Source organism: Paraburkholderia sediminicola, from assembly GCF_046030555.1.
GTDB lineage: Bacteria > Pseudomonadota > Gammaproteobacteria > Burkholderiales > Burkholderiaceae > Paraburkholderia > Paraburkholderia sediminicola_E.
In genome coordinates this window covers 171523-226750 of record NZ_JAQQCH010000011.1, presented here as the reverse complement: position 1 = coordinate 226750, position 55228 = coordinate 171523, and the positions used below count along the sequence as shown (strand labels likewise).

Annotated in this window: 59 protein-coding genes and 1 tRNA gene (2 of these 60 running past the window's edge); 37 read left to right on the top strand and 23 right to left on the bottom strand. The window is 60.4% G+C overall.

Annotated features, from left to right (window positions below; all coding sequences use genetic code 11):
- Both dcm and PQQ52_RS18020 read right to left on the bottom strand, forming a co-directional pair.
- Positions 1 to 581 carry the 5' portion of a DNA (cytosine-5-)-methyltransferase gene (gene dcm, locus PQQ52_RS18025; protein ID WP_408213907.1) on the bottom strand. 703 nt of this gene lie to the left of the window's left edge, so 581 of the gene's 1284 nt are visible here — the first part of the coding sequence; the start codon lies at positions 579 to 581; the stop codon falls past the left edge of the window.
- A gap of 271 nt (positions 582 to 852) precedes the next feature.
- A complete protein-coding gene (locus tag PQQ52_RS18020; protein WP_408213904.1) occupies positions 853 to 1179 on the bottom strand; it encodes a hypothetical protein in 327 nt (108 codons plus the stop codon).
- 184 nt (positions 1180 to 1363) lie between these two features.
- On the opposite strand from PQQ52_RS18020, the gene PQQ52_RS18015 reads away from it, so the two are divergent.
- The 3 genes from PQQ52_RS18015 (at position 1364) to PQQ52_RS18005 (ending at position 3045) form a co-directional block, all read left to right on the top strand.
- A complete protein-coding gene (locus tag PQQ52_RS18015; protein WP_325046169.1) occupies positions 1364 to 1555 on the top strand; it encodes a CsbD family protein in 192 nt (63 codons plus the stop codon).
- A 301-nt stretch (positions 1556 to 1856) separates the two neighbouring features.
- Positions 1857 to 2078, top strand: coding sequence for a hypothetical protein (locus PQQ52_RS18010; protein ID WP_408213902.1), 222 nt, complete (start codon positions 1857 to 1859; stop codon positions 2076 to 2078).
- Positions 2079 to 2337: 259 nt separating this feature from the next.
- Positions 2338 to 3045, top strand: a complete 708-nt coding sequence (locus PQQ52_RS18005) for a glutathione binding-like protein (RefSeq protein ID WP_408213900.1) — start codon at positions 2338 to 2340, stop codon at positions 3043 to 3045.
- A gap of 47 nt (positions 3046 to 3092) precedes the next feature.
- On the opposite strand, the gene PQQ52_RS18000 is transcribed toward PQQ52_RS18005, so the two are convergent.
- A complete protein-coding gene (locus PQQ52_RS18000) occupies positions 3093 to 3548 on the bottom strand; it encodes a DUF1269 domain-containing protein (RefSeq protein WP_408213897.1) in 456 nt (151 codons plus the stop codon).
- A 113-nt stretch (positions 3549 to 3661) separates the two neighbouring features.
- The gene (locus tag PQQ52_RS17995) at positions 3662 to 4180 is read right to left on the bottom strand and encodes a YhbY family RNA-binding protein (RefSeq protein ID WP_408213894.1); all 519 of its coding nucleotides are present in this window, start codon (positions 4178 to 4180) and stop codon (positions 3662 to 3664) included.
- Positions 4181 to 4415: 235 nt separating this feature from the next.
- Between PQQ52_RS17995 and era the strand changes: the two genes are divergently transcribed.
- Positions 4416 to 5327 carry a GTPase Era gene (gene era / locus PQQ52_RS17990; RefSeq protein WP_408213944.1) on the top strand — a complete coding sequence of 304 codons (912 nt, stop codon included), beginning with the start codon at positions 4416 to 4418 and terminating at the stop codon, positions 5325 to 5327.
- Between the two features lie 290 nt (positions 5328 to 5617).
- On the opposite strand, the gene PQQ52_RS17985 is transcribed toward era, so the two are convergent.
- Positions 5618 to 6259: a MarC family protein gene (locus tag PQQ52_RS17985; RefSeq protein ID WP_408213892.1), complete on the bottom strand. Its 642-nt coding sequence runs from the start codon at positions 6257 to 6259 to the stop codon at positions 5618 to 5620.
- Positions 6260 to 6573: 314 nt separating this feature from the next.
- On the opposite strand from PQQ52_RS17985, the gene PQQ52_RS17980 reads away from it, so the two are divergent.
- Positions 6574 to 6978 (top strand): Hsp20/alpha crystallin family protein, encoded by a 405-nt coding sequence (locus PQQ52_RS17980; RefSeq protein ID WP_408213889.1) that lies wholly within the window; start codon positions 6574 to 6576, stop codon positions 6976 to 6978.
- Between the two features lie 33 nt (positions 6979 to 7011).
- Positions 7012 to 9423: an endopeptidase La gene (gene lon / locus PQQ52_RS17975; protein ID WP_408213887.1), complete on the top strand. Its 2412-nt coding sequence runs from the start codon at positions 7012 to 7014 to the stop codon at positions 9421 to 9423.
- A 20-nt stretch (positions 9424 to 9443) separates the two neighbouring features.
- On the opposite strand, the gene PQQ52_RS17970 is transcribed toward lon, so the two are convergent.
- From PQQ52_RS17970 to PQQ52_RS17960, 3 genes are all read right to left on the bottom strand, one after another.
- A complete protein-coding gene (locus PQQ52_RS17970; protein WP_408213884.1) occupies positions 9444 to 9998 on the bottom strand; it encodes a histidine phosphatase family protein in 555 nt (184 codons plus the stop codon).
- Positions 9999 to 10079: 81 nt separating this feature from the next.
- Entirely contained in the window at positions 10080 to 11477 is a 1398-nt protein-coding gene (gene atpD / locus PQQ52_RS17965; RefSeq protein WP_408213882.1) for a F0F1 ATP synthase subunit beta, read from the bottom strand.
- A 197-nt stretch (positions 11478 to 11674) separates the two neighbouring features.
- The gene (locus tag PQQ52_RS17960; protein WP_408213879.1) at positions 11675 to 12130 is read right to left on the bottom strand and encodes a DUF1269 domain-containing protein; all 456 of its coding nucleotides are present in this window, start codon (positions 12128 to 12130) and stop codon (positions 11675 to 11677) included.
- A 478-nt stretch (positions 12131 to 12608) separates the two neighbouring features.
- Here PQQ52_RS17960 and PQQ52_RS17955 point away from each other — a divergent pair, with 478 nt between their 5' ends.
- From PQQ52_RS17955 to PQQ52_RS17925, 7 genes are all read left to right on the top strand, one after another.
- Positions 12609 to 12800, top strand: coding sequence for a hypothetical protein (locus PQQ52_RS17955; protein WP_408213876.1), 192 nt, complete (start codon positions 12609 to 12611; stop codon positions 12798 to 12800).
- Positions 12801 to 12981: 181 nt separating this feature from the next.
- Positions 12982 to 13458, top strand: coding sequence for a hypothetical protein (locus tag PQQ52_RS17950; RefSeq protein WP_408213874.1), 477 nt, complete (start codon positions 12982 to 12984; stop codon positions 13456 to 13458).
- A gap of 48 nt (positions 13459 to 13506) precedes the next feature.
- The gene (locus PQQ52_RS17945) at positions 13507 to 14478 is read left to right on the top strand and encodes a Dyp-type peroxidase (protein ID WP_408213871.1); all 972 of its coding nucleotides are present in this window, start codon (positions 13507 to 13509) and stop codon (positions 14476 to 14478) included.
- A 146-nt stretch (positions 14479 to 14624) separates the two neighbouring features.
- Complete coding sequence (locus PQQ52_RS17940; RefSeq protein WP_408213868.1) at positions 14625 to 14888, top strand: DUF1488 family protein; 264 nt, start codon at positions 14625 to 14627, stop codon at positions 14886 to 14888.
- 908 nt (positions 14889 to 15796) lie between these two features.
- The gene (locus PQQ52_RS17935; protein WP_408213866.1) at positions 15797 to 16009 is read left to right on the top strand and encodes a hypothetical protein; all 213 of its coding nucleotides are present in this window, start codon (positions 15797 to 15799) and stop codon (positions 16007 to 16009) included.
- Complete coding sequence (locus PQQ52_RS17930) at positions 16006 to 16632, top strand: Fic family protein (RefSeq protein WP_408213864.1); 627 nt, start codon at positions 16006 to 16008, stop codon at positions 16630 to 16632. Before PQQ52_RS17935 ends, PQQ52_RS17930 begins: the two co-directional genes overlap by 4 nt.
- Before the next feature lie 263 nt (positions 16633 to 16895).
- A complete protein-coding gene (locus PQQ52_RS17925) occupies positions 16896 to 17423 on the top strand; it encodes a hypothetical protein (protein ID WP_408213861.1) in 528 nt (175 codons plus the stop codon).
- Between the two features lie 33 nt (positions 17424 to 17456).
- Here the strand turns inward: PQQ52_RS17925 and PQQ52_RS17920 are convergent, their stop codons facing one another.
- Genes PQQ52_RS17920 through PQQ52_RS17905 form a run of 4 tightly spaced genes read right to left on the bottom strand, consistent with a single transcriptional unit; the run spans position 17457 to position 18468 of the window.
- On the bottom strand, positions 17457 to 17726 hold the full coding sequence (locus PQQ52_RS17920) for a pyocin activator PrtN family protein (protein ID WP_408213859.1): 270 nt from the start codon (positions 17724 to 17726) through the stop codon (positions 17457 to 17459).
- Between the two features lie 3 nt (positions 17727 to 17729).
- A complete protein-coding gene (locus PQQ52_RS17915; protein ID WP_408213941.1) occupies positions 17730 to 17948 on the bottom strand; it encodes a helix-turn-helix transcriptional regulator in 219 nt (72 codons plus the stop codon).
- Complete coding sequence (locus PQQ52_RS17910; protein WP_408213856.1) at positions 17945 to 18250, bottom strand: DUF4224 domain-containing protein; 306 nt, start codon at positions 18248 to 18250, stop codon at positions 17945 to 17947. Before PQQ52_RS17910 ends, PQQ52_RS17915 begins: the two co-directional genes overlap by 4 nt.
- The gene (locus tag PQQ52_RS17905; RefSeq protein ID WP_408213853.1) at positions 18247 to 18468 is read right to left on the bottom strand and encodes an excisionase; all 222 of its coding nucleotides are present in this window, start codon (positions 18466 to 18468) and stop codon (positions 18247 to 18249) included. Before PQQ52_RS17905 ends, PQQ52_RS17910 begins: the two co-directional genes overlap by 4 nt.
- 68 nt (positions 18469 to 18536) lie before the next feature.
- Between PQQ52_RS17905 and PQQ52_RS17900 the strand changes: the two genes are divergently transcribed.
- From PQQ52_RS17900 to PQQ52_RS17845, 12 genes are all read left to right on the top strand, one after another.
- Complete coding sequence (locus PQQ52_RS17900) at positions 18537 to 18887, top strand: helix-turn-helix transcriptional regulator (RefSeq protein WP_408213848.1); 351 nt, start codon at positions 18537 to 18539, stop codon at positions 18885 to 18887.
- Positions 18887 to 19084: an excisionase gene (locus PQQ52_RS17895; protein WP_408213842.1), complete on the top strand. Its 198-nt coding sequence runs from the start codon at positions 18887 to 18889 to the stop codon at positions 19082 to 19084. Before PQQ52_RS17900 ends, PQQ52_RS17895 begins: the two co-directional genes overlap by 1 nt.
- Before the next feature lie 326 nt (positions 19085 to 19410).
- Positions 19411 to 19812, top strand: a complete 402-nt coding sequence (locus PQQ52_RS17890; RefSeq protein ID WP_408213839.1) for a hypothetical protein — start codon at positions 19411 to 19413, stop codon at positions 19810 to 19812.
- On the top strand, positions 19805 to 20110 hold the full coding sequence (locus tag PQQ52_RS17885) for a hypothetical protein (protein WP_408213836.1): 306 nt from the start codon (positions 19805 to 19807) through the stop codon (positions 20108 to 20110). The genes PQQ52_RS17890 and PQQ52_RS17885 overlap by 8 nt, the downstream gene beginning before the upstream one ends.
- A complete protein-coding gene (locus PQQ52_RS17880; RefSeq protein ID WP_408213834.1) occupies positions 20103 to 20579 on the top strand; it encodes a hypothetical protein in 477 nt (158 codons plus the stop codon). The genes PQQ52_RS17885 and PQQ52_RS17880 overlap by 8 nt, the downstream gene beginning before the upstream one ends.
- On the top strand, positions 20572 to 20793 hold the full coding sequence (locus PQQ52_RS17875) for a hypothetical protein (RefSeq protein WP_408213832.1): 222 nt from the start codon (positions 20572 to 20574) through the stop codon (positions 20791 to 20793). The genes PQQ52_RS17880 and PQQ52_RS17875 overlap by 8 nt, the downstream gene beginning before the upstream one ends.
- A gap of 45 nt (positions 20794 to 20838) precedes the next feature.
- Entirely contained in the window at positions 20839 to 21264 is a 426-nt protein-coding gene (locus PQQ52_RS17870; protein ID WP_408213829.1) for a hypothetical protein, read from the top strand.
- On the top strand, positions 21254 to 22291 hold the full coding sequence (locus tag PQQ52_RS17865) for a hypothetical protein (RefSeq protein ID WP_408213827.1): 1038 nt from the start codon (positions 21254 to 21256) through the stop codon (positions 22289 to 22291). The genes PQQ52_RS17870 and PQQ52_RS17865 overlap by 11 nt, the downstream gene beginning before the upstream one ends.
- Before the next feature lie 121 nt (positions 22292 to 22412).
- Positions 22413 to 22694 carry a helix-turn-helix transcriptional regulator gene (locus PQQ52_RS17860; protein WP_408213825.1) on the top strand — a complete coding sequence of 94 codons (282 nt, stop codon included), beginning with the start codon at positions 22413 to 22415 and terminating at the stop codon, positions 22692 to 22694.
- Between the two features lie 110 nt (positions 22695 to 22804).
- Positions 22805 to 23683: a ParB N-terminal domain-containing protein gene (locus tag PQQ52_RS17855; protein ID WP_408213822.1), complete on the top strand. Its 879-nt coding sequence runs from the start codon at positions 22805 to 22807 to the stop codon at positions 23681 to 23683.
- Complete coding sequence (locus tag PQQ52_RS17850) at positions 23680 to 25200, top strand: DEAD/DEAH box helicase (RefSeq protein ID WP_408213819.1); 1521 nt, start codon at positions 23680 to 23682, stop codon at positions 25198 to 25200. Before PQQ52_RS17855 ends, PQQ52_RS17850 begins: the two co-directional genes overlap by 4 nt.
- Positions 25197 to 26051 carry a toprim domain-containing protein gene (locus tag PQQ52_RS17845; protein WP_408213817.1) on the top strand — a complete coding sequence of 285 codons (855 nt, stop codon included), beginning with the start codon at positions 25197 to 25199 and terminating at the stop codon, positions 26049 to 26051. Before PQQ52_RS17850 ends, PQQ52_RS17845 begins: the two co-directional genes overlap by 4 nt.
- A gap of 632 nt (positions 26052 to 26683) precedes the next feature.
- Here PQQ52_RS17845 and PQQ52_RS17840 read toward each other — a convergent pair.
- From PQQ52_RS17840 to PQQ52_RS17830, 3 genes are all read right to left on the bottom strand, one after another.
- On the bottom strand, positions 26684 to 27880 hold the full coding sequence (locus PQQ52_RS17840) for a tyrosine-type recombinase/integrase (RefSeq protein ID WP_408213814.1): 1197 nt from the start codon (positions 27878 to 27880) through the stop codon (positions 26684 to 26686).
- A 179-nt stretch (positions 27881 to 28059) separates the two neighbouring features.
- A tRNA-Arg gene (locus tag PQQ52_RS17835) sits at positions 28060 to 28134 on the bottom strand.
- A 241-nt stretch (positions 28135 to 28375) separates the two neighbouring features.
- Positions 28376 to 28567: a rubredoxin gene (locus PQQ52_RS17830; RefSeq protein ID WP_408213811.1), complete on the bottom strand. Its 192-nt coding sequence runs from the start codon at positions 28565 to 28567 to the stop codon at positions 28376 to 28378.
- Between the two features lie 326 nt (positions 28568 to 28893).
- Between PQQ52_RS17830 and PQQ52_RS17825 the strand changes: the two genes are divergently transcribed.
- The 5 genes from PQQ52_RS17825 (at position 28894) to PQQ52_RS17805 (ending at position 36942) form a co-directional block, all read left to right on the top strand.
- On the top strand, positions 28894 to 29295 hold the full coding sequence (locus PQQ52_RS17825) for a DUF4399 domain-containing protein (RefSeq protein WP_408213809.1): 402 nt from the start codon (positions 28894 to 28896) through the stop codon (positions 29293 to 29295).
- Between the two features lie 173 nt (positions 29296 to 29468).
- Positions 29469 to 31394, top strand: a complete 1926-nt coding sequence (locus PQQ52_RS17820; RefSeq protein WP_408213806.1) for an ATP-binding cassette domain-containing protein — start codon at positions 29469 to 29471, stop codon at positions 31392 to 31394.
- Positions 31395 to 31809: 415 nt separating this feature from the next.
- Positions 31810 to 33795 (top strand): DNA topoisomerase IV subunit B, encoded by a 1986-nt coding sequence (gene parE, locus PQQ52_RS17815; RefSeq protein WP_408213804.1) that lies wholly within the window; start codon positions 31810 to 31812, stop codon positions 33793 to 33795.
- Positions 33796 to 33857: 62 nt separating this feature from the next.
- Positions 33858 to 36182 carry a DNA topoisomerase IV subunit A gene (gene parC / locus PQQ52_RS17810; RefSeq protein ID WP_408213802.1) on the top strand — a complete coding sequence of 775 codons (2325 nt, stop codon included), beginning with the start codon at positions 33858 to 33860 and terminating at the stop codon, positions 36180 to 36182.
- A 301-nt stretch (positions 36183 to 36483) separates the two neighbouring features.
- Positions 36484 to 36942, top strand: coding sequence for a CopD family protein (locus PQQ52_RS17805; protein ID WP_408213800.1), 459 nt, complete (start codon positions 36484 to 36486; stop codon positions 36940 to 36942).
- A gap of 116 nt (positions 36943 to 37058) precedes the next feature.
- Here PQQ52_RS17805 and PQQ52_RS17800 read toward each other — a convergent pair whose 3' ends face one another.
- The 6 genes from PQQ52_RS17800 to PQQ52_RS17775 all read right to left on the bottom strand — a co-directional run bounded on the left by PQQ52_RS17800 (position 37059) and on the right by PQQ52_RS17775 (position 44876).
- On the bottom strand, positions 37059 to 38267 hold the full coding sequence (locus PQQ52_RS17800; protein WP_408213798.1) for a chromate transporter: 1209 nt from the start codon (positions 38265 to 38267) through the stop codon (positions 37059 to 37061).
- 218 nt (positions 38268 to 38485) lie between these two features.
- Positions 38486 to 40840, bottom strand: coding sequence for a bifunctional diguanylate cyclase/phosphodiesterase (locus PQQ52_RS17795; RefSeq protein ID WP_408213795.1), 2355 nt, complete (start codon positions 40838 to 40840; stop codon positions 38486 to 38488).
- A gap of 469 nt (positions 40841 to 41309) precedes the next feature.
- The gene (locus PQQ52_RS17790; protein ID WP_408213792.1) at positions 41310 to 42218 is read right to left on the bottom strand and encodes a PhzF family phenazine biosynthesis protein; all 909 of its coding nucleotides are present in this window, start codon (positions 42216 to 42218) and stop codon (positions 41310 to 41312) included.
- A gap of 182 nt (positions 42219 to 42400) precedes the next feature.
- A complete protein-coding gene (locus PQQ52_RS17785; protein ID WP_408213790.1) occupies positions 42401 to 42865 on the bottom strand; it encodes a RidA family protein in 465 nt (154 codons plus the stop codon).
- Between the two features lie 49 nt (positions 42866 to 42914).
- Positions 42915 to 44111, bottom strand: coding sequence for an aminotransferase-like domain-containing protein (locus tag PQQ52_RS17780; RefSeq protein WP_408213787.1), 1197 nt, complete (start codon positions 44109 to 44111; stop codon positions 42915 to 42917).
- Between the two features lie 75 nt (positions 44112 to 44186).
- Positions 44187 to 44876, bottom strand: a complete 690-nt coding sequence (locus PQQ52_RS17775; RefSeq protein ID WP_408213784.1) for a VOC family protein — start codon at positions 44874 to 44876, stop codon at positions 44187 to 44189.
- Between the two features lie 276 nt (positions 44877 to 45152).
- On the opposite strand from PQQ52_RS17775, the gene PQQ52_RS17770 reads away from it, so the two are divergent.
- Both PQQ52_RS17770 and htpG read left to right on the top strand, forming a co-directional pair.
- Positions 45153 to 46607, top strand: a complete 1455-nt coding sequence (locus tag PQQ52_RS17770) for an aminotransferase-like domain-containing protein (RefSeq protein WP_408213781.1) — start codon at positions 45153 to 45155, stop codon at positions 46605 to 46607.
- Between the two features lie 176 nt (positions 46608 to 46783).
- On the top strand, positions 46784 to 48682 hold the full coding sequence (gene htpG / locus PQQ52_RS17765; protein WP_408213778.1) for a molecular chaperone HtpG: 1899 nt from the start codon (positions 46784 to 46786) through the stop codon (positions 48680 to 48682).
- Between the two features lie 157 nt (positions 48683 to 48839).
- Here htpG and PQQ52_RS17760 read toward each other — a convergent pair whose 3' ends face one another.
- Entirely contained in the window at positions 48840 to 49109 is a 270-nt protein-coding gene (locus tag PQQ52_RS17760; protein ID WP_408213775.1) for a hypothetical protein, read from the bottom strand.
- Positions 49110 to 49379: 270 nt separating this feature from the next.
- On the opposite strand from PQQ52_RS17760, the gene PQQ52_RS17755 reads away from it, so the two are divergent.
- Together PQQ52_RS17755 and PQQ52_RS17750 are read left to right on the top strand one after the other, a co-directional pair.
- Positions 49380 to 51182, top strand: coding sequence for a hypothetical protein (locus PQQ52_RS17755; RefSeq protein WP_408213773.1), 1803 nt, complete (start codon positions 49380 to 49382; stop codon positions 51180 to 51182).
- A 52-nt stretch (positions 51183 to 51234) separates the two neighbouring features.
- Entirely contained in the window at positions 51235 to 53058 is a 1824-nt protein-coding gene (locus tag PQQ52_RS17750; RefSeq protein ID WP_408213770.1) for a tetratricopeptide repeat protein, read from the top strand.
- Between the two features lie 62 nt (positions 53059 to 53120).
- On the opposite strand, the gene PQQ52_RS17745 is transcribed toward PQQ52_RS17750, so the two are convergent.
- On the bottom strand, positions 53121 to 53627 hold the full coding sequence (locus PQQ52_RS17745; protein ID WP_408213767.1) for an OmpA family protein: 507 nt from the start codon (positions 53625 to 53627) through the stop codon (positions 53121 to 53123).
- A gap of 246 nt (positions 53628 to 53873) precedes the next feature.
- Between PQQ52_RS17745 and PQQ52_RS17740 the strand changes: the two genes are divergently transcribed.
- The 3 genes in view from PQQ52_RS17740 to PQQ52_RS17730 are tightly spaced (each overlapping or abutting the next) and all read left to right on the top strand, a layout consistent with a single transcriptional unit that may run on beyond the window.
- Positions 53874 to 54632: a chorismate--pyruvate lyase family protein gene (locus PQQ52_RS17740; protein WP_408213764.1), complete on the top strand. Its 759-nt coding sequence runs from the start codon at positions 53874 to 53876 to the stop codon at positions 54630 to 54632.
- Positions 54632 to 55105 carry a DNA-deoxyinosine glycosylase gene (locus PQQ52_RS17735; RefSeq protein WP_408213763.1) on the top strand — a complete coding sequence of 158 codons (474 nt, stop codon included), beginning with the start codon at positions 54632 to 54634 and terminating at the stop codon, positions 55103 to 55105. The genes PQQ52_RS17740 and PQQ52_RS17735 overlap by 1 nt, the downstream gene beginning before the upstream one ends.
- Positions 55102 to 55228 carry the 5' end (the start) of a class I SAM-dependent methyltransferase gene (locus tag PQQ52_RS17730; RefSeq protein WP_408213760.1) on the top strand. It continues 794 nt past the right edge of the window, so only the first 127 of its 921 coding nucleotides appear in the window; its start codon is at positions 55102 to 55104; the stop codon falls past the right edge of the window. Before PQQ52_RS17735 ends, PQQ52_RS17730 begins: the two co-directional genes overlap by 4 nt.

The window sequence follows — 55228 nt, the reverse complement described above, 5'->3', positions numbered from 1 at the left end:
ACGTTCTCCAGCAGGAACGCGGCGGGGCGCTTTGCCGCGATGATCCGCGCGACGTCGAAAAACAGCGTGCCCTGTGTCGTGCACTCGAAACCGTGCGGGCGGCCCAGCGCGTTTTTCTTGCTGACGCCGGCAATCGAGAACGGCTGGCACGGAAAGCCGCCGAGCAGCACGTCGTGGCTCGGCACCTCTTCGGCGGGAAACGAGACGATGTCGCCGATCAGCGCGTGTTCGCCGCCGGCAGGGTAGTTCTCGCGATAGGTCTTGGTGGAGAAATCGTTCCACTCGCTCGTGAAGACGCAGTCGCCGCCGTGCGCCTCGAAACCCATGCGAATGCCGCCGATGCCGGCAAACAGATCGACGAAGCGGAACTGGGCGTCGCCCGTGTTCGCGCCAGTCTTTGCCCGGCCGCTGCTACACAGCAGATCGCGCAAAGCCGGTTCGAGCATGGACGGGCACGGTGTTTCGCCTTTTTCCCAGCGACGTACCGTCTTGATGTCCTTGCCGACGTGCGCGGCGATTTCGCGTTGAGTGAAGCGGGCGCGCGCCTGTTTAAGCAGGTCGAGCGGTGCGGCGAGGGTCACGGATGTCCTTGCTGGGAATTTTTGCGGACATTATGACCTAAGGTCGTCCCTTTTTCCTATTTTCACCGTCCGCGAGCAGAAAATTTCCGGTCACTTAAAGACCGCTCCGTCTAAATGCGGCTGTCACCGTTGGACGTGTAGGCTTGTGACGTGACGCGAATTCCCCGCGTTGCGACGTGTTCAGGCCGCGACTGGGTTCGCGGCCTTTTTTTAAGCGGGAAAGGGTCGGACTGGCCGGCGCGAACGGCCGGCCATCAAGGCTTGCCGCAGCTCAGATAGGATGGCCGCCCGCCGTGGGGGCGAACGGCTGGAATGGGGCAACGGCCGCCACGGCCAACGGATTCCATAGGGGCTGCGGTTGGGCCTCGAACTGGTCGAGTTGCAGCAGGAGGCTATCCACCGCGCACAGTTGCGCGTGGGACAAATTACCGGTGTCGAGCAGTTGGCACAGACGCTTGCGCCAGTAGGCGGCGGGCAGAATCGGTCCGCCGAGGTCGCCGTGTAAAGACGGCCGCATCACGCGCCTGATATGCGCGATGTCCTGATCGGCCAGCGCCGCCTGGGATGACCCCGGCATTGTAATGAGTGTGCGGTCCATAGCCCCTCCTTGGCAGCTTTACGGCAGGCCGCGGCGGGACTTTAGAGCTTTTTTGAAATATTTTTCGCAATCTTGTATGTGGGACAAAAGGGGGCGGGGGTTGGCGGCCGGCGCAGGCACACCCGTTGCTGAATAGGGATACTGGCGTAATGTCGCGCTGGCATTCCAGATATCGGAGCCGAATATGAACAAGGACCAGGTAAAGGGCGTGGGCGAGCAGATCAAGGGCAAGGTCAACGAAGTCGCCGGTAAAGTCACCAACAACCCGGGCAAGGAGCTTAAAGGCGACCTTCAGCAAGGCGCCGGCAAGGTGCAAAAGGCCTATGGCGACGCTAAGGAAGACGCCAAGGACAATGCAAAGCGCAACGCACCGTAATCTGGTTCGCGGTGCTGCTTGCGAGGAAAAGGCGCTTCGGCGCCTTTTTCGTTTTTACCGGGCTTCGGTTGCAGTGTTTTCGTTCTCGCCGGGTGTCGGTCGCCGGTTAGTCGCCGGTTATCAGGTGCAAGCCTTTGGGTATCGGGATTCAGATATTGGGCTTGATGTGCCGGGACTCGACTGGCGGCTTCCAACTGATATGCCGATTCCGCCTGGGAGTAACCCGGGGTCGGCATCGGAGACGTTCCGCGCGCCATGTGCCGCCTTTAGACTTGGCGCATCCAACAGCGAAGAGGCGCCCATGACACCCGAAAAAGTGCTTTCGATGTTCGAACGGCAGTACCTGGAGGGCAAAGCGCCCGTCGATCTCGAAACCACCTGCGCAAGTTTCGCCAGCTGGCTGGCGGCGGCGTGGGAATTGCTCGACGGTGAGCAGAAAACGCTGCTGCTGACGGTCGGCGCGGCTTTGTGGCGCGAAGGTTATAACCTGCGCGCCGGTACGGCGACGAAGGATTTGTGGTGAGCCTTGGTGTTTGATGCGTTTGTCCGCTCGAGCGCTTCGACGTTTTGGTGGTTATGCGGGCGGGACGAGCGTCATGTGAACACGATCGCGGTGGGGTGCTTGGGGCGGCTCGCATTGAGGCGAGCTCGCACGCGTTGTGCTGAGTCGGTTTATATTTGGCGGTCGCGTGGTCGGATCCTCTTTTCGGTTTGCTGGCCGATCGATGATTTCCGATTCCCATTTCTAGCCGCAGCTTTCGCACAAGGGTTACACCATCACCATGACCGATCTGTCCGCCTTCCCGATCACGAAGAAATGGCCTGCCGAGCATCCGGACCGGATTCAGCTGTATTCGCTCCCGACGCCCAATGGCGTGAAAGTGTCGATCATGCTCGAAGAGACCGGGTTGCCCTATGAGCCGCACCTCGTGCGCTTCGATACGAACGATCAGATGTCGCCGGAGTTTCTGTCGCTGAATCCGAACAACAAGATTCCGGCGATCATCGATCCGAATGGCCCTGACGGTAAACCGCTGCGGTTGTTCGAATCCGGTGCGATTCTGATTTACCTGGCGGACAAGGCCGGTAAATTTATTCCGCAAGATGCCGCCGGCCGTTATGAAGCGATCCAGTGGGTGATGTTCCAGATGGGCGGCATTGGTCCGATGTTCGGCCAGGTGGGTTTCTTCCACAAGTTCGCCGGCAAGGAATACGAAGACAAACGCCCGCGCGATCGTTATGTCGCCGAGGCGAAGCGGCTGCTCGGGGTGCTGGAGCAGCAACTCGAAGGGCGCGACTGGATCCTGGGCGATACGTACTCGATCGCGGATATCGCGAGCTTTCCGTGGGTGCGTAATCTGATCGGCTTCTACGAAGCAGGCGATCTGGTCGGGATCGACGACTTTCCGAATGTGAAGCGGGTGCTGGCTGCGTTCGTCGCGCGTCCGGCGGTGGCGAGAGGATTGGAGATTCCGAAGCGGCCTGTGTGATTGACGGATGCAATGGTCAGAGGCCAGCGATCGAGGCCTCCCCATTTTTATGCACAAAGTGATTTGCGGTAGACAGTTCCATGATGCGCTGCAACGACCTGGTCGACCGCACCGGGCGTTGCTTCGCAAGCCTCGAGAATGATTGCAACACCCCCCGGCGCAAAGTCACCGCTTACGGAGTCGACGAATTCACGATCGAGTATATCGATGAGTGCAACGCCAGCTAGCCCTGTACTTGCCCCTATCGTGAAGCCGAGTATCGCGCCGGATGGCCCACCGAGCATACCGATCAGGCCGCCCGTGATGGCACCGATTACAACGCCCCAAAATGGCTGCGTCTTTGTGCCAAGCAGGGTTACTTTTCCAGTCAGGTCCTTTTCAACCATCACGCCGCTCTCGATCTTGAAGCTCGCATCTTTTCCCTCGAGATTCCGGAAATCCAGGCCAGCTTTTTCCGCATCAGCCACGTTGCTAAAAACCGCGACGATCAATTGTTGAGCCATCGTAAAGTACCTCTCACGAAAAAATCCTGCGTCACAGACAACCTTTCAGATGAAGCTCGCTGGGGTCGCTGATTGTCCAGCCGCCCGTGCTTCGCGGCTCATGCCCTTCCGAATTATTTGTGGCCCTGATTCTGGCGCTTAGCGCTCGTCTGGCGTTTCTTCGCACGTTTGACATTGCCGCCCGCGGTCACGCGCTCGTTGCCGCGGACCACGACCTTCCGCCGCTTCGAGCGACGTACCGCCGGCGCATTGGGCGAGCGCTTGACGACCTTGACGATGCGCGGCGCAGTACCTTTCTTCGCTATACCGATGTCTCCGGCGACGCCTGGCATGCTGCGGAAGGCATGTGATTCGGCCGCTGCGGGTTTCCAGATCACGAGCAGCTTGCCGATATGCTGGATCGGCGCGGCACCGAGACAGTCGCAGATCTCGCCATAGATTGCGTCGCGCGCGTCGCGTTCGTCCCCTGACACGCGGATCTTGATCAGATTGTGTGCGGCGAGGTGTACGTTGATCTCAGCGAGCACTGCGTCAGTCAGCCCTTCGGCGCCAATTAGCACGACAGGCTTCAACTCCTGAGCTTGGGAGCGCAGCGCGGAGCGCTCGGCGGGAGACAGAGAAAGAGCGGGCATCGGGACGATGAAACGAATGTGGCCGCACAGCGGAAAACTCACTGCTTTACATTCTCGGCGTGACTGGCCGCTCACATCAATAGCGTATAAGGCGATAGTAACTATCGGTCAAATTGATAAGCACATCGACATTTCGACCTCTATCGGACGCGCTCAGCCTGCCTATAATCAACTGGTCCAACATCAACTTCTGGACCCTTGGTCCGGGCTCGTTGTCACCACCGGGATGCGCAACATGAACGATCCTGCCGTCACTGCTTCTCGCCATGGTTTCCGTTGCGGCATGATCGCCATTGTCGGCCGCCCGAACGTCGGCAAGTCGACGCTGATGAACGCGCTCGTCGGCCAGAAGATCAGCATCACGTCGCGCAAGGCGCAGACGACCCGCCACCGCATCACCGGCATTAATACGACCAAAGACGCGCAATTCATCTTCGTCGACACGCCCGGTTTTCAGACCCGCCACGCTGCCGCACTGAACCGTTCGCTGAACCGCGCGGTCACGTCGACGCTGACTTCGGTCGACGTGATCCTGTTCGTGATCGAGGCCGGCCGCTTCGGGCCGGACGATCAGAAGGTGCTCGACCTGATCCCGCCCGGCATGCCGACGCTCCTGGTTGCCAACAAACTCGACCGCGTCAGCGACAAGGCGACGCTGTTCCCGTTCATGCAACAAATGAGCCAATTGCGCGAGTTCGTCGAGATGGTGCCACTGTCGGCCACGAATCCGGAAGACGTCGCGCGCCTGCTGGACACGATCAAGCCATACCTGCCCGAAGGCGATCCGATCTATGGCGAAGATGACCTGACCGACCGCAGTTCACGGTTCCTCGCCGCCGAGATCTTGCGTGAGAAGGTGTTTCGCTGGACCGGCGACGAACTGCCGTACACCAGTACGGTCGTGATTGAGAAGTTCGAGGAGGAAGGGCGTCTCAAGCGCATCTTCGCGACGATCCTGGTAGAGCGCGACTCGCAAAAGGCGATGGTGATCGGCAAGAACGGGGCGAAGCTCAAGCAGATCAACACCGACGCGCGGATCGATATGGAAAAGTTGTTCGACGGCCCCGTGTATCTCGAGACATTCGTCAAGGTTAAGAGCGGCTGGGCCGACAACGAAGCAGGGCTTCGCGCCTATGGGTATGAATGACGCTACCCGCACGCGCTTCGTATTAGCACGCCAGACATGCCCGCAACAAGGCTTGCGGACGGCGTAGCTGCCGTCCCCGAGATCCACGATCTGATCTTCAACGCTTCCATTTTGAGGACAAGTTATGTCTACGCTGATCGCGATTACCTATCAAGATTTGACGGTTGCAGAAGACGCGTTGAAGGAGCTGCAGACACTTACCAATCTTTCTCTTGACGATGATTGAAGCTGGTCGAGGCTCTGTCCAAGGCCAAAAATACGGCGAATGGATAACGCTGGCCGTGAGGATCTCATCTCGCGAGACTCGGAAACAGCGCCTGAAGACTTACCACAATCATTTGCATGGCGATTGCGGCAAGAATCATTCCCATCAAACGCCTGGTGATCGCCGTGGCGGTGGAGGAAAGGCGGCGTCCGATAGAGGGGGCTAAAAGAAGCGACACGGCAAGTACCACAAGAAAGCAACTCAACCCAAGGCCCAGTTCGATGATCTTTCCCTCGTCGCGTGCCGTCTGACCGAAGATGATGAGTGTTGCAATGGTTCCCGGACCGACAAGAAGCGGGATGGTCAGCGGATAGATCGCAACATTCTCCGGTCCTGGAGTGTCCGCCTGCTCGGCAGGGGTGCCTGAATGCACTTTGCTTGCCGAACCATGAAGCATTGAAAGTGCGATAAGCAGCACCAGGAGGCCACCGGCAAGCCGGAAGTCCTGCACCGTCAGTCCAAATGCTCCCAGGATCGCGCCCCCGGCCAGTACGGAGACAAGGCAGCCTATCGAGACACCCGCGATTGCCGTGAAAGAAATTCGTCGCTGTACCGCAGCGCTCGCCCCGTCAGTCAGTGACAGAAAGACGGGGATATTGGCGATCGGATTCATGATGGCGAACATGGCCGCAAAGACTTTCGTCGCGAAGGCAGAATCGAATGTCAAGGTCGCTTCTCCTGATTGATGAGCGTATTGATGGATATTGTCACGTGAAGATCTGCCTCCGTTTTCGCCAGTTCATATGTAGTCCTGGCTAGTGCATATGCGTTTGCAGACTTACGTTGAGGTTCGGCAGCCTTGGCGAGGTCAATGTTATCCGTGGTCATTCTCCTGCGGATCGAAGGTCGCCCGTAAGGGAACACATGAGGAGATTGAGAGGAGCGGTACATACGTCTTCACCGACTTGACACGCGTGCGACGTTGGCCTTTGATGAATGGACAGCCAGTGTTGGGCTGGCAGAACAGGCAGGGAGCCAGACGTGACATCCACCCGCCACACCATGATGTGGGAAACCGCCATCGATGCGCTCGAGCGTGCCGAACGGTTGCATCGTCAGTTCTTCCGGTTGGCGGGGCAGCACACGCGGGCGCCGGTATGGGAGCCGCCCATCGAGGTGTTCGAGCATGACGGCCTGCTGGCGATCGTGGTGGCGCTTCCCGGCGTGCCTCCCGATCGCGTCAACCTGAACCTTGAAGGCGCGACGCTGATCGTGACTGCCGAGAGAACATTGCCCCGGGCCTTAGCCGGGGGCGCGATCCACTGCCTGGAAATTCCCTACGGCCGCTTCGAGCGACACATCCGGCTTCCGGCTGGGCGCTATCGCCTGGCACGGCGCGATTCCGAAGACGGTTGCCTGTTGCTGGACTTCGAGAGACTGGAATGAGCCCGGCGAGCGTCGGCGAATCGAGGAGCGAAGATGAGCACGGACAGCGATAGCGAGGCTCCAGAGGCCGCCCCGGCGAGCCGGGAAGCGTCCCCTTTGCCGGCACTCCCCAAGGACAGTCTGATCCTGTTTCCTGTCCGCAGTGCCGTGCTGTTTCCGGGCATGGTGTTGCCGTTGACAGCGGAGCATGGGCAGACCAAGGAGGATGTGCAGGCTGCCGTCAAGCGTCAGCAGCCGTTGGGCATCGTGCTGCAACGCGATCCGCAGGTGCAGGATCCGCCCTTCGATGGCCTCAACACGATTGGCACCGTGGCAAACGTGCTGCGCTACGTCACCAGTCCTGACGACGGCGCGCATCACTTGATATGCCAGGGTGTGGAGCGCTTTCGCCTGATCGCGCCGGTGGCTGGCCCCGGGTTCCGCGCCGCCCAGGTGGAACTGCTGCCCGACACCGCGCACAGTGACGCCGCCATCGACGCGCGCGTGCTGGTCCTGAAGCAACGCGCGGGCGAAATGATCGGGCTGCTGCCCAACGCGGGGGGCGAACTCATCAGGGCATTGGACGCGATCGAGTCGCCCGGGATGCTGGCCGATAGTGTGGCCGGTCTGCTCGACATCCCACCGGCGAGCAAGCAGGACATCCTGGAAACGCTTGACCTCTGCAAACGGCTGGACAAGGTGCTGGACGCCGTCGCCGGACGAATCGAAGTCCTTCGCCTGTCGCGCGAAATCGGCGAACAGACGCGCGGCCGGCTCGACCAGCGCCAACGCGAAATGATGCTGCGCGAGCAACTCAGGACCATTCAGAACGAACTCGGCGAGAACCTCGAAAACCGGGAAGAAGCCCGCAAGCTGGCCGAGGCGATTGAAGCCGCCCATATGCCGTCGGATGTCGAGGCCCATGCCCGCAAGGAACTCGCCCGGCTGGAGCGGATGCCGGAAGCCTCCTCCGAATACGCCATCAGCGTGAGCTACCTCGAATGGCTGACGGAACTGCCTTGGACACTCTCGCCGGAAGCGCCCATCGACATCGCCAGAGCGAGGGAGATTCTCGATGAGGCGCACTTTGGCCTGGAAAAGGTCAAGCGCCGCATCCTCGAGTACCTTGGTGTCAGAAAGCTCAATCCGCACGGCAAGGCGCCCATTCTTTGCTTTCTCGGGCCGCCTGGGGTGGGCAAGACATCGCTGGGCCAGAGCATCGCACAGGCACTGGCGCGGCCGTTCGTACGCGTGAGCCTGGGCGGGGTACATGATGAATCGGAAATTCGAGGCCATCGGCGCACGTATATCGGCGCCATGCCTGGCAATATCATCCAGGCGATCCGCAAGGCGGGCGCGCGCAACTGCGTCATGTTGCTGGACGAACTCGACAAGCTCGGGCATGGCGTGCATGGCGACCCGGCCGCGGCGATGCTTGAAGTCCTGGATCCCGAGCAGAATGTCTCCTTCAGGGACAACTATCTTGGCGTGCCGTTCGACCTGTCCGCCGTCGTGTTCGTTGCCACGGCCAACCAGCTCGACGGCATCCCCGGGCCTTTGAGGGACCGCCTCGAGATTCTGGACCTGCCGGGATACACCGAGGCCGAGAAGTTTCAGATCGCCCGGCGTTTCCTGGTGCCACGCCAGCTGGAGGCGTGCGGGCTGACCCCCGCACAATGCGAACTGAGCGACGAGGCCCTGCGTTCCATCATCCGCGACTACACGCGCGAAGCGGGCGTGCGCAGCCTGGAGCGGCAGATCGGCTCAGTCTTTCGGTATGTCGCGTTGCGTGTCGCCGAGGATCCGGCCACGCATGAACGAATCGAGCCCGATCGCTTGTCATCGATATTGGGTCATCGCCGCTTCGAGAGCGAAGTGGCAATGCGCACCAGTTTGCCGGGCGTGGTGACCGGACTGGCATGGACGCCCGTTGGCGGCGAACTGCTCTTCATCGAGGCCAGCAGCACACCGGGCGGAGGCAGGCTAGTGCTGACCGGCCAGTTAGGAGAGGTCATGAAGGAAAGCGTCCAGGCCGCGCTGACGTTGGTCAAGTCTCGCTGCGAGGCGCTGAACATCGACTGTTTTGGCTTCGACAAGCGCGACATTCATGTCCACGTGCCGGCCGGCGCGGTCCCGAAGGATGGCCCGAGTGCCGGGGTGGCCATGTTCATTGCGATCGCATCGCTGCTGAAGGGGCAAGCCGTGCGCAGCGATTGCGCCGTGACTGGCGAGATCAGTCTGCGGGGCGTTGTTCTGCCGGTGGGCGGCATCAAGGAAAAGGTGCTTGCCGCCTTGCGCGCCGGCATCGGGACGGTACTGCTGCCCGCGCGCAACGCTGCGGACCTCGAGGACCTCCCCGCCGACGCGCGCAGCCAGTTGCGCTTTGTGTTGCTGGAAACGGTGGATGACGCACTGCGCGAGTTGATCGAGACCGGCAACGCGAAACCGCGTAGCGCCGCGGACTGATCTCATCGCTACCGGAAGGTCTACCTGATCGGCTCAGCGGTATCGCCGGCGAGTAGCAATTGCGGAAGTTGCGAGAATGACCATCCGCCCGGCGCGCGATCGAGTATCCAGACCATGTCGAACCGGTCTTCCGGCCACGTCGCAGGAACCGTGGGCGCACCAGGCACGTGTCCGAATAGCGATGGCAGCACTTTGTGCTCCCATGCAATCAGCACGATGCCGGGTTGGGTCAGCACGTCCCCCATTAGCGCTGGCCCATCGTCCTTCAGGTACGCCGTGACGTAGTTCACCTGCGATGTTTGTCGCAGCAGCGCAACGAGAGGCGCAACGGTCTGCATCGCTCGCTTGCTCTTGCTGGCTGGACCGTTGCCCGGCGCGAACACGGCGGCCGGCGTCAGTCGTGCAGAATGTGTTTCGTGAATCGGACAGAAGAATCGCGCCAACGCGCCGGCACGCTGCCAGCCGCGAACCGCGAGGCTTTCATCGTCGGCCTTGCCGTCCGCCTGGATCCCGATACCCTCGTTGGCGGTTGGCTTCTCCGCGTGCCGGATAAACATGATTCGATCAGGTGCCATGTTGCCTCCGTGGTGCAGAGCTTGCATTCAAGCAGGAAAACACCTGCATGACCAATCCCGGCTATAGCGGTCGCCGATGCGTCACACGTTAGCGACCGTGTCATGAATTTTCCTCGCCTTTTCGAAGGCTTCGTCGATCGTGCCGACCATGTAGAACGCCTGCTCTGGCAGGCTATCGCACTCGCCGTCAATAATCATCCTGAAGCCCCGGATCGTTTCTTTCAGTGACACGTACTTGCCCGGCATACCCGTAAACACTTCTGCGACGTGGAACGGTTGCGACAGGAAGCGCTGGATCTTGCGAGCGCGCGCGACGGCGAGCTTGTCTTCCGGAGCAAGTTCGTCCATGCCCAGAATCGCGATGATGTCGCGCAGTTCCTTGTAGCGCTGCAGCGTTTGCTGCACGCCGCGCGTGACCGAGTAGTGCTCTTCGCCGATCACGTTCGGGTCGATCTGACGCGAGGTCGAATCGAGCGGGTCCACTGCCGGGTAGATACCCAGCGAAGCGATGTCACGCGATAACACGACCGTTGCGTCCAGGTGGCCGAAGGTCGTAGCCGGCGATGGGTCGGTCAAGTCATCCGCAGGGACGTACACGGCCTGAACCGACGTAATCGAGCCGGTCTTGGTCGACGTAATACGCTCTTGCAACTTGCCCATTTCTTCAGCCAGCGTCGGCTGATAGCCCACTGCCGACGGCATACGCCCGAGCAGTGCCGACACTTCCGTGCCAGCCAGCGTGAAACGGTAGATGTTGTCGACGAAGAACAGCACGTCGAGGCCTTCGTCACGGAAGTATTCAGCAATCGTCAGGCCTGTGAGCGCCACGCGCAAACGGTTGCCCGGTGGCTCGTTCATCTGGCCGTACACCAGCGTAACCTTGTCGAGTACATTGGATTCCTTCATTTCGTGATAGAAGTCGCTTCCTTCACGGGTACGCTCGCCAACACCGGCGAACACGGAGTAACCACCGTGCTCCTTAGCGATGTTGTTGATCAGTTCCATCATGTTGACGGTCTTGCCCACGCCGGCGCCACCGAACAGGCCGACCTTGCCGCCTTTGGCGAATGGGCAGATCAGATCGATCACCTTAATACCCGTTTCAAGCAGCTCCGTGGACGGCGACAGTTCGTCGAACGCTGGAGCCTTCTGGTGAATACCGCGAATCACGTCCGAGTTGATCGGACCGGCTTCGTCGATCGGGCGACCCAGCACGTCCATGATCCGGCCGAGCGTAGCCTTGCCTACCGGAACTGAAATTGGGTGGCCGGTATTTCTCACCGTCATGCCGCGCCGCAGGCCATCAGAGGTCCCCAGACAGATGGTGCGGACCACGCCATCGCCTAGTTGCTGCTGGACTTCAAGCGTCAGTTCCGAGCCATCGACCGTCAGCGCGTCATAAATCTTCGGCACGCCGGCGAGCGGGAATTCCACGTCGATCACGGCACCAATGCACTGTACGATCTTGCCTTCGGCCATTTCCACCCCAGCGAAGTCTTTCCGATTAAACCGCTCTGCGTCTCGTAACGTGTGCTGTCACGATTGCACGAGCGTGAGCGAGCCTCCACGGTGGCGAGCTCGCGATTGCCGGACGGGGGCGGAGCGTGGCGGCGACGAGGAATCGCCGGTAGGTCTGCGTTTGGTTCGGCATGGCGCTTGTCGATGAGCCGCGCGCATCACCAGGGAAGCGGCTGACGAAACACCTTGCCGCCATAGCCGAGCACGATGTTTTCGACCTCGAACGGCGACGGCTCCTTTACTTCGAGGATCAGCGCGACGCTCCCGGGCTGGAGTTCGCTGGGGATGGCTTTCGTCAGCTTGCTGTCGAGGATGGCTTCGATAGCGTGCCCGGTGAGCCCCGCACTCGCACCGATGGTGAGGCCCGCGATTGCGCCGACCGGTCCACCAAGCAGACCGATCAGCCCGCCCGTCACCGCGCCGATCACCGTCCCCCAAAACGGTTGGGTGTACTTGTCGAGCACGGTCAGCTTGCCCGCAGCGTCTTTCTGGACCATGACGCCGCTCTCGATCTTGAAGCCGTCGTTATCCTTCTCGAAGTTCCTGAAATCCCGCGCGGCTCTTTGTGCGACGTCCACGTCATTGAAGGTCGCGACGACCATTTTTTGCGTCATATGCCTGCTCCTGTTGCGAACGTCCGCATCCGTAAAACATAGTGCGTTGGCGCAAACAACACCAGATTTAAATCTCCGATTCGAGCTATCGGCTCGTGACTGTAATTGGCACGGGATTTGTAATGGGTGGAGAGCAATTCCAGATCGCTTAAAAAAACCATGGGGAGATCACCCCGATAAGGACCCTCTGATTTGCCGATGGTATGTATCGGCGATATGACGCCAAAGGCACGCGATGGCGCTTCGATTTCGTGCTGTACGGTCAAACGATTTGCGGCATGATATGAGGGGCGCAGATTCGCATGGTGCCGGCGGAATGTTCACTTTTCTGGTGCCATTAATCACCAGCTCACGACTTTCGCCGTACTGCTATTCGTACTATTTCGTACGCCTGGACAGCCTCTTATAGGATTCAATACTCCAAAGCAATCGGTGAATCGAAACAGTGCCGGGATCTTCTATCTGAAGGAGGGTGAGCATGGACAACATTGATCACGCCAAGGTTGCCGAACTTCAACGTGACTCGGCTAGCGCGTATGCACTCGCCAGGAATGCATATGAATTGGCAAAAACAGAGGGAGATCTTAGTTCGGCAACCGTCAAGCAACAAGCGGCTGCTCGTGCATATGGAAGTGCCGTAACCGCCCGCGAAGCCGTACTTGGTGTCTGACGCATAGTCGAGCACGTTATGAATATTTTCAGAAGTCACCTCGGGTTAAGGGCTGCGTGGAGCGCTGGCCGGGAGGTGACCAGGATAGTGGTAAGGGGCGGGTTTCTGGTGCAAATAGATAGCGATGGTCCTGGTCGAGAGTCCGTTAACCTCAGATTGCTTACTCTTCAATGGGGACTCAATGATGAAAGCCGAACACATTCCTGATCCGCGAATTAAGGAACGCGAAAAAGCCGGACCGCACCTGACCACGCATGAGCATTTGGGTCTGAACGGGCGAATCGCCCTCGTCATCACCAACGCTGTTGGCACGATGTGGTGCGCCTATTTCTTTGCCGCGATCGCCCTTATCAGCTTGCCATCGGCCATCCAGGGCGGAGTGTCGACGCTCATCGCCTGGATCGCCCAAACATTTTTGCAGTTGGTGTTGCTGTCAGTCATCATGGTGGGCCAGAAGGTTGCGGCCGCAGCCTCAGACAAGCAGGCGCTGCAGACCTACAAGGACGCCGAGGCGCTCTTGAAGATCCAGGATGAGGTGCACCGGCTGATCGAGATCAACAATGAGCTGACCGAAGCGATCCATCGCGCGGTTACGGCAAAGGGAATATCAACGGTTGAGCCGTTGCACGTTTCCGACGACTCCAGCCCATCAGCGTGATCATGGGCGGGAAACTTACATTCCGGTGGCCCAATGCAGGAGGCACCCTTGAGCCCGACATCTTCGCCGATCTCCACCGCCCAGCACGCACTCGACACCGAGCCGCAATACGTCGATGCGCCGATGTCGGCGGCCGCCGCGTTCCTGGTCCTCGTCGTCAAGGACGATGACGCGTCGATCGCCACCGCCCGCTCCGTGGTGGGTAGCACCGGCGACCTCATCAAGGACGTCAGGATCCGGGCCGATCACGGTGTGTTCACCTGCAACGTCGGGATCTCGCATCGCGTCTGGGGGCCACTCACCGGAAAACCCGCGCCCAGCGAGCTCGCACCGTTCAAGGAGGTGCGAGGCGCCACGCACACTGCGGTGGCCACAGCGGGCGATCTGCTGTACCACATCCGTGCCGACTCGACGGGCCTGATCATCGAGTTCGAGAAGATTCTCCTCGAGGCTTTCGGCGACGCCGTCACTGCGATCGACGACGTGGCCGGGTTCCGCTACTTCAACGGGCGCGACCTGCTTGAGTTTGTCGACGGCACCGCGAATCCCGACGGCCTCGATTTGCCCGCGGCGACGATCGTCGGCGAGGAGGATCCTGCCTACGTCGGTGGTAGCTACGTCGTGATCCAGAAGTACTTGCATAACCTGTCAGCCTGGCGCGCGCAAACCGTGGAGACCCAGGAGGCGATCATCGGGCGCACCAAGTTCGACAACGTCGAGTTGCCCGACGCGACGGAGGGCCAAAAGTCGCACAAGACACTCTGCACGATCCAGGACGCCGAAGGCGAGCATGACATCCTGCGCGACAACATGCCGTTCGCCGTCCCTGGCCGCGGCGAGTACGGCACCTACTTCATCGGCTATTCGCGCCACCTCTGGGTGATCGAGAAGATGCTGGAGCGGATGTTCATCGGCAACCCTCCGCCGCTTCACGACCGGATCCTGGACTTCTCGAAAGCCGTCGCCGGTGTGACGTTCTTCGTTCCGGCCCGCAAGTTCCTGAGCAACCTGGCTGACTGAAGGGTTGTCTCAGCGGAAGCCTGGTTCGGCATTCCTGACAGCAGACGCAGCGGTATTTTTGAACCGGGGACACAATCGAAAATCTCGATGATCGACGATTAACTATTCATGCTAGGATCGTTTGAGAGTTGGTAACGGAGGCGACGATGGCCAACAACATTGAAGGCATCAGGGTCGTAAATGGCGGCGAGGCCGTCACGTTCGGTATCAAAGTCGACAGCGTTCACCACTTCTGCATTGTGAGCAGGGAAGTGCTTAAGGGCCTGTCGCAGTCGGATGACCACAAAACCGAGTTGTTGCAGGAGTTCGAGCGGCACCGCGAGTTGATTAGCGAGACGGCCGCACTTGCCATTCGAAACGGTTTGAAGGGAGATCCGCTACCACTTACCGCGGAACTCTTCTCCCCTTAACGCAACCTCGCCTAAGCTCCGGCCGTAGCCCTGCGCAATGCTGGGCGATTCCGTGTTGCCCTTCCCGTTGAGGGGCATCGGTCGGGGCAAACTTCACACCAATACTCTGTTCGGTTGATCGTCCTTGGGCGTATCTGGCTCGAACTGCTACTTTGAGTGGAGTCATCCGTTCAGTCGGCAGTTGAATCACGCCGCAGTTGGAGCGAGCACAGCACGCACTGAAAAATCCCTGGCTGGTAATCGGCATTGCTTGGCGACGCTGGCAGCAAAAAGCCCCGCAGCGCAAGGCTTTCGGGGCTTTTCTGGGCAAACTTGGGAGACGCTGGGAAGCTAGGTGGTCCCCTGACAGGAATCACATGCTCAGTGTGACAGTGATTCCAAGGCGATTCTTCCTATTTTGTACCCCCATGTATACCCTCAAAGCTTTTGGGGGTATTTCTGAGCGCGCAGATTCGCCGTCGCCGTACGGCGCGCGGCGTCGCCAATAGAGTACAGCGATATCCATGCCGGCGACCGCCCTGGCGCTAGAAAAGCCTCGCTGGCTCTGTACAGGCAGTTTTTGACGTTTCGTCCATGTAACGGAAATTGACGTTTAGGTGTTTCGTTTTGGGCGCCCATGATGCGCGTCCTCGTCTGGCAATCATTCAGCGCTGATGGCGCGTTACGTGCGTGCAATTCGTCTTTACAGAGATGGATGGCGCAATTTCCGCCAAACGACCTAAAGTTTTATTTATCGCTTGCCGATATGACAACCTAGACCTATAACAGGTGGTCTGCGGCACTGCGGCAATTTGTGTCAGAATCTCAGGTTCATTTGCCGGTCAAACCTGAACAGCGCTCGCTATGAGCGTCAGTGCGACGGTTTATCGGGGCACGAACAGACTCGCCAACGAAGCTAGGAGAGCATCATGAAAGACAACTTCCTTGGGCTGAAGACAGATCAGACGCTGCTGAACAAGCTTGAAAAAGCTGTTGACCGCAAGCCATCGCAAGCAGAAATCCTTGAGCAACGCGTGTCATACGTTTTCGGCTTTATGAAGCCGGACAGCGGGGTAACGCGCGAGCAGGTCCGGAACGTAATTATCGGAAAGGATGGGGGCATTGGCGGGGCGACTAAGTGATCGTTTTCGAACTGGTTAATCAGAACGAAAACGATCCTGTCTACCAGACGCTTACCATCCAGAATGGCGGCCGACAGTATGATTTTCTGAAATCAATAGTCGATACTTCGCTTGCGCTCGGCCGCCCGTTCCTCTCATCTCAGGTCCTTAAGGCCCTCAATTATCACGCAATAGCCTGCTTGCATGCGTATGCCGGTGAGTTCCGGCCATGCCAGGTCTACGTCGGAAATCACACTCCACCGGAAGAATATCGAGTCCAATCGTTGATGGATGATTTCGTCAACATGGTCAATCGAAACTGGGAAACGATGGACTACGTAGTTTTGGCAGCGTGGGTTTTGTGGCGGCTCAACTGGATCCACCCGTTTGTCAACGGCAACGGCCGAACCGCGCGAGCGGCATGCTACTTCGTTCTGTGCGTAAAGGCAGGCGCATGGCTACCGGGAAGCGTTATCCTTCCCGAGCTAATCAGGCGTGAGCGCGCTCGTTACGAACAGGGCCTCCAACATGCAGACGCTACTGGTGGCGACATAACTCTATTGCACGCGCTGCTGTCCGATCTTTTGAACGAGCAACTTAACGGCGGTAACCCCGCAGTGCAGGGAGCGGGCCAAACCCCCTGATTTCCTATAGCCCCGCGCTGGGCTTTTTCATTTCTGCCGCCTAACCATCCTTAACACTACTTCACCCCTGATCGTCGTATGCTTGGCGGATAAGAAATCGGGGATCCCATGACTTACCCATACGACTTGATCACAGGCAGTTTGTGCCTTGCTTTGGCAGTTGCATGTCTTGTTGCTCTGATGGTCGTCTGACGGGCAGGTACCACTTGCGTACCATGCGAACTCACGTCAAGCTTCTGCCATAAAAAATCGGTGCTGACGGGATGAGGACGAAGGCAGAAAGAAGGGCGCAGAGCTATTCGAGCATGGCGTTCGCGGGATTAACGGTGGGCGGCGCGCTTTTGCTAGTCGCGCTTTTGCCGATCTGGCATCGGAAGGTGCATATCGACAAATGTCCCTTCGACGCAGCAGGCAAGGTAATACCTGATCGAACCGCCGATGGGGTGCTGACATTGGCCGCCGACATTTACTTTGTGCATCGTGACGGCATGGACGACTCAATAGTGGCGAGTTGGAAGAAGGGCGGAGCCATAGGTCCGGCCTACCAAATCAGCAGACACGTCGGCGAACTGGCGCACGTTGAATACTGCGGCCGTACTGTGACCCGCGTGACAGCATCCGGTGTCAACGTTTTCGAGGCACCCCCCGGCACCCAGGCGACCCTGGATGCGAAAGCAGATTCGGACAGGCGCTGGGCTATCTCCACCGGCGCCACTTTTCTGCTTTGGGGCGTGCTCTGTCTCCTCAAGCTGCGCCTCATTCGACGTGAAGCCGCATACACCATCGGGTAGCCGTGTAGTTCGGCGCGCGCTTCGTCGTCGAGGTTACTTGTCATATCCGCGCATCTGCTCGAGTTCCTTTTTTGCCTCCGCTCGTCTCGCATCGATGTAGTCCGCCAGGTCCTGGACATGGACGCCCTTGGCGCTCTTTTGCGAGCGTTCCATCCGTATGAGCGGCGGCGGGACATCGCCGGTGGAAATCTTTCGCATCAGGACCGGCAGTGTCATTGGCGCGAAGTAGTCGCGGCATACGACGTCGATCGGGATCACTGCGGTGGCGTCATATTGGGCGAGAAGCAGAAAGACGGTTTTCATTGTCTACGATTTCTCCAGGGCGCCGAGCGGCGGGGGCAGCATGTCGGAATGTGGCCGCGCCTCACACCATTCTTCTAGCTCTCTCACCAGCCATCCAACGCGACGGCCAGACAACGCCCGCGGTGCCGGGAATTGATTCGTTCGGACTAACTTCTGGACTGTGGTCTTGGAGAGCGAAAGCGCTTCGGCGACTCCTTCGAGATCGAGATAAAGCGGCCTCATCGCGACGATGGTTTTCTTCTTTCCTTTAGCGGCGGTAGAGTCCAACGTGGTTTCTCCTTAAGGCTGCCGTCAGTGTTATAAACATCTGGTTTCCATTTCTTCGCTGGAAGCTCGGTGGTCGTTGGCTTCCCCTCGATCGCCGAGCGCGGAATGATGGGCCGTCCACGAGCATTGACCCAGAACGGCAGCCCTGTTGTGCGCAGCCATTCGGCCTGTAGCTGCTCGCGCGTCTTGCCCCTGCGCCCCGTTCGAATGCCAGTCAGCTCAGCGACTTCCTCCGTTGTCAAAAACGTTTCGCTCATCGTAAGGCACTTCCATGGCGGCGTGCCATCTCGCCATTGTTGTCGGCATAGACCGCAGTAGGTTCGACAAAATAGCGATTTCCGATCTTGATCGGCGCCGGCACGATCCAGCCGAAGCGACGCCAGTTGTATAGCGTATTCCTATGCGGCGCGTATTCTCCGAAGACCTGCTTTGCCCACGCTTCGAGAGGGATCAGCTTCGGTTGCGTGTCTGCCACGTTACCTCCCATCGATCTGTCATTTGGTCCATGCTACAACATGCCGAATATCCGACTTAGGGGCGACGATGAGCGGACTGGGCAAGAAGCGAATCAGTGCAAAGGAGGCCGCTGAGTTCCTCGGCGTGCCATACGCGACGGTCAGCCGGATCGACAGGCGCGGAGAGTTCATCAAGCGATACAAGCTAGGTCACAAAACCTACGTCTACGATCTCGAGTCTCTGGAGGCGTTTCTCGAAGCCAAGCTTGTCAAGCCGATCCCAAGTCCTGTGATCAACCAACCGCGCTCACGGCGCTCTGACGTTGCGATCAGACTCTCGGGCGAGCCGAAGGAGTCGCTGCGGGATTTTCTCAGGCAGCAACGGGTAGCGACTGATACACGAAACTCCCGCGCGAAAGCCAAATCCGGAGGTAAGTAATGAAGATACGGCTCGATGAGTGGTTGAGGCGCGAGTTCTATCCGCCGCCTGCCATAGGCACAGCGCGGAGGTGGATCAAGCAGGGCAAGATCTATCCGCCGCCGATCAAGGTTGGACGCTCGTACTACGTCGATGAGAAAGCAGTGTTCGCAGACGGTCAGACGCGCCCGCGGCTTGTTGACCGCATTCCAAAGTGATCGTGCTCGTTCCGCGTTTAGAGCCGGATACATCTGGTTTGCAAAATTCTGCTTGACGTTCTTGCCGAGCAAAACTAATCTACAGATGTGTTTGAAACAACAGACACCGGGTTTGGCGACCTGTGGAAAGTGGGCGGACAACCGCCGTCGTGCGGTTTTTTTACGTCCGTCGTATCATTGTGCACATCCATCTTATGGGTGGGCCATGATGAGGAGACCTTCGGGTCTGCCGGTTCCTACTTTCCGGTTCGCCAACCCCGTCATGTGCCCGCCCACCCCATTTGGCGATGGAAGGCGGGCTTCTATTCAAAGTAGGAGTCCAGACCATGACTGCCAAAAATCCCGCTCGTCCTGAGCAATCTAACGACAATCCTCAACCGCCGACCGAGAATCGCTCGCTCGGTCCAGTGACGCCTTCCACCGTTCTCAGCTTCCTTTTCAACCGGATTGACGATCTCGATGCCGACGAACTCCGCTTCCTGAGCGGCGCCGCGGAATGCGCAAGTCACATGGCGTACGCCCTTGCCGATACTGTTTCGAATGTCGGTTGCTTGATAAATGCGGACTACACGCCCGGCAAAATTCGGGCCGGCAATTTCGAAATTCCCGGCAACGTGAGCAGTCTGCTGTTCGTCGTCGCCGACCAGATCCGCGTCATCAGCGAACTCGCCCAGATCGGTTCGGACGCAAACTTCTTGCTGAACGATAAAGGAGAGCGTCATGTCTGAACGCCCCTCCCTTAGCGCGGACCGCTGGATGATGGACGACAGCCCGGAATTTACGCGCATCCGCAATGGTGCGCTCGCCGATATCCAGCGCGCGTCGCGCGCCATCGCGACGATCGGACGGATCCTTCACAACGCCATTGGCGATGACGATGATGGCCAGATTCGTAGTTCCATCAGCAATCACGACAAGCAGAATCTGGCGGGCGCAGTGGAGTGTCTGAGCGACCTCATCTACGATCACACCGAAAATCAGGTGTTTGAAATGCCAGAGACCGACGAGGAGAGCGGCAATGAATAGGCCCGTCAATCTCGCGTCTTTGCCGAAAGACGATGCACTCGCGCGGGCCCGGGCCGGCGGTCGCACAATCTTCGGCGACGATGACGCTGTGTCGCACGTCTATACCGATCTGATGAGCCGCTGGATCGGCAGAAACCTCCCGAAAGCTGTCGGTCAGTCCGACGATGAGTTTGGGGATCTGGTCGAAGAGATAGAGAAGGAGTTCAACGCTGGCGTTGTCGAGGCGGTGGTCGCGGCTCGCGCGCGCGACAAATCCAGGGCGATCCTCGACCGGATAGACGAACTCGCGACCGAGCAAAGTCTTTTTGCGTTCAAGCTTCAAGGACTGGTGGCATTCATGGTTGAGGCCCTTCCGGATGACCTGCGGGGCGAACTGCCGGTCAAGTTCACGCTGACGCAGCTTCGCGACGACATGATGCAACTCGCCGAGAACGTGATGGACCTCGCTCATGGGGTTAAAAATGGCTGAGATCCTGCACATGCCGACACGGCCTCCCCGGAAGGGGCGGCGGCGCGAGAAGCCCGTTCAGGGTGCGCCTCTGGCCGCGGTGATCGACGGAATCGATTTTCGCGAGGCCAACAAGCCGACGTACGCGGAAATGAAGGCTTCGCTCGACAAGCTCGCGTATCACCTGTGGCAAGCTAGCGAAGCTGCATCGAAGATGTTCCCGGCGTACGAATGATGTAGATTAGGCGTTCGCGAGGGCGTCTTTTTGGCGGAGCGACCAATGAAAAAATCAAAACCGGACATTCCCCGTCCAAGCTTTGAAACGTCTAATTTTGTTCTGCGACGCGGCGAGTCGGGTTCGAAGGAGCCAGACGAAAAACTCAAAACCGCTGTGCTGGACGGATGTCTGGTGGTGTACGTTGACGAGTGGACGAACCACCGCACGATGGAGGCACGTGCGTACGGACTGACCCCTGGCGACCGACCGGTGATCATCGGATATCAACTGGACGGTGGACAGGGAATTCCGCCAGTGCAGATGTGGAAGGCGATCGACGATCTCGACCGGATCTTCGTCAAGGAAAGCGGTCTTCAGTTCGTCGAAAGGACGATCCCTTCCCAGTACGCCAGCCAACTCATAAAGATGTTTGCGCTGGCGCCTGGGACGGGCTTGGATCTGTCGTCGCACGAGGCCGATGGGTATTGAATGGTGGATGCCGTTAGTTACTGCCGAGGGAAAAATGAGTGAAGAAGCCGAAAAGAGTGTTGAAAGCAATGAGACTGGCGATACTCTTGAAGACGTAAAGCGCCGGAACGCGGAATTGCTGCGTGCATACATAAACGAGAAGCCGGTTGAGTTCGTGAAGTTTGTTTGCGAATCGGTCCTGGGGATACCCGGGAATGGGGGTAACCCATTCATGGCAAGGCGAGAGAATGACCGTTCTGAGACCGAGCAAAGTATCTTCAGTAACTCTAGGAAGTACCACGGCAGCTTTGCTCAGCTCATGTTGGACAAGATTCGCGATGACGACGGCGACAAGTCTGACTCGGATTCGGAATACATCTCCTTCTTCGAGATCACCAGAAACTGGTTCCATGGGACTTTCAAATGGCTGAAATCTGATGACCTGGGCGATATGCTAGACATCCTTTCGATACAGTATGCCGTTTTCGAGAGATATAGCGGGGAGTTGGGTTCTGCGATCGATACGGCCGCGTACCTTGTCTACGAAGGTGTTCCGCTGTACAGGATGGCTGCAGATGGCAACATGACCAGGCTCTCTTTTGACGACCACCTTTACATTTACGTTTTCAAGAAGGGGGAGTACTGGGATACCGGAAAAGTCACGTCATTTCCGGAGTGGGTGAACGGTCTGTACATGAAGCGCAGCGACCTTGATGTGCACGACGCATACTTTTCTGGTAGCGGCGACCTGACGGATGAGGCGCGCGCCATGAGGCGCGAGGCCATGTGGCAAAAGCTGGGCTTGGGAAACGAGCGCAAGCCGAAATCAGAAGCGCCGCAACGCCGCGAGCACAAGACAAAGCTTTTAGATGCGGCGCGCGCGGTTATCGATAGATATTACGGTGCTCAATACAACGAGAATGACTCGCTTACGATCACTTCTCAAAAGGTTGTCATCGAATGGCTGCAGGCGACATACGGGATGTCGGAGCGCGAAGCTCAATCGATCGATATCGTTACCCGACCAGATAGTGCCCGCAGGCGATAAAGGAATGATAAGGGTACCCTCAGGGTGCCCTGACCCCACCCTCAGGGTCACTGATATTGCCCTCAGCCCACCCTAAGGGCTTTAAATAAAGTCCATACCAACGTTCACCACGGAACACAGTATGGCAAGCAAGCCCACCACAAAGGCCGACTCCGACCAATCATCCTCCCCAACACTTCCGCAAACCGGATTTGTGAGGAAGCACGAAGTTCTGGCGCTTGTCCCCTACGGCGCCGAGACGCTGCGCAAACTGATTCGCGCCGGTAAGGCGCCGCAACCAGTCTACTTTTCCCGCAGAAGCGTCGGTTTCCGCGTTGAGGACGTCCGCGAATACTTGCGTGATCCGCTCAATTACATCGCGCCGACGATCACGACTGTTCCGGCCGAACGTAGGGCAGCGTAGGCCATGGCGTCTCTTCTCAAGCGCGTCATCATGGCCGCATACAATCATGGATTCTTGCCGTTCCAGGCAGTGTCGCCGTTGATCCATCTTCTGGCGCTAGAGGCTTGCTGATGAGCCTCGAACTGCATCCGCTCTGCACGCTGTTTCCGCGCCTCGAAGGCCTCGAATTCGAGGCGTTGAAGGCTGACATCAATGCCAACGGCCAACTCCAGCCGATCGTCATTTATGACGGCATGATTCTGGACGGTGGCAACCGATATCGGGCCTGCGTTGAGCTTGGCATTGAGCCGATCATCTCCGAGATGGATCTGGGCGACTACGATCTGCTTTCGTACGTGCTCTCGGTCAATCTTCTGCGCCGCCATCTCACGCCCGGCCAGCACGCGGCAATCGTATCGGCCGCGACAAACTGGCTGGAAGCACAGGCACATGGCGGTGATCGGAAATCGTATCAAGCGGCAACGTTGCCGCTTGATACCGTTGCCGATCGTGCAGCCAGGTCTGGCGTCAGCGACCGCACACAACGCATGGCCGACAAGGTAGCGAAAGCGGATCCCGAACTGGCGAAGCGTGTTGCGCACGGCGAGATCAGCCTTCCGAAAGCGGTCAAGCAGGTCGAAGGCAAGGACTCGGTTGGTGGCGTGCAAAGCAATTCTCCGCGTATCCAGAGCGGTGAGCAGTCCTCATCAGATCCGGAAGATGATGGACCCGGTGATTCCGAATTGGCATACCTGGCCGAACTGGAAAAAGCGGATCAGGAGGCGTATGACGCACTGGTCCAGGTGGCGCTGTCCGACGACAAACTGGCAGAGGCAATCCAGGCGATCAATACCCAGAAGACCGAGATCGCCCGCCTGAGGGCTGAGGTCTCCGTCATGAAGGAACGCCAGACGGGTCTGATGAACGAAAAGGTCCAGCTCGAGGCACAGGCAAGGCGCTGGATGGGCATTGCGAAGAAGTTGGGCTGGACGCCGGGAACGTCGAAGTGAACGCGCCCCTGTTCGATTTCCTGCCCGACTACTTGGAAGCGGCTTTTCCTCCGCCCCGGTCGTTTCAGGATCCCGCGATCGACAGCATCATTGCAGGGCGTCGTGCTGGCCATCGCGCGCAGATGCTGTGCGCTCCGACCGGTGCCGGCAAGACATATCTCGGCCTGAAGCTATGCCACGCCACGCTGAAAACGGGCAAGAAAGCGACCTTCGTATGTGACCGGAAGTCGCTCATCAACCAGACGAGCGCAGTCGCAGCGACGTACGGCCTCCATCAGCACGGCATTATCCAGGCGAAAAACCCGAAATTCAACATGGATCTGCCGTTCCAGATTGCGAGCGTGCAGACCGTTATGGAGCGGGGCTGGCACGACACGAACCTGATCGTCGTCGATGAAGCTCATACGCTCTATCAGACGATGGTCGACCACATCAAGACCACCAAGGCGACGGTGATCGGCCTCAGCGCCACGCCATTCTCGCGTGGGCTTGGGAAAATTTTCACGAACCTGATCAACGCTGCAACGATGCATGAACTGACCGAATCGGGCGAGTTGGTGCCGATGAAGGTGTTTTCGTGCACGCGCATCAACATGGATGGAGCGAAGACCGCGGACGGCGAATGGACGGACAAGGCAGCCGCCGAGCGCGGTATGCAGATCGTCGGCGATGTTGTGTCCGAGTGGACGAAATATGCGGAGAACCGCAAGACGATCGTGTTCGGTTCGACTGTGCAGCACTGTGAGGAAATGTGCCGCCAGTTCAACGAATGCGGCGTCCTGGCAGAGGTCTTTACGCACCAGACGAAGGACGTCGAGCGTGATCGGATCCTCGAAGAATTCGCGAAACCATCCTCGGCGATCCGCGTGCTGATCAGCGTTGAGGCGCTGGCCAAGGGCTTCGATGTGAAAGACGTGGGGTGTGTGGTCGACTGCCGCCCGCTTCGCAAGTCGCTGAGCACGGCCATCCAGATGTGGGGTCGAGGTCTTCGTGCATCTCCTGAAACGGACAAGACCGACTGCATCCTCCTGGATCACAGCGGAAACATCGTTCGGTTCATCGAGGACTTCACGCACTTTTTCTATCACGGCCTGGAGTCGCTCGACGAGGGCGAGAAGCTCGATAAGTCGGTCCGCAAGGAAGCCGAAGAGCGCGAGACGGCTGCCTGTCCTAAATGCGGCTACAAGCCGTTCTTCAGGCGTTGCATGTCGTGTGGTCATGAACCCGCGCCTCAGGCTGCGGTGGCTGCATTGCCGGGACAGATGCAGGAGATTTTCATTGGCAAGAACCGTGTCGCGTCCAGCGAGCAGGACCTGTGGAACCAGTTGTGCTCTTTTACAGGGAGCACGCGCTCGAAAAACCCGGCCGGTTGGGCGTGGAGGTTGTTCGAGCAGATCGCCGGCCACCGGCCTCCAAATTCATTCAGATTTTTGACGGATGCCGTGCCTGTCGATCCTGCGGTCAGAAGGAAGATCAAGTCGATCCTGATCGCTCGGGACAAGGCGATGGCGGCATGAGCGATTTTGTTTCGTTTGCCGCTGCGCACGGCGTGCTTATTAATCACCTTGATGATTCCGGGCGTATTCGCCGTTGCGCGACCGAGGAGCATCCCCGCTCGAAAAATGGCGCCTACATGTTCGACGGACGCCGTGGCTGGGTGATGGCGTGGGACGGGCAGGGCGAAGTCAAATGGTTCGACGATCCCAACGCACGCCTATGGACAGATTCGGAAAAGCGCGCCTGGGGGAAACGGCAACGGGCCCGCGAACTCGCGACCGCTCGACGTCGTGCGAATGCGTTGCAAACAGCCAGGGATCTGATCGCTTCGTCGGTGGTTGGTGAACACAACTACTTCCATTTCAAAGGTCTTCCGGATGCTCAGGGTCTCGTTACGCCTGACAAGCAGCTGGTCGTGCCAATGCGGTCGCTGGCTGGCGACCTGATGGGCGTGCAGTTGATCTGGTGGGACTACGACGAGCTCAAGTGGATCAAGAAGATGCTGTACGGCATGCGTGCTACCGGTGCGGTCTTCCGGCTCGGCCCGCAGAAGGCCACCGAAACGGTTCTGTGCGAGGGGTACGCCACCGGTCTGTCGATCGATCGCGCTGTACGCCAGTTGCGTCTGAACGCAGCGGTCCTGATCTGTTTTTCTGATTCAAATATGGCAACCATCGCCCCCTCGGTGCCAGGTCGAAAGTACGTATTCGCCGACAACGACGCCTCGCTCGCAGGAGCGCGCGCGGCCGTTAAAACCGGACTTTCGTGGTGCATGAGCGACGTCGTCGGCGAGGACGCCAACGACCTGCACAAACGCGCTGGCCTGATGGCCGTATGCCAGAAGTTGATGGAGGCCAGAAGAGGCTCCTGAACGCAGCAAGGCACCGCGCTGGGCGGACACGCGCCATGTGTGCGGCCGCGGTATCACGGAGTACTCCGCGATGTGCGTCGCCGATTTAGTGAGGCGATCCATGGTCAGGGGGCATTCGACGAATAGCAGCACGTCCGCGGCGCCGGCCCGGTCAGAGTAGGTGTACCGATCGAGCAGCACGCCGCCGGCTGCGCGCCAGCGGGCCAACTGCGAAGCCGTCGTGCGATCCCACCATGCCCAAACGTAGACAGGAAGGTCCGCGATCGTGCTGCTCTTGAAGAAAACAGGCTTGATGGTCGTGTAGCCACGGTTCACCAGAACGTGCGTGAACTCTCCGTGAGCCTTGCGGATCGACCGGGCGATGTCGGAAGTCGCGAACAGCTTCATTGCTGGGTGCTTGCCGGGCATGGCGGTGCGGTTGGGCTAGTCGTTTCGCACGGTCGCAACTGTGGACCGATAGACGGTACGTACTTTGGTGTCGGCGGCGGATTTTCGGAACCGCCCCCACCGCAGGCGGAAAGGACTACTAAAGTCCAAAGAATCGCGATTGTTTTCATGGTCGTCCTTTCTACATCGGTCGGGGACCAGTTGGTAGATCGCGGACTGGTCGGTTTGCCTCGATTGCGGGAGGCTTACGCTGCAGCGGCGATCAGATAGTCGGACCAATGCTGCATCATTTTCCTGCGCTCCGGCAGATACTCCGCGTGCACGTATGCCGCCGTGACCTGATTGCGCTCGGCGTGCGCGAGCTGTCTGTCGACAACGTCGCGGCTATAGCCGAGTTCGCGCAAAACCGTCGCGGCCAATCCCCGGAAGCCGTGGCCGGTCATGCGTGACTTGTATCCCATGCGGTACAGCGCAAAGAGCATGGTGTTGTTCGAGATTGGTTTGCGGCCCTGCACGCTGTAGAACACGTAGCGCTCGTGGCCGTTCAGTTTGCGAAGCTCCGCCAGCACCTCGATCGCCTGACTGGACAGCGGCACGATGTGCGGGTCGCGCATCTTCATACGCTCGGCCGGGATGCGCCACTCTGCCGCCTTCTCATCGAACTCGACCCACTCAGCCTGAATCAGTTCGGTCGTTCGGACAAAGGTGAGCGCCATCAACCGAAGTGCCAGCCGTGTGATGATGTCGCCCTGATACCCCGCGATATCGCGCATGAGTTGGGGGATCTCTACCGGTTTCACACGCGCCATGTGTTTGACGCCGGCACCTTTCTTCAGCACCGTCTCCGTATCGATGTCGGCAGCAGGATTTCGGGCGCACCGGCCGGTCATGATCCCGTACTGGAAAACGGCGCGGGACCGCTGAAGAACCCGCTTGGCAGTCTCACGTACACCGCGCGACTCGACCGTGCGCAGAATTTCGAGCATCTGCGGCGCGTCGATGTCCCGGATTGGTTTGTTACCGATCCTGGGAAAAACGTCGACCTCCAGCGAGTTGATCACCTTTCCGGCGTAGACCTCGCTCCAGCCGTCTTTCTGGTTCGCGAACCATTCGCGGGCGACGATTTCGAACGATGAAGCCGCTTCGATGGCCTTTTCCCGCTTGACCTGCTGCTTCTGGGCGGACGGATCGATGCCGGCGGAGATCTGTTTCCGGGCGGCAATGCAGGCGTCGCGCGCTTCAGCTAGGGAGACTTCTGGGTAAACACCAAAAGACGCCGTTTTCTCCTTTTCGCCGATCCGATATTTCATCCGCCAGTATCGCGAGCCATTCGGCATGACCTGCAGATACAGGCCCTTGCCGTCGGCCAGTCGATAGGGCTGATCGGCAGGCTTGGCTTTCTTGACCTGCAGCTCGCTTAGCGGGGGAATCAGTTTAGGCATGGTTTGGGGGTATCGCGTTTGGGGGTACTTGGCGATATTCCCACCTGTACCCCCAAAACCAACTGGTAGTAGTTGGTAATCTGTGGGCAATGATGGCAGCTAGAAACCCCGCCACGCAAGGCTATGCGCGGTTATGGAATTCCTATTTTGGAGGTATTGGGAGAAGATGGGAAGCTGATTGGTCCCCCTGACAGGAATCGAACCTGTATCTAGCGCTTAGGAGGCACTTGTTCTATCCATTGAACTACAGGGAGAGGACCGAACCAAAATAATCGCTGCAATCCCGCCGACTCACAACCCCAGGCAAGATCCGGCGAGTCCAAATTCGCCAGCGAGCGCAGAGTATATCAAACACGTCCATCCGCGAGGAGGGCCGCGAAGCCCGCCCCACAAAGCAAACGGCCCAGCGGGCATTACCCGCTGGGCCGCGCGAATCGTCCTGCGCACTACCGTACCACTACTTCAAGCAGCGCACTCCGGTTCAATCGAGCTCACTCAGAATTCCACCACCGCAAACTCTGGCTTGCCTACGTCGCACAGCGGGCAACGCCAGTCGTCCGGAATCGCGGCGAAGCGCGTGCCCGGCGCGATACCTTCTTCGGGAAGGCCTTCTTCCTCGTTGTAGATCCAGCCGCAAATCAGGCAGACCCAGCTCTTATATTCAATCACTTCAATGACTTCGCTCACGACGTACTCTTCTTTGGTTCAATGCAATGATCCGCCCAGTCTGCCCCTTTTTTGGGCATGGCGGCGACCCGCAATATTACCGGAATTTGTCAAATGGACCGCTAATTACCCATGCGGCATCGCCGCAAAGCGCCTGAGACATGTCCGGGCCCGCGTGACGGAACGCGTCATACACACCGTGTATGCTCTGATCCGCAGCTGATCTTTTGGACAGACGCACTGGGCGTTCGGCATGCATTGCGACGATCCGCCTCAGGAGACTGACGCCGCCATCGCGCCTTCCATGTCCCGCGCGTGACGCCCGTTTCCCAACAAGGAGAAAAACGATGATTAAAAACAAATGGCTGGCCGGCACGGTACTGGCCGGGTTGCTCGCCGTGTCGGGCGTGGCGCAGGCCGCTGGCGTGTCTTTCGTGCAACCGGCGGACGGCGCAACCGTCAGCAATCCGGTGCACGTGGTGTTCGGCGTCGACGGTATGAAGATCGCGCCGGCGGGCACAATGACGGAAGGCACGGGCCATCATCATCTGTTGATCGACGGCAAGCCGCTTCCCAAGGGCGAAGTGATTCCCGCCAACGACAAATCGCTCCACTTCGGCAAGGGCCAGACCGAAACCGATCTGACACTGCCGCCGGGCGACCATACGCTGACGCTGCAATTCGGCGACGGCGCGCATCGTTCGTATGGTCCGGACATGAGCAAGACGATCACGGTCCATGTGAAGTAACCTGCACACGTGAGCCGGCCGGGCGTGCGCGAGCGCCGCCCGGCCGAGTTTTCCCGCTCAGAATCTGTTTTGCAAGCCGGTCATTCAGCCTATCTCTTCCGGCATACAGGCACCCGCCCGCGCGCCCGGTACAATGAGCAGTTCCGACTCATCGCTGTCTTCTCCAATTCTCCATGTCGCTTTACACCATTACCGGGGCCCAACTGGCGTTCGGTCACGTCGCGTTGCTCGATCACGCGGATTTCTCTCTCGAAGCGGGGGAGCGCGTTGGGCTGATCGGCCGTAACGGCGCGGGCAAGTCGTCGCTGCTGAAGATCGTCGCCGATCTGACCAAGCCTGACGACGGCCTCGTCACGCGCCAGCAGGGTCTGACGTCGGTCTACGTGCCGCAGGAACCGGAGTTCGATACGGACGACACGGTATTCGAAGCGGTCGCCGCCGGCCTGACGCACGCCCGCGAGCTGCTGGATCAATACGATGTGGTCGCCAACCAGCTCGCCGACGAGCCGGAAGGCCCTGAGCACGACGCGTTGATGTCGCGCATGAACACGCTGCAATCGGCGCTTGACCATTCGGACGCCTGGAACTGGAGCACGCGCGTAGCCACCACGCTGCAGCAGATCGGTCTGAATGGCGAGGCGCGCGTCGGTTCGCTGTCAGGCGGGATGCAAAAGCGCGTCGCGCTGGCGCGCGCCCTGGTTGTGCAGCCAGACGTGCTGTTGCTCGACGAACCGACCAACCACCTCGACTTCGACGGCATTCGCTGGCTTGAGGACCTGTTGGTCTCGCTGCGCGCGGGTCTGCTCTTCATTACCCACGACCGCGCGTTTCTCGACCGTGTCGCCACGCGCATCGTCGAACTGGATCGCGGGCGTCTGCTCTCTTATCCGGGCAATTTCAGCGCCTATCAGACCAGGAAAGCGCAACAGCTTGAAGTCGAGCAGGTCGAAGCCGCCAAGTTCGACAAGCTGCTGGCGCAGGAAGAAGTGTGGATTCGCAAGGGCGTGGAAGCGCGCCGTACGCGCAGTGTCGGCCGGATCGCGCGGCTCGTGGAGATGCGCAACGAACGTGCCGAACGCCGCAACGTGCTGGGCAACGTGAAGCTCGACGTGGGCCAGGGTGAGAAGTCCGGCAAGATCGTCGCCGAACTGACTGACGTCACCAAGCGCTATGGCTCGCGCACGGTGGTGGACAACTTCACGGCGACGGTAATGCGCGGCGACAAGATCGGCTTTGTCGGTCCGAACGGTGCAGGCAAGACCACGCTGCTGAAGATGATCCTCGGCGAATTGCCGCCGGACGAGGGCGCTGTGCGCGTCGGCACCAATCTGCAGGTCGCGTATTTCGACCAGATGCGCGCGCAGCTCGATCTGGACAAGAGCCTTGCCGATACGATCAGCCCGGGTAGCGAGTGGGTCGAAGTCAACGGCCAGAAGAAGCACGTCATGAGCTATCTGGGCGACTTCCTGTTCGCGCCGGAACGCGCGCGTTCGCCCGTCAAGTCGCTGTCGGGCGGCGAGCGCAATCGCCTGCTGCTGGCGCGTCTGTTCGCGCGGCCGGCCAACGTGCTGGTGCTCGACGAACCGACCAACGACCTCGATATCCCGACGCTCGAACTGCTCGAAGAACTGCTCACCGAATACGACGGCACCGTGCTGCTGGTCAGCCATGATCGCGCGTTTCTGGATAACGTCGCGACCTCGGTGATCGCCTCGGAAGGCGGCGGCAAGTGGCGCGAGTACGTCGGCGGCTTTACCGACTGGCAGATTCAGCGCGACCGCTCGCAGCAGATGGCGCTGGAAGCGCAGAAAGAAGCGGCCAAAGAAGTGGCGAAGGACGGTGGTGTCGCAGCAGGCCGCAATACGCAGCGCGCCGCCAAGCTGTCGTTCAAGGATCAGCGCGAACTCGAGGCGTTGCCGGCGAAAATTGCCGCGCTCGAAGCCGAGCAGAAAACCATCGGCGCTCAACTCGAAGACGGTTCGGTCTTCGCGAAAGACGCTCAGGAAGGCACGCGTCTGACCGAGCGCTACGCCGCGATCGACGAGGAACTGCTGATCGCGCTGGAACGCTGGGACGAGCTGGAAAACAAGCGCAAGTGATGTGCGGGGGCGGCGCGATGCCAGGTTGCGCCGACATCGCGTCCTGTTCAGGGGCCGGGGTTGCGCCGCGGTCTCATCGCGGTCCCGCAATAGGCCGCACCCAGGCGCCGCCCCTTATCCAAACGGCTACTCCCGCACGGCGTGAATTGCCGCCTGTATCGAAATCAGTAAAATACCCCGCGAACAGGCTTCCCCCGGCGTTCGCACCGGCAGGCTGTTGCCGGGCTGTGGAGTCCGCATCGAGCCGCTGTCGAATACCCATGGGAAGCCAGGCGACAAAACAGCTTGCCCGCACTGCGGGCACTCTACGTAACCCCGTTGTTTCGTTTCGCTTTTTTTGAAAACTCAACGCATTGTCCACGGACCTGTCCACAGGACCTGTGGACAACGATGAACCGACGCACCCGAGTCAACCATGTCTACGAAAAAGCCAAACGCCGCGTATAGCGAAGCGTCGATCAAGGTGTTGAAGGGCCTGGAGCCGGTCAAGCAACGGCCCGGGATGTACACCCGCACCGAAAATCCGCTGCACATCATTCAGGAAGTCATCGACAATGCGTCGGACGAGGCCCTCGGCGGCTTCGGCCGGCAAATCACCGTCACGTTGCACGCCGACCATTCGGTCTCGGTCGAAGACGACGGCCGTGGTATTCCGTTCGGCCTGCATCCGGAAGAAGGCGTGCCGGTCGTCGAGATCGTTTTCACGCGCCTGCATGCGGGAGGTAAGTTCGATAAAGCCGCCGGCGGCGCGTACACGTTCTCGGGCGGCCTGCATGGCGTCGGCGTGTCGGTCACCAACGCGCTGTCCACTCGCCTCGACGTCACCGTGTGGCGCGAGGGCAAAATCGCCGAGTTGAGCTTTGCCAATGGCGACGTCGCTAAAGAACTCGAAGTGCGGGCCGCCGCGCGTGGCGACAAGAAGTCTGGTACGCGTGTCACCGCGTGGGCCAATCCGAAATATTTCGATTCGCCGAACCTGCCGCTCGGTGAACTGCAGCGTCTGCTGCGCTCGAAAGCGGTGCTGTTGCCGGGCGTCGAAGTTACGCTGATCAATGAGAAGACCGGTGAAACGCAAACCTGGAAATACGAAGACGGTCTGCGCGGCTATCTGCTCGAAGGTATGAACGGCAGCGATCTGCTGATTCCGCTGTTCGAAGGCGAACGTTATGTCGAAAACGCGCGCGTCAGTGAAGAGACGTTTGCTGAAGGCGAGGGCGCGACATGGGTCGTCGCGTGGAGCGAAGAAGGTACGCTCATGCGCGAGTCGTACGTCAATCTGATTCCGACGCCCGCGGGCGGTACGCACGAATCCGGTTTGCGCGACGGCCTGTTCCAGGCGGTGAAGAGCTTTGTCGAGTTGCATAACCTGCAGCCGAAGGGTGTGAAGCTGCTGGCGGAAGACGTGTTCGCGCGCGTGTCGTTCGTGCTCTCGGCGAAGGTGCTCGATCCGCAATTCCAAGGGCAGATCAAGGAGCGCCTGAATAGCCGCGATGCGGTGAAGCTGGTGTCGTCGTTCTCGCGGCCGGCGTTGGAGCTGTGGTTGAATCAGCACGTCGAGCACGGCAAGAAGCTCGCCGACCTCGTCATCAAACAGGCCCAGGCGCGTACCCGTGCCGGCCAGAAGGTCGAGAAGCGCAAGAGTTCGGGCGTGGCCGTGCTGCCGGGCAAGCTGACCGATTGCGAATCGACGGAAATCGGCCGCAACGAACTGTTTCTCGTCGAGGGTGACTCGGCGGGTGGCTCGGCGAAGATGGGCCGCGACAAGGAATACCAGGCGATCCTGCCGCTGCGCGGCAAGGTGCTGAACACATGGGAAACCGAGCGTGACCGGCTGTTCGCCAACAACGAAGTGCACGACATTTCGGTGGCGATCGGCGTCGATCCGCATAGCCCGGACGACAAGGTCGATCTGTCGAATCTGCGCTACGGCAAGATCTGCATTCTGTCGGATGCGGATGTCGACGGTTCGCACATTCAGGTGCTGCTGCTCACGCTGTTCTTCAAGCATTTCCCGCAGCTGATCGAGCGTGGGCATGTGTGTGTGGCGCGTCCGCCGCTGTTCCGGGTCGATGCGCCCGCACGCGGCAAGAAGCCGGCGCAGAAGCTCTATGCACTCGACGAAGGCGAACTCGAAGCGATCCTCGACAAACTTCGCAAAGACGGCGTGCGCGAGACGCAATGGTCCATCAGCCGCTTTAAAGGCCTCGGCGAAATGAGCGCGGAGCAGTTGTGGGACACGACCATGAACCCGGACACGCGGCGCCTGACGCCGGTGGCGCTCGGCGATCTCGACTACGACGCCACGGTGGCGCGCATGACGATGCTGATGGGCAAGGGCGAAGCGGCGTCGCGGCGCAGCTGGCTGGAAGAAAAAGGCAATGAAGTGGAAGCGGATATCTGAGCGCGCTAACAGCGCCTTAGTTGAACCACTCACTTCACGCCAAACACGGATACGGAATCTAGATGGACGACGATAACACTCTCGACCTTTTCACCGAGCCGCCACCACCCGAAGGCGACTTCCTGACGCTCGGAAACTACGCGGAACGCCAGTACCTCGATTACGCGGTGAGCGTGGTCAAGGGCCGCGCGCTGCCTGACGTGTGCGACGGGCAGAAGCCGGTGCAACGACGCATCCTGTTCGCGATGAACGAGATGGGCCTGGGCGACAACGCAAAGCCCGTGAAGTCGGCGCGCGTGGTGGGTGACGTGCTCGGTAAGTATCATCCGCACGGCGACCAGTCGGCGTATGACGCCTTGGTGCGCCTCGCGCAAGACTTCTCGATGCGCTATCCGCTGATCGACGGCCAGGGTAACTTTGGTTCGCGCGACGGCGACGGCGCAGCGGCAATGCGCTACACCGAAGCGCGTCTCACGCCGATCGCGAAACTGTTGCTCGACGAAATCGACCAGGGCACGGTCGACTTCATGAAGAACTACAACGGCGAGTTCGACGAGCCGAGGCAACTGCCCGGGCGTTTGCCGTTTGTGCTGCTGAACGGCGCATCCGGCATTGCGGTGGGGCTGGCAACGGAAATCCCGTCGCACAATCTGCGCGAAGTGGCGGCAGCGGCAGTCGCGATGATCCGCAATCCGAGGATCGAGCACGCCGAGTTGATGCAATACATCGCCGGGCCGGACTTCCCGGGCGGCGGTCAGATCATTTCCAGCGACGCCGAGATTTCCGCGGCGTACGAAAGCGGCCGCGGCAGCCTGAAAGTGCGTGCCCGCTGGAAGATCGAAGAACTCGCGCGCGGTCAGTGGCAACTCGTGATCACCGAACTGCCGCCGAACACGGCAACGCAGAAGGTGCTCGAAGAAATCGAAGAGCAGACCAATCCGAAGATCAAGCTCGGCAAGAAGACGCTCACGCCTGAACAGCTGCAGACCAAGCAGACCATGCTCGCGCTGCTCGACGCCGTGCGTGACGAATCGGGCCGGGACGCGCCGGTGCGCCTGGTGTTCGAGCCGAAGTCGAGCCGCATCGATCAAACTGATTTCGTCAATACGTTGCTCGCGCATACGAGCCTCGAATCGAACGCGTCGCTGAATCTGGTGATGGTGGGCGGCGATGGCCGGCCGCGTCAGAAGAGCGTGAGCGAAATCCTCCACGAGTGGGTCACGTTCCGTTTTGCGACGGTCACGCGCCGCACGCGTCATCGTTTGACCAAGGTCGACGACCGGATTCACATCCTCGAAGGCCGGATGATCGTCTTTTTGAATATCGACGAAGTCATCCGCATCATTCGTGAATCGGACGAACCGAAGGTCGCGTTGATGGCCGCGTTCGGTTTGTCCGATCGCCAAGCCGAAGACATTCTCGAAATCCGCTTGCGTCAGTTGGCGCGGCTCGAGAAGATCAAGATCGAGAAGGAACTGTCCGAACTGCGCGACGAGAAGGGCAAGCTCGAGGAGCTGCTTGGCAGCGAATCGGCGATGAAGCGTCTGCTCATCAAGGAAATCGAAGGTGACGCGAAGCAATACGGCGACGAGCGCCGTACGCTGATCCAGCAGGAAAAGCGCGCGACGTTCGAAGCGCGCGTGGTCGACGAACCGGTTACGGTGGTGGTATCGCAGAGGGGCTGGGTGCGCGCGCTGAAGGGCCACGGTCTGGATGCAGCCGGCTTTACGTTCAAGGCCGGCGACGGGCTCTATGCAGCGTTCCAGTGCCGCACGCCGGACACGCTGGTCGCGTGGGGCAGCAATGGCCGCGTTTATTCGGTGGCGGTTGCGATGCTGCCGGGCGGGCGAGGGGATGGCGTGCCGGTTACGTCGCTGATCGAACTCGAGTCGGGCAGCCATCTGATGCATTACTACTCGGCCTCCGCGGATCAGGCATTGCTGCTCGCATCGGGCAACGGCTTCGGCTTTATCGCCAAGGTCGGCGACATGGTGAGCCGTGTGAAAGCCGGCAAGTCGTTCATGACGATCGACGCAGGTGCCGCGCCGCTCGCGCCGATGCCGATGCTGCCGGATGCAACGCACATCGCGTGTCTGTCTTCGGGCGGGCGCCTGCTGGCGTTCGGCCTCGACGAGATGAAGACGCTTTCGGGCGGGGGGCGTGGCGTCACGCTGATGGCGCTCGACGACAACGAAACGCTGGTGCAGGCGCTGTCCATCAACAAAGCGGGTGTGGTGCTGATCGGCACGCGCCGTGGTGGCCGTATCGACGAAGAGAAACTGAGCGGCGCCACGCTCACACCGCACGTCGGCAAGCGGGCGCGCAAGGGGCGCGCGCCTGAGAGCAAGATGAAGCTCGACAGTATGCGTCCGGTGTTGGCGGCTTGAAAGCGCCATCAGGACGTCATCAGGACGCTGCATAAAAAGCTATTGGAATCTGTTTAAAGCAGGAAAGCGTAGCAACACGGCGTGCGCGTCATTCGCAGATGAAGCGCGCGCCGTGCGTCACAAAAAAACGGGGTGCAGCTGCGTTGCGGCATCGGGCTCGCTGCAATAACAACTACAAAGAATGTCAAGACGCCGTCAAGCCACGGAACTGCACGCATAGCGCGCGGTCGAATGCGCTCAATAGCCGCTGCTAATATCATTCGTAATAGGCGGTGTGGCGTCGTCGGGAGAGGAAAACAAAATGAACAAAGCTGTCGAACTCGCGCTGTTTCTACATCTGCTCGCGGTTGCGGTGTGGGTGGGTGGGATGATATTCGCGCATTTCTGTTTGCGGCCGGCCATTGCCGATCTTTCGCCGCAACTGCGCTTGCCCTTGTGGGAATCGGTGTTCGGGCGTTTCTTCAATTGGGTTGCCGCTGCAGTGCTGGTGATTCTCCTGACCGGCGGATTTTTGCTGATGCAATTCGGCGGCGGTCATGCCACGTGGCCCTTGCATGCCATGGCTGGCCTCGGCATCGTGATGATGCTGATTTTCGGGCACATTCGCTTCGCCGTGTTCCCGCGCATTCGCCGTGCGGTGCAGGCCCAGAAGTGGCCGGACGGCGCGCAGGCAGTCGGCACGATCCGGCGTCTGGTGCTGATCAATATCGTGCTTGGCGTGGTGACAATCGGTGTAGCAGTGCTGTCGCGCGGGTTCTGACAGCTCTGGCTTTACAGCGGGCCGTGGAATGGCGACTCTGAAGCTCTGAAGCTCTGAAGCTCTGAAGCTCTGAAGCGCGTAGAAGGCCTGCTATCAGGCGCGGGCCGCTATACCGCCTACGGCATGGCGCCGCAGGCGAGCCACAGCCCACACACGATTGCCACCGTTCCGTACACCACATAAACCGGCGTCTTGAGCTTGGCGAAGCACATGCCGGAGAACAGCGCGGTCACCAGGTACACGGGTTTGAGTGGCACGTGCCCGGCAATGCGCAGGACGGCCACCGCCAGAAACGCGGTGGTGACCGCGCGCAAAATCCGCATGCCGTGCTCGAAACGCGGATTCGCCTTCAACTGATGGAGATGCCGCTGCGCCAGCACCACCAGGCAACCGGACGGCACAAAAAGCGCGAGCGTAGCAATCAGCGCGCCTGCCCAGCCATCCACCAGATAGCCGAAGAACGGCACCACATTCAACAGTGGTCCGGGCGACAGCGGTGACAGCGAAAACGCCAAGGTGAAGTCGTTATCCGATATGCCGATCGCCGGCGTCACGAACAGCGTCTTGAGCACCGGTAACGCCGAGAAGCCACCGCCGAACAAAGTCATGCCCGCGCCGGCCAGCCGCGGCCACAGGAGTGCCAGTTCGTAGCGATGCGGCAATGGCAGGGCAAACAACACCAGCAATATGCACAGCCCACCCAGCAATTGCCAGTCGCCGCGACCGATCGACACGACCACGCGCGTATTGCGAACCGGACTGAGCAGCCAGCCGGCGCCGAAGGCCGAGCCGAGCATCACGACATAGGCTGCGGGACTGCGTGCATAGAAGAGCGCGATGCAACCTAGCACCGCCGCGATCCATTCGAGCTTGCCGCGCACCAGCGCGCGCGTCTGTTTGTACCAGGTGATCGCGATCAGTGTAGCCAGCACCACGCTGAAGTGATTGAGCAAGGTCTGGGAAGCGGCGGCGCGCACGAGCGGCGTGCGATAGAAAATCGCGAACAGCGTCATCAGCGTGAAAAAGGGCAGCACGCTCGCGATGCCCGCCACCCAGGCACCGGCGCGTCCGCGTAGCGCATGCCCGAGTTGCACGGCGACATTGCAGCCCACCGGCCCGGGCACCATCCAGGCAAGCGCGATCAGATCCGAAAATGCGACGCGCGAGAGCCGTCCCTCGCGCTCTACATAGTGGTTTTCAAGTTGCGCCATCAGCGCGAGGCCGCCCCACGACAGCGCCGATAGGCCGAACACGACCCGGAACAGCGTCCATAGCGGTTCCCGTTCGCCTCGTCTGGCGGCATCCTGGTTTGTGATCGTCTGCATGGCGCCGCGGGCCCCGGTACGCCGGTGGCCCGCCCTTTGGGATCATCGTTGTGTGGTGTTGCGCGGCCGGCAGCCGGCATCGCGCTGTGACGCGGTACAGCGTGAATGTAGCTGGTTTTGCGGTGCTGCGGTTGGATAAGCGCGAGGCATCGCTTACAGGTCGGGAGGCAGTAGGTGGCGCGCCTGTAGCGCACAAGCGCGCCACCAGCGGAGCGCGTTCAGCTATTGGTGCTGGACACGCTGCGGGTGCTGTCGGTTTCATGCACAGGGCGGTGACCCTTCATGCCGCAAACACCGAAGCGTTCGAGCAGCGCCGGGATCGCGTCGACCGGCACCGGGCGCGAGAACAGGAAGCCCTGCGCTTCGATATGGCCGAGCGCGGCAAGCCACGCAATCTGTTCTTCAGTCTCGGTGCCTTCGACCACTACCGTGAGTCCGAGCGAGCGGGCCAGATTGACGATCGCGGTGACCATCACGCAGACGCTGCGGTCGCCGGGAATCGCCTGGATGAACGAACGGTCCACCTTCAGCGTGTCCACCGAGAAGCGGTTCAGGTAGGACAGCGACGAATAGCCTGTGCCGAAGTCGTCGAGCGCGATGCGCACGCCCAGGCGCTTCAGCGCGAAGATCTTCTCCGAGACGAGTTCGGGGTATTCCATCATCGCCGTCTCGGTAATTTCGAGTTCGAGGCGGCGCGCGGAGATACCGCTTTCCTCGATCGCATGCGAGATGGTTTCGTACAGATCCCCGCGCCAGAACTGCACGGCGGAGATGTTCACCGCGAGCGACAGCGTGTCGTAGCCCTGCTGCTGCCACAACGCCAGTTGGCGGCACGCGGTCTCGATCACAAAATCGCCGATGGGCACGATCAGGCCCGTCGATTCGGCGACCGGAATGAATTCGTTCGCCGGGATCAAGCCGTGCTGCGGATGATTCCAGCGCACCAGCGCTTCGAAACCGGTGATGCAGCGGCGTGTCAGATCGATCTTCGGCTGATAGGCGAGAAACAGCTGGCCTTCGGCAAGCGCGACGCGCAGTTGCTGTTCCCACTTCATCAAATGATCCGCGCGGTGCGACAACTGCGGCGAATAGAACTGGTAGCAGTTTTTGCCCGCGTCCTTCGCGCTATACATGGCGAGGTCGGCTTTCTTCAGCAGGTCGATCTCGCTCTCGTTGGCGACCGAGTAGAGGGCGATGCCGATGCTCGCATGCAGCACGAACGAACTGCCGCGCACTTCGAATGGCTTGGCGAACGCTTCCGCCGCCGCTTCGGCGAGTGTGACAGCGCGCTTCTCGACGTCTTCGCCCTTGATCACCACGACGAACTCGTCGCCGCCGATGCGGCTCAACGCGCCACCGTCGCCGACTGCGGTGGCGAGGCGCGAAGCCGTCATCTGCAGCACGATGTCGCCGGCGTTATGGCCTAACGTGTCGTTGACCGTCTTGAAGTTGTCGAGGTCGATGAAGAGAATCGCGAGCCGCCCGAGATTGGAAGGCTGCGCCACGTCATGCCGCAGCGTTTGCAGCGTCGCATAGCGATTACGCAAGCCGGTCAGCAGATCGTACTCGACCAGATGCGTCATCTCGCGCTCGCGTCCGAGCAGCTTGCCGATCAATCCAGTGGCCACCGCGAAGAAGCTCAGCATCGCGAGCGAGATGAAGCCCGCCATCAGCAGATAGACGTTGCGCGTGTGGTTGTAGTCGGCGAATTCTTCGGCTTGCGACAGACCCACCAGTACGCCGAGCGGGTAGCCGTCGATATGCCGGTACGAGACGATGCGCGTGACGTTGTCGATCGAATCGACGTAGGTGCCCGACACATGCTCCGAAGTCGGATACGAGCCGCTCGCCGAGAATGATCCGTTGGCGCTGTCGGCGCTGCCGGTGCGGCGCGCCAACACCGTGCCGTTGTCCGAGATCACCGCTATCACACCTTCACGGCCAATGGCCGCGTTGTTGTAGAAGTCGCTGGTGAAATAGCTCGGGTCTTCGGAAACCACCACGACGCCCGCGAACGAGCCGTCGAGATGATTCAGACGCCGAGTCATCTGCAAGGTCCAGTGGCCGGATATGCGGCCGAGCACGGGCTTGCTGATATACAACTGGTCGTCGTTTTCGTGTTCGTGAACCTTGAAGTGTTCGCGGTCCGATAGGTCGATGTGTTTAGGATTGAGCTCGGCCGTGTTCGCGATCAGCTTGCCGTGCTCGTCGATCAGCGACACCTGCACCAGCGTATCGCTTTGCACCACGCCTTTTTCCACCGTGCTGGCGAGATCGAAATGATTCGGTGTTTTCTCGAATTCGTATTTGACGAAGCGGGTGATCTGGTCGACCTGGTGAATCGCCTTGACCGTGTGCTGCTCCAGCGCCGCGGAGAGAATCGCGGCAGAGGCCATCGCTTCACGATTGGTAGCTTCTTTCTCAACCGACAGACGCGCGAAGATCACGGTCCAAAGCAGGATCAGCACCAGCACGCCGAGTGCCGGAATGGCGAGCAAGGCACGGCGGCGCGACACGGCGGGATCGCGGCGGGGTTTGGCTTCGCGCTGGTCGGAGAAGCGGAACTGGCTCATTAGGTGGCCCGTTCCCTGGTGCCGGCCAGTTGCAACTGCGCGAGCATTGACTGCGCTAATTTCATGGGTGGCTGCATGGTGACCAAGGTGCCGGAACTGCTGCGCAGGGGAAGAGAGCGTGGCGTCGTGCCTGACCATCCGTCTGTCATCGGGTACGTTTCGATATTACTTAATGCCACTGGATTAAGGAAGCGTCCTCGCATCGGGTATACGCGGGCGCGACAGTGCGTCCCAACCGGCTGAATTCGCAGCCGGCGTGGCCAGCCTTGGGGCCGCGGCCCGGCGGTCGTATTCGAGTCATTCATCGGGATCCGGAATTCAGGTGTGCCAAGCCTCTTTTCATGCATCGCGCATTAATCGTGTGGGCGATGCGGCGTTTTGTGATCGGGCGTGGCGGGAAGCGACGAAATACAGGCGGCATTTCGCTGACGGTCGGCGGTCGCTGGCCGGCAATCGAGAGCCGCGCCGTTCATGACAGCCGGAACGTGCCGTCGACGATCGTCACCGATGGTCCACCGATCCACGTCTTGCCGGCCGCGTCGTCGTAGTGCACCGAAACATCGCCGGCACGGCCCAGCACAGTGCCTTGGCGGGCTGTGTAATGTGAGCCGGGGCGCAACTGCTGGGCGCTCAGGAGCCCCGCGAGCGCGGCGTTCGCGCTGCCCGTTACGGGGTCTTCGCCGACGCCGAAGCGGCCGCCCGCCATCAGGCAGCGCACCTCGAAGGTGGCCGGGCCGTCAGCGTCGTGCGGGCCATAGACAGCGAGACCATGGGTGTCCATCGAATGCACGATGTCGGCGAGCGCGGCGGCATCAGGTTCGAGCGCGAGGCAGTCGCGCGCAGAATTGACGCGCACTACGAGCCATGGCGCACCATTGTCGACCGCGCAGGGCGGTGCGCTGAAATCGATCGCGTCACTACGCAAAGCCGTAATCAGTGTCGCGTACTGATCTTGGGGAAGCGCCGTGACGCGCGCGGGCGGCGCGGCGAAAGCCCATCCGCCATGCGTATTGTGGGTCGATCCAGGTTCAGTCAGCGCTTGCAATTCGACGAGACCCACGCCGCATTGCTGCACCAGTTTGCCAGCCTGCTTTGGTTGGTACCCGCTTTCGAGCAACGCATGCGCGGTGCCGAGTGTCGGATGACCGGCGAACGGCAATTCGCCATGCGTCGTGAAGATGCGCACGCGATAGTCGGCGGCTGGGTCGGTCGGCTTCAGCAGGAACGTCGTTTCGGACAGATTGGTCCAGTGCGCGATGGCCTGCATCTGATCCGCATTGAGTGCGTCGGCGTCGAACACGACAGCAAGCGGATTGCCTTTGAACGGCACGGACGTGAACACGTCGACTTGTTTAAAACGAACGGTGTTGACAGGCATCGGGCGAGGTCCGGCGAATCATGCAGATGGGTGGGATTCGCGGATTCTATCTGGTGACAATGGAACGATCTACCTCGCCACAAATGCAAAACGCGCCGCAGGTGGCGGACACCTCGCGACGCGTTCTGTACGCTCAGGACGGCAAGCTTCGGCGAACTGGCCGCCGAAGCTGTCGGCGCGCGTTATTCGACTTCAGCGATCATCTCGATTTCGACGCATGCGCCGAGCGGAATCTGCGCCACGCCGAACGCCGAGCGCGCATGCTTGCCGCGCTCACCAAATACGTCAGCGACCAGTTCGGACGCGCCGTTGGTCACCAGGTGCTGCTCGGTGAACTCGAGCGTCGAGTTGACAAGGCTCATCAGCTTGACGATGCGCGTGACGCGGTTCAGGTCGCCCACATGCGCATGCAGCGTGGCGAGCAGGTCGATTGCGATGGAGCGTGCGGCGACCTTGCCTTCTTCCGTGGTGACCGTGGCGCCGAGCTTGCCGGCCCATACCTTACCGTCCTTCTTCGCAATGTGACCGGACAGGTAAACCGTGTTGCCGCTTTGCGCGCTCATTACATAGGCGGCTGCGGGCGCGCCCGCGCTCGGCAGTTCGATGCCCAGTTCCTTAAGCTTGTCATACACATTCGTGTGAGCCATGGTGTGTCCTTGGTCAGTGGTGGAATTCGGTGGCGCGGGTCGGGATAGCTCAGACCTTCGCGCGGATCAGCGCAGCGAGACGCGACACGCCTTCGTCAATCTTGGCTGGCGGTACCGTGACGAACGACAGGCGCAGCGTATTGTGCTGCGCTTCGTCCGCGAAGAACGGCGCGCCCGGCACGAATGCGACATTCTGCGCGACGGCTTCTTCGAGCAGCTTCATGCTGTCGATCTGTGCGGGCAGTGTGACCCACACGAACATACCGCCTTCCGGACGGTTCCAGCTTACGCCTTCCGGCATGTAGCGTTCGAGCGAGGCGAGCATCGCCGCGCATTGATCGCGATACAGCTCGCGAATGGTTGGCACGTGCGTGTCGAGGAAACCGTCCTTGATCACTTCGTACACGATGCGTTGCGTGAAACTCGGCGTGTGCAGGTCGGTGGCTTGCTTGGCTTGCACGAGTTTGAAGATCAGTTCTTCCGGCGCGATGATGTAGCCGACCCGCAGGCCCGGCGCCAGCACTTTCGAGAACGAGCCGAGATGGACGATGTGATCCGGCGCCATTGAAAGCATGGTCGGCAGCGGCTCACCGGCGTAGTCGAGCGCGCCGTACGGATCGTCTTCGATCACCGGGAACGGCGCGGTCTTCGCAAACGCGGCCAGTGCGCGGCGGCGTTCGATCGGCAGGCGGCGGCCCGTCGGATTCTGGAAATTCGGTTGCGCGTACAGGAGGCGCGCGCCGGCCGTCAGTTCGGGCGTGAGCGCCTCGGGAATCAGGCCGTGCTCGTCGGTCGGCACCTGCACGTAGCTCGGCTCGTACATCGAGAACGATTGCAGCGCGCCGAGGTAGGTCGGCGTTTCGACCAGCACGGGGCTGTCAGGGCACACCAGCACTTTGCCGAGCAGATCGAGTGCTTGCTGCGAGCCGGTCGTGATCAGCACCTGCGAAGGACGAATCTGCGCGCCGTTCACCGAATAGCGTTGTGCGACCCATTCGCGCAGCGGCAGGTAGCCTTCAGTCGCGCTGTATTGCAAGGCCGCGGCGGGCGCGTCGCGCAGAATGCGATCGGATGCTTCGCGCATGCGTTCGGCCGGGAAAGTCGCTGGCGAGGGCAGGCCGCCCGCGAACGAAATGACTTCGGGCCGCTCCGTGACCTTCAGGATCTCGCGGATCGCCGAGCTCGTGAGCTTGCGTGCGCGCTCGGACAGTTGCCACGTGGGGGCTTTCAAGTCGCTTTGGTCCATGGTCTCCTCTGCTGGTATCTCTGGAACCGGTCAAAACTTCAATTATCGCGCGAGTTGGTGACCCGCGCGCGCTGCTTATTTAAGGGTCCGTAGACCGTCGGGTGTTTCAAACTCGGCGACCAGCGCTGCTGCGCCTTCCGTGGGCTTGAGCGCGATCAGGTGCGCCGCGCCCAGCCAATGCAATTGCGCTGCGATTGCGCCGGCTTGCGGATGTGCTGCTTTCAAAGCTTTCAGTACAATGTCCGTTTCCGGCAGGGCCTCCGACGGATGCCGCGGCGTGTCCCACTGGATCAGCGATGGCAGCACGCCGTCGCCGGCGCCTTGCCACGCGGGGAACGCGCCGTCGTCAGAGACTGACAGGCCCCACGTGAAATCGCCGCGCGTCATCGGCACGATCGGCGGGATGCGCTGCGGATACTGCGTCTGCCAAGCCGCGAGCCGCTTCGGACGGTCGACCCGGGCGACCCAGTGCGACAGGTACGGCCCTTTTTCGAGCCGCGTTTGTGTCGCCGGGTCGTCAAGCGCGAACAGGCGGGCACGGGGCGCGGCACCCTCCGCGGTTTCCGCAGCCTGCGGGTCGATCGCGATCACCTCCAGATACACGCCGCCCCACAGGTTCAGCAGGCGATTGTGCGTGCGCATCAGCGGATGCTCGCCGCCGCCCGCCGGTGCGACGCCGAGCGTGTCGGCGACGTACTGCGTACCCTCGTCGAGGGTACGGGCGGAAATCACGAGATGATCGAGACGGAGCGAATGGGCGGTCATGGCGGATCAGGAAAACGGTTTCTGCGGTAAGCCGGAACGCGTGCCGGGTGCGGCAGCAGCGTTGCCGGGTCGTAAGCATAACCGTTTGCCGGGTCGGCGGCCCACGCGGACGAGGTTCGGGCGGGTCTTGCGCGAGGTCGCTCGTGCGCGCTGCAGGCCGCCCGAGCCGCTTCATCATCCGTTGCTTATCTTAAATGTAGTCTTAAATGTAACGGCGGCGACCGGCACAGTAACGGTACAATCGATTCGATACCGTTCGGTACAGTTGGAGCCCTTATGTCCGTCCCCCTTGCCCAGATTCCCACCCCGCACGATACGACCTCGTTGACGCTGGTTGAGCAGCTCGTCCAGTGGGCGCGCCGCCGCATCGAGGAGCGCGTGTTCCGCCCCGGCATGCGGATGCCGTCGATCCGTAAGCTCGCGCTGGACAAAGGCGTGTCGCGCTTCACCGTGGTCGAGGCGTACGAGCGGCTGGTGGCGCAGGGCTATCTGGAGTCGCGGCGCGGCTCCGGTTTCTATGTGCGCGAACGATTGGGCGGCGCGCCCACGGCTGAAATCCGCACGATCGCCGCAGCGGCGCCCGCGCCCGCCACGATCGACGTCGTCTGGCTGCTGCGCAATATGCTGCATACGGGCGCACGCCCCGAGCGCAGCCCGGGCCTGGGCTACCTGCCGGGACGCTGGCTGGACGGCGATCTGATTACCAACGCGCTGCGCACGCTCGGCCGGCAAAGCGGCGCGCAGATGCTCGGCATCGGTACGCCACAGGGCTTTTTGCCCCTGCGCCAGCAGTTGCAGACACGGCTCGAGGAGCTGGAAATCGGCGCTTCGCCGGATCAGGTCGTAATGGTCTCCGGTATCACCCAGGCGATCGACCTGATTTCGCGGATTTACGTGAAGCCGGGCGATGCGGTGATCGTCGGCGATCCGGCCTGGTTTCAGATGTTTGGGCGTTTCGCGTCACAGGGTGCGCGGCTGGTCGGCATGCCGTACACGCCGGACGGCCCGGACCTCGACGCGCTCGAATCGCTCGTGCAGACCTGGCGGCCGAAAATGCTGGTGATCAATTCGGTGCTGCAGAATCCTACCGGCACCTCACTGACGGCCGCGCAGGCATTCCGCATTCTGCGTCTCGCTGAGGCCTACGATTTCATCCTCGTCGAAGACGATATTTACGGCGATCTGTGCCCGCCGAGCTATCCGGGCACGCGGCTCGCGAGCCTCGACCAGTTAAAGCGCGTGATTTACCTGGGCAGCTTTTCGAAGACGCTCGCGCCCAATCTGCGCGTGGGTTTTATCGCCTGCGCGCCGGAAGTCGCCACGGCCGTCAGCGATCAGAAAATGCTGGTCGGCATGACGAGCCCCGAACTGAACGAGCGCGTGCTCTACAAGATTCTCACCGAGGGCCATTACCGGCGGCACGTCGAGCGGCTGCGCGCGCGGCTCGACGGCGTGCGCGAAAAATCCGTGCGAATGCTCGAGAAGACCGGGATGAAGCTGTTTTTGACGCCTACGGCGGGCATGTTCCTGTGGGCCGACACCGGCGTCGACGCGAGCTCGCTCGCGGCCGCTGGTCACGAAGAAGGCTTCCTGCTGACGCCCGGGAGCCTGTTTTCCCCGCTGCAGTCGCCGACCACGTGGATGCGCTTCAATATCGCCAACTGCGGCGATCCCGAGCTGTCGACGTTCCTGTGCCGGTATCTGGACGGCGTCGCGCGGCGCGCCTCTTGAAACCGCGCCGGCTTGCCCCCAATTAGGCGGACAACCCGGCGACACGGCTTCCTGCGGCCCGATGATTCAGTCCGCTGGCGCATAAAAAGTGCCAGTAGCGGCCAAAGTGGCCCGCGGCGCAGCCCGGCGCCATGCCTGATTTGAACCCCCATTCGTAACAGAGAGGAAGTCCGACCATGGCACAAGAAACCATGAGCTTTCAGGCAGAAGTTAAACAACTTCTGCACCTGATGATCCATTCGCTGTACAGCAACAAGGAAATCTTCCTGCGCGAGCTGATTTCGAACGCGTCCGACGCGGCCGACAAGCTGCGCTTCGAAGCGATCGAAAACAGCGCGTTGTACGAAAACGATTCGAATCTGCGGATTCGTGTGTCGTACGACAAGGCCGCGCGCACCATCACGCTCGACGACAACGGCATCGGCATGAGCCGTGACGAAGCGATCGCCAACCTCGGCACGATCGCACGCTCGGGCACCAAGGAATTTTTCGGCAAGCTCTCCGGCGACCAGCAGAAAGATGCAGCGCTGATCGGGCAGTTCGGCGTGGGCTTCTACTCGGGCTTTATCGTCGCGGACAAGATCACGGTCGAAACGCGCCGCGCCGGTTTGCCGGCCTCGGAAGGCGTGCGCTGGGAAAGCGCGGGCGAGGGCGACTTCGCGGTGGAGCAGATCGAACGCGCCGCGCGCGGCACGACTATTACGCTGCATCTGCGTGCCGATGAAGACGAACTGCTGTCGTCGCATCGTCTGAAGTCGATCATCCAGAAGTACTCGGACCACGTCGCGCTGCCGATCCTGATGGCGAAGGAAGAGTGGGACGCCGAAAAGAGCGAGATGGTCACGAAGGACGAGGACGAGACCGTCAACCAGGCGAGCGCGCTGTGGACCCGTTCGAAGAACGACATCACCGAAGAACAGTACAAGCAGTTTTACCAGCACCTCTCGCACGATCATCAGGATCCGCTGACGTGGACGCATAACCGTGTCGAAGGCCGCAGCGAATACACGCAACTGCTGTACGTGCCGGCGCACGCACCGTTCGACATGTTCAACCGCGATCATCGAGGCGGCCTCAAGTTGTACGTGAAGCGCGTGTTCATCATGGACGACGCTGAACAACTGCTGCCGGCGTATCTGCGGTTCGTGAAGGGTGTGGTCGACTCGGCTGATTTACCGTTGAACGTGTCGCGCGAAATTCTCCAGGAAAGCCGCGACGTGAAGGCGATCCGCGAAGGCGTGACCAAGCGTTCGCTGTCGATGCTCGAAGAATTGGCGAACTCGGAGAACGACGCCGATAAGGAAAAGTACGCCGGCTTCTGGAAGGAATTCGGTCAGGTGCTGAAGGAAGGCATCGGCGAAGACTTCGCCAATCGCGAACGTATCGCGAAGCTGGTGCGCTTTGCGTCGACGCATACGGAATCACCGGAGCAGACCGTGTCGCTCGCCGACTACGTCGCACGGATGAAGCCTGAGCAAACGAAGATCTACTACGTGACCGCCGACACCTGGCAGGCAGCGACCCACAGCCCGCATCTCGAAGTGTTCCGCAAGAAGGGCGTGGAAGTGCTGCTGCTGACCGATCGCGTCGATGAATGGATGCTGTCGTTCCTGAACGAATTCGACGGCAAGCCGCTGCAAAGCGTCGCGCGCGGCGATCTCGATCTGGGTGCCCTGAACGACGAGGAAAAGCAGGCGCAGGAGAAGGTCGGCGAAGAGTTCAAGCCGCTCGTCGACAAGATGAAAGAAGCGCTGAAGGACAAGGCCAAAGATGTGCGCTTGACGTTCCGCCTGACCGATTCGCCGTCCTGCCTCGTGGCGGATGATGGCGAAATGAGTGGCTATCTGCAGCGTATGCTGAAGGCCGCGGGTCAGGACGCGCCATCGTTCCATCCGATTCTCGAAGTGAATCCGGAGCACGCGCTGGTGAAGGGCTTGCACGCAGACGGTGCGAATTTCGACGACTGGTGCCATCTGCTGTTCGACCAGGCGCTGCTCGCTGAAGGTGGCGCGCTGGAAGATCCGGCTAGCTTCGTGAAGCGTACCAACGCGTTGTTGCTGGCGCGCGCGGGTTGAGTTTTCGGGTTTGAGTTGAGACTTGAACGGCGTCGCTTCGACGCTTGTGATTGAAAAATGCGCTGCTTCGGCAGCGCATTTTTTTTGCCCTGCGTCTTATCGCCCGACTGCGCGGCGAAGGTTTTGCGCAGGGACCCGGATGAGCCGCGGATAGGTTCTAGTGCGCGGACGCTTGCCCGTGCAAATGACGCACTTGCGAAAGCACGGAGCCGGCCAGTTCCTTTGCTTCGATGCAGGAATGATGATCGGCCAGTACTTTCGCGGCGAGACTGCCGATCGCCGTGCTGGTCTGTTTAGACGTGTGGTGCTGCGCGAGCGCAGAACCGGCGAGTTCCTTTTCCTGATACAAGGCGCCCGGGCGCCGCAAAACGACCGCAGCCAGATGTGCGATGCGGTCGGAAGTTTCTTTCGAGTTCGTAGTATTCAACCGTTACTCCTATTCGTTTGTTGTTGATCCGGACGATCTAGAGCGCCGCTATAGGTCGACCGAAAAATAATTATGGTTAACTAATCAAACCTATTCAACAAAACTAAATTGAGATTGATTTATGGGATGTGAAAGCACGCATTTGTCTTATGCTCGCGTGATCGAAATTCGGATGAGTAAAGGATTATTGGCAATCTTTAAGCCCTTTATGCGCCGAGTCTTATTTCTGCGATTGCGCGTTCCTGCGTGCGACAACCTTTCTATATTCCTATGTCCGATCCCACTTTGGTGAAACCCACTGATCCTGTGTATCTGCTGTGGTCGATTTTGCGTGAGCAAGGCTTCGACGCCGCCGAGCGACGCGTTCTCGAACTCATTGCCGAGGGCATCACGCCGCAATTGCACGCCGACCTGTGCGCGAGCGCGGGGCGTTTTGAAGCGGCGTATCACAGTGCATCGCAAGCGCAGGTGACAGGGAACGGTGAGCGTCACGCACGGGTGGCACTCTTCGCCGACGCACTCGGCCGCGCCGAGGTTGCGCAGCGCAGCAGCGAGTTGGCGGTAACTGCGCGGCCCTTGGCTGCGACGGTCGAATGGATCGCCTGGTTGATCGACCACTGCGGTGCCCATTCAGCGGCGGTGTACATGTTGCGTGCCTATGAGCGGCACGCGCCGCACGACGCGCTCGCGCCGTGGTGGCTGGCGATTTCGCTAGCAGCGCTTCCGGACGCGGCCGTGCGAACTGAGCGTCGCGCCGCATTGTTGCGAGCCTACGCACTCGATCCGGCGATTCATCCCGCGTTGCCATTGCAACTCACGCTGGCGTTTCGGGAGATACGCGATTGGTCCACGGTCGAACGCGTGTGTCGCGAGATGCTCGCGCGCAATCCGGTTGATGCCGAGATGGCCTGGCAACTGAGCCACGCGCAATGGCAGTGCGACGACGCCGCTGCGGCGGAGGCCACCATGCGTGCTGTCGATCTCGCCGCACCGGGTAATGCAGCGGTGCTGGCTGCAATCGGCATGTATCTCGCCGAGCAGGCACGCTTTGACGACAGCGAAGCGGCGCTGCATGCCGCGCTTGTCATCGATCCTTCAGCAGCACAAGCGGCCGTCGATCTGGCCGACCTCGAATTGCGACGCGGTGCCTGGTCGACCGCATGGCCGCGCTTCGAGGCGCGGCTTGCGCGTGACGACCGCGAGCCGAATAACGTCGTGACCGTTATGGGCATGTTGGGACCACGCTGGCAAGGTGAGCCGCTTGCCGGCAAGACGCTGGTGGTGCACAGCGAACAGGGCAATGGCGATGACATCCACATGGTTCGATTCGTCCCGGCGCTGGCGGCGCGGGTGCGCGATGAAGGTGGCCGATTGGTTCTGGCGGTGCGTCGTCCGTTGCTGGGTTTGTTGAGACGGTTTTACGCCGACTGTGTAGCGATCGAAGACGGTATTGGCTGCAAGGCCGACTTCGTTTTACCGATGATGACCATGCCGCATAAGCTGGAACTATTGCCCGATCAGGTGAGCGGTGCACCGTATCTGTACGCGGATGACGCCAATGTGGCGATCTGGCGCGAGCGGGTGAGCGCATGTGCGGAGAACGCAGCGCTGCATATCGGGCTCGTGTGGTCCGGCAGTCCGACGCATCGGCGCGACGCGAAACGATCGATTCCACTTGCGGCGCTGGATCCGGTGCTGGCGCTACCTGGGGTTGTGTTCCATCCGCTGACGCCAGGCCGCAGTGCGGACGTGGCGGCTTTGATGGCGCATGGCTATCGCATTCATGACCTGACTGGATATTACGAATCCGGTTTCGACGACGTTGCCGCGCACCTTACAGCGCTCGACGCACTGTTGACCATCGACAGCGCGCCTTTGCATTTAGCCGGCGCATTGGGGCGCCCGGTGCTGGCAATGCTGGATCATGTGTCGCACTGGTCATGGGGCAATGAGGAGGCGCAACCCTGGTATGACTCCCTCGAGTTGTTCAGACAGCCAGGCCCGGGTGTGTGGACGCCGGTGATTGAGCGCGTGGTGGACCGCCTGAAGGCGATGGCACTTTGTCGTGCGTAGATCCAGTTGGAAAGAACGTCCTTTCGAACGTAAGTAATCGACATCAATATCAATGCACCACCCAAACCGCTTATCTGGTCATCTGTCAGTCGACATGCAAAACTTTGACACGCTGTCCGCACAGGCCGATGCCTCTTTCGCAGCGGGGCAAATACACGAAGCGATGCTCGAGTACCAGCGGCTGTTGGACCAACAACCGCGAAATGCCCACGCGCTTCATCGGATGGGGCTAGCCTGCTTTCGCGTGGATCAACCCGAACGTGCCCGACATTACCTGGATCAGGCGCTGACCGCCGCTCCTGAGCGCGCGGACATCTGGGAGCATCGAGGCCTGCTTGCCGCGATGCAGGGTGACCAGATGGCCGCTGAGGCGTTTTATCATCGCGCGCTTACTCTCGCTGGCAGCACCGCGAGCCTGCATCGAAACCTGGCCGATTGTCTGAAGCTGTCCGGTCGTCTTGCTGAGGCACGGACTCACTACGTCAGGGCGCTCGAACTCGATCCGGGATTGTGTCATGCCGTACGCGCCCTGGCGAGAGTCAGCACGGAATTGGGACAGTTCGCCCACGCCGCGGATTATTGGCTGCACGCATGGGCACTCGACTCGACACAAATGTCCGACGCAGTCGAGTTAATCACTGCCATGTCGAAAGCCGGACACGACGCACAAATCGATACTATGCTTGCGGAGCTTTGCACCCGCTTCGCAACCGATGTCGCGGCGCTGGAACAATTGGCCTTTGCATTGAATGGCACGCATCGCTTCAGAGATGGCATTAGTGTGGCAGTTCAAGGGCTCGCCATCGATCCCCGGAATGCCGGCTTGCATCACAACGCGTCGTACGCGTTCAATATGCTCGGGGAATTTTCTTCCATGCAACGGCATACTATCGAGGCTGCGAGGCTGATGCCCGATCACGCCGGGATCCAGTTCAATCTCGCGGCAACGCAACTGCGTTTCGGCGACTTCGAGCAGGGCTGGAAGCAATATCGATGGCATGAAGCGCTGCCGGAAAACCACGATCTTGTTCGTCCCGATTTTCCCGAATGGAAAGGAGAGCCGTTGGCGGGACGTCGCTTCCTGCTTATCGGTGAGCAAGGGCTTGGTGATCAGCTCCAGTTCCTGCGTATGGCTGACTGGTTGCATCGGCAGGGCGCGATCGTCGACGTGTGGGTCGAGGTTCCGCTAGGCGAATTGGCGCGTAATGCCGCGGGAGTGCATGCAGCATGGGTATCTGCGCCGCGGGGCCCATACGACTACTGGTGCCGGATGCTCAGGATGCCGGAGTATATGAAGCTGGACTTGTCGATGCTACCTGTCGCGATGCCGTATCTGGCAGCGGAGCCAGCGAAGGTTCGGCGCTGGCAAGCCCGCCTCGACGAGATTGATCCAGTGGATGTGCGCGGCAAGTCCAGAAAACGCGTCGGGATTGTCTGGGCGGGCAATCCGGATTATGGGCTTGACCGCTATCGGTCGATTCAGTTGAGCAGTTGGCGGGGAGTCCTGGAGCAGCTTGGTACGACGTGGTTTTCGCTGCAAAAGGGTGGCGCGCAAATTGAAGCGGCAGCGTTGTCCACGGATATCGATCTGCACATGCTGGGGCCGGAAATCAACAGTTTTTCCGATACGCTGGCGATTGTCCAGACGCTCGATCTGGTGATTACCGTCGACACGGCGGTCGCGCACCTGGCCGGAGCGTGCGCCACACCGGTCTGGGTCCTGTTGCCCACTTGCACCGATTGGCGGTGGATGGTCGAGCGTGACGATAGCCCGTGGTATCCGTCTGCGCGGTTGTTCAGGCAGAGGGAGCTTGGTCGATGGGAAACGGTGATGGATGACGTGGCAAATGCACTACAGGAATACGTGGCTGCCTGAATCGGGGCGCGCCGAAAACGCCCCCGATTTCTCATCTACGAATGATCTGCAGCGGCCAGCATCTACTTTCGTCCCATCAACGTATCCATCGTCTCACCACGCACGACGATCTCGGTGCGGCGGTTCAGCGTGCGCCCTTCGGGCGTGTCGTTGGTTGCCACCGGATTGTTGTACGCATAGCCCTTCGTGCGAATCCGGTTCAACGCTACGCCACGCGCCACTAGCGCGTAGCCTACTGCAGTGGCGCGTGCTTCCGAAAGCTGCTGGTTATAGTCGAGCGTGCCGACGTTGTCCGTGTATCCCTCCACCAGCACGGGCTTCTTGCTGCGGTTGAGGAGAACAGCGGAGCGGTTGATCACCGCGACCGCGTCGCCGCGCACTTCAGATTTGCCGAATTCGAACAACGCGGATTCGGGCAGTTTGACTGAAACGCCGTTGGCGACCGGCGTCACCTCGATACCGACCGCCTTGTTTAACGATGTTTCAGTATCGCGGTTCAGCGGGGCTGTGCAACCAGCCATTAGCAGGACAGACATCGTGCAAGCAGTTGCGCCCAGGAACATTCTCATGTTTCTTCTTTCTCCTTTCAATATCCGATCACATGGCACGCCCTTCAATCGCGGGCGGACCGCCGACTTCGTTAAGCACGAAGGTTGTATCGCGCGTTATAGGCAGAGGAGAATCGGATCTATCTGAAATCGGTCATGTGACTAAGGCGGCCCCGCATCCACGTGGTTAGTAGCAGAACTTCCTGACGGAGGGAGGGATGAGGGGCTGGCAAGCGTCTGACGGCGCCGCCGTTATAATCCGACACCATGCCTATCCGTTTCGATGCCGCCGACGCCCACTGGCGCGTCGCGCCCTTATCCGGCTTCAGCGCCGCCCAGAAAGACTGGTTGACCCGCGGCGGATCGCTGACCGCGCATCTGCGCACGCTGGGCGTTGTCGTGGTGCGCGTGACGCGCGAAGCCGTCGCGCTGCCGTGGGCCGACGAGCACGCCGCGCTTGGTCTCGTGCCGCGCGCGCCTACGTGGGTGCGGGAAGTGGTGCTATCGGTGGACGGCGTGCCGTTTGTCGCGGCGCACAGCATCGCGCCGCTGGCCGCAAGCGTCGGCGTATGGCAGGCCACGCGCCGGTTGCGCACGCGACCGCTGGCCGAGTTGCTGTACAGCGATAGCAGCGTCGCGCGTTCGTCGCTGGTGAGTCGCAGACTGACGGCGCGTCATCCGTTGTACCGGCTGGCGGTGCGTGAAATCGACGGCATGCCACCGCATGCGCTGGTCGCACGCCGCTCGGTGTTCGAGCGTCACGGTGAGCCGCTGATGGTCACCGAGTGCATGCTGCCCGCGCTGTGGACGCATCTGGCGTCTTCGGCGCGCCCACCGTCTGCGCATCCGGCAATCGCGCACGCGCCGCAGCGCACTCATATGCGGGAACACGGCCGGCCGCTCGAGCATACGGCGTCGCGCGCACATGGTACGCCGCGTGCGGAGCAGGAACACCTTGCCGAACGCGAGGGAGACAGGCGAGAACCCGGGCAAACGCCGGCATCGGACAACAAGGTGAAACGCTGATGCTGCGCGGCTTTCCTCCCGTCGTCGCGGCGGATACGCATACGCTGATCCTCGGCAGCTTCCCCGGCGAAGCCTCGCTCGCGGCGACGCAGTATTATGCGCATCCGCGCAATCAGTTCTGGCGTTTGCTCGGCACTGTGCTCGACGAACCGCTTCCCGAACTCGCCTATGAAGAGCGGCTAAGGCGTTTGCTATCGCACGGCATCGGCGTGTGGGACGTGCTCGCCGCGTGCGAGCGCGAGGGCAGTCTCGACGCCGCGATCCGCAACGCCAACCCCAACGATTTCGCAACGCTCCGCGCCCACGCGCCGAAGCTTGCCAAAGTCTGCTTCAACGGCAAGACGGCGGGTCGCTTTGCGCCGGTGATCGGCGAAGCCGGCTACGTCACCCTCGTATTGCCTTCGTCGAGTCCGGCGAATGCTATGCTCACGTTCGACCAAAAATTGCGTCTCTGGCGCGACATCCTTACATGACGAAATTGATCAAACGCGCCTCGGCTGAAGCCCGTGCTTTCCGCAACAAAAACGCTGACGCGGGCGACAGCACGCTGAACAAGAACAAAGTAGTGCGCAACAAAAAGCGCGCGCTGGACGACG

Excerpts from the sequence above, each read along its gene's own strand:
- PQQ52_RS17745 (WP_408213767.1), bottom strand. The coding sequence starts at position 53,627 with ATGAGAATGTTCCTGGGCGCAACTGCTTGCACGATGTCTGTCCTGCTA.
- PQQ52_RS17950 (WP_408213874.1), top strand. The coding sequence starts at position 12,982 with ATGATGAAAGCCGAACACATTCCTGATCCGCGAATTAAGGAACGCGAA.
- PQQ52_RS18020 (WP_408213904.1), bottom strand. The coding sequence starts at position 1,179 with ATGGACCGCACACTCATTACAATGCCGGGGTCATCCCAGGCGGCGCTG.
- era (WP_408213944.1), top strand. The coding sequence starts at position 4,416 with ATGAACGATCCTGCCGTCACTGCTTCTCGCCATGGTTTCCGTTGCGGC.
- PQQ52_RS18010 (WP_408213902.1), top strand. The coding sequence starts at position 1,857 with ATGACACCCGAAAAAGTGCTTTCGATGTTCGAACGGCAGTACCTGGAG.
- PQQ52_RS17860 (WP_408213825.1), top strand. The coding sequence starts at position 22,413 with ATGGCAAGCAAGCCCACCACAAAGGCCGACTCCGACCAATCATCCTCC.
- PQQ52_RS17855 (WP_408213822.1), top strand. The coding sequence starts at position 22,805 with ATGAGCCTCGAACTGCATCCGCTCTGCACGCTGTTTCCGCGCCTCGAA.
- PQQ52_RS17805 (WP_408213800.1), top strand. The coding sequence starts at position 36,484 with ATGAACAAAGCTGTCGAACTCGCGCTGTTTCTACATCTGCTCGCGGTT.
- PQQ52_RS17800 (WP_408213798.1), bottom strand. The coding sequence starts at position 38,267 with ATGCAGACGATCACAAACCAGGATGCCGCCAGACGAGGCGAACGGGAA.
- PQQ52_RS17890 (WP_408213839.1), top strand. The coding sequence starts at position 19,411 with ATGACTGCCAAAAATCCCGCTCGTCCTGAGCAATCTAACGACAATCCT.
- PQQ52_RS17960 (WP_408213879.1), bottom strand. The coding sequence starts at position 12,130 with ATGACGCAAAAAATGGTCGTCGCGACCTTCAATGACGTGGACGTCGCA.
- PQQ52_RS17875 (WP_408213832.1), top strand. The coding sequence starts at position 20,572 with ATGGCTGAGATCCTGCACATGCCGACACGGCCTCCCCGGAAGGGGCGG.
- htpG (WP_408213778.1), top strand. The coding sequence starts at position 46,784 with ATGGCACAAGAAACCATGAGCTTTCAGGCAGAAGTTAAACAACTTCTG.
- PQQ52_RS17995 (WP_408213894.1), bottom strand. The coding sequence starts at position 4,180 with ATGCCCGCTCTTTCTCTGTCTCCCGCCGAGCGCTCCGCGCTGCGCTCC.
- PQQ52_RS17785 (WP_408213790.1), bottom strand. The coding sequence starts at position 42,865 with ATGGCTCACACGAATGTGTATGACAAGCTTAAGGAACTGGGCATCGAA.
- PQQ52_RS17790 (WP_408213792.1), bottom strand. The coding sequence starts at position 42,218 with ATGCCTGTCAACACCGTTCGTTTTAAACAAGTCGACGTGTTCACGTCC.
- PQQ52_RS17915 (WP_408213941.1), bottom strand. The coding sequence starts at position 17,948 with ATGAGGCCGCTTTATCTCGATCTCGAAGGAGTCGCCGAAGCGCTTTCG.
- PQQ52_RS17880 (WP_408213834.1), top strand. The coding sequence starts at position 20,103 with ATGAATAGGCCCGTCAATCTCGCGTCTTTGCCGAAAGACGATGCACTC.
- PQQ52_RS18000 (WP_408213897.1), bottom strand. The coding sequence starts at position 3,548 with ATGGCTCAACAATTGATCGTCGCGGTTTTTAGCAACGTGGCTGATGCG.
- PQQ52_RS17925 (WP_408213861.1), top strand. The coding sequence starts at position 16,896 with ATGAGGACGAAGGCAGAAAGAAGGGCGCAGAGCTATTCGAGCATGGCG.
- PQQ52_RS17845 (WP_408213817.1), top strand. The coding sequence starts at position 25,197 with ATGAGCGATTTTGTTTCGTTTGCCGCTGCGCACGGCGTGCTTATTAAT.
- PQQ52_RS17820 (WP_408213806.1), top strand. The coding sequence starts at position 29,469 with ATGTCGCTTTACACCATTACCGGGGCCCAACTGGCGTTCGGTCACGTC.
- parE (WP_408213804.1), top strand. The coding sequence starts at position 31,810 with ATGTCTACGAAAAAGCCAAACGCCGCGTATAGCGAAGCGTCGATCAAG.
- parC (WP_408213802.1), top strand. The coding sequence starts at position 33,858 with ATGGACGACGATAACACTCTCGACCTTTTCACCGAGCCGCCACCACCC.
- PQQ52_RS17910 (WP_408213856.1), bottom strand. The coding sequence starts at position 18,250 with ATGAGCGAAACGTTTTTGACAACGGAGGAAGTCGCTGAGCTGACTGGC.
- PQQ52_RS17865 (WP_408213827.1), top strand. The coding sequence starts at position 21,254 with ATGGGTATTGAATGGTGGATGCCGTTAGTTACTGCCGAGGGAAAAATG.
- PQQ52_RS17940 (WP_408213868.1), top strand. The coding sequence starts at position 14,625 with ATGGCCAACAACATTGAAGGCATCAGGGTCGTAAATGGCGGCGAGGCC.
- PQQ52_RS17840 (WP_408213814.1), bottom strand. The coding sequence starts at position 27,880 with ATGCCTAAACTGATTCCCCCGCTAAGCGAGCTGCAGGTCAAGAAAGCC.
- PQQ52_RS17955 (WP_408213876.1), top strand. The coding sequence starts at position 12,609 with ATGGACAACATTGATCACGCCAAGGTTGCCGAACTTCAACGTGACTCG.
- PQQ52_RS17870 (WP_408213829.1), top strand. The coding sequence starts at position 20,839 with ATGAAAAAATCAAAACCGGACATTCCCCGTCCAAGCTTTGAAACGTCT.
- PQQ52_RS17795 (WP_408213795.1), bottom strand. The coding sequence starts at position 40,840 with ATGAGCCAGTTCCGCTTCTCCGACCAGCGCGAAGCCAAACCCCGCCGC.
- PQQ52_RS17750 (WP_408213770.1), top strand. The coding sequence starts at position 51,235 with ATGCACCACCCAAACCGCTTATCTGGTCATCTGTCAGTCGACATGCAA.
- PQQ52_RS17885 (WP_408213836.1), top strand. The coding sequence starts at position 19,805 with ATGTCTGAACGCCCCTCCCTTAGCGCGGACCGCTGGATGATGGACGAC.
- PQQ52_RS17775 (WP_408213784.1), bottom strand. The coding sequence starts at position 44,876 with ATGACCGCCCATTCGCTCCGTCTCGATCATCTCGTGATTTCCGCCCGT.
- PQQ52_RS17825 (WP_408213809.1), top strand. The coding sequence starts at position 28,894 with ATGATTAAAAACAAATGGCTGGCCGGCACGGTACTGGCCGGGTTGCTC.
- PQQ52_RS17900 (WP_408213848.1), top strand. The coding sequence starts at position 18,537 with ATGAGCGGACTGGGCAAGAAGCGAATCAGTGCAAAGGAGGCCGCTGAG.
- PQQ52_RS17970 (WP_408213884.1), bottom strand. The coding sequence starts at position 9,998 with ATGGCACCTGATCGAATCATGTTTATCCGGCACGCGGAGAAGCCAACC.
- PQQ52_RS17780 (WP_408213787.1), bottom strand. The coding sequence starts at position 44,111 with ATGGACCAAAGCGACTTGAAAGCCCCCACGTGGCAACTGTCCGAGCGC.
- PQQ52_RS17920 (WP_408213859.1), bottom strand. The coding sequence starts at position 17,726 with ATGAAAACCGTCTTTCTGCTTCTCGCCCAATATGACGCCACCGCAGTG.
- PQQ52_RS17935 (WP_408213866.1), top strand. The coding sequence starts at position 15,797 with ATGAAAGACAACTTCCTTGGGCTGAAGACAGATCAGACGCTGCTGAAC.
- PQQ52_RS18015 (WP_325046169.1), top strand. The coding sequence starts at position 1,364 with ATGAACAAGGACCAGGTAAAGGGCGTGGGCGAGCAGATCAAGGGCAAG.
- atpD (WP_408213882.1), bottom strand. The coding sequence starts at position 11,477 with ATGGCCGAAGGCAAGATCGTACAGTGCATTGGTGCCGTGATCGACGTG.
- PQQ52_RS17735 (WP_408213763.1), top strand. The coding sequence starts at position 54,632 with ATGCTGCGCGGCTTTCCTCCCGTCGTCGCGGCGGATACGCATACGCTG.
- PQQ52_RS17740 (WP_408213764.1), top strand. The coding sequence starts at position 53,874 with ATGCCTATCCGTTTCGATGCCGCCGACGCCCACTGGCGCGTCGCGCCC.
- PQQ52_RS18005 (WP_408213900.1), top strand. The coding sequence starts at position 2,338 with ATGACCGATCTGTCCGCCTTCCCGATCACGAAGAAATGGCCTGCCGAG.
- PQQ52_RS17755 (WP_408213773.1), top strand. The coding sequence starts at position 49,380 with ATGTCCGATCCCACTTTGGTGAAACCCACTGATCCTGTGTATCTGCTG.
- PQQ52_RS17895 (WP_408213842.1), top strand. The coding sequence starts at position 18,887 with ATGAAGATACGGCTCGATGAGTGGTTGAGGCGCGAGTTCTATCCGCCG.
- lon (WP_408213887.1), top strand. The coding sequence starts at position 7,012 with ATGAGCACGGACAGCGATAGCGAGGCTCCAGAGGCCGCCCCGGCGAGC.
- PQQ52_RS17770 (WP_408213781.1), top strand. The coding sequence starts at position 45,153 with ATGTCCGTCCCCCTTGCCCAGATTCCCACCCCGCACGATACGACCTCG.